Below are 57185 nucleotides of genomic sequence, written 5' to 3'. Positions count from 1 at the left end.
GTCCATCGCGCCCGACGGCATCACCGTCGGCGACCTGGTCGGCCGAGGCCGCTACCCGCACCAGGGCATCCTGCGCCAGTGGTCCGCCGAGGACGAACAGGTCGTCCAGGAGTCGATGGAGCAGACCGGCGTCGCCGAACTCGCCGACCGGTACGTCGACGAACTCTCCGGCGGTCAGCGGCAGCGCGTCTGGATCGCCATGGCGCTCGCCCAGCAGACCCCGCTGCTGCTCCTCGACGAGCCGACCACCTACCTGGACATCCAGCACCAGATCGACGTCCTCGACCTGTGCGCCGAACTCCACGAGGAGCAGGGGCGGACGCTGGTCGCCGTGCTGCACGACCTCAACCACGCGGCCCGGTACGCCACCCACCTCATCGCGCTCAGGGGCGGCCGGGTCGTCGCCGAGGGCGCCCCGGACGACGTCGTCACCGCCGAACTGGTCGAGAAGGTCTTCGGGCTGCGCTGCCAGGTCATCGACGATCCGGAGACGGGGACCCCGCTGGTGGTGCCGGCGGCGCGCAGGGCCAGGGTCACAACAACTTCCTGAGCCGGAACAGGTCCAGCAGGTTCGCCTCCAGCTTCACCCGGCCCGAACCCCAGGCGCCGGCGAAGTTCAGCTCGCCGTCGACCAGGGCCAGCAGGTCGTCGCCGGCCATGGCGAGTCTGATCTGCGCCTTCTCCCGCGGCGGCCCGGGGAACGTCTCCTCGACCTCGATCCGGCCGCCGGTGAGCCGGCCGGCGAAGGTAACGTCCAGGTCGGTGATGTGGCAGCTCACGGTGCGGTCCATGGCGGCGGCCGCGCGTACGTCGCCCTCGGCGCCGCCCATGCTGTGCGAGAGCTTGTCGAGTGCGGCGCGGCACTCCCCGATCGTGGCCATCGCGATCGACGGTACCCCAGGGCTTCCATGTAGCGTCGGGGCATGACCGACTCTGCGCCCGAAGGCCTGGTGGCGGCCCCGGCGGCGGAGGCCGGGGAAGCGGCCGCCGTCGAACCCGAGTACGACCCCGCCGCGCCCGCCCCGCTGAACGTCCCCCGCACCCCCACCGGCGACGCCGAGGTCGACGCACGGCTCGACCGGCTGGCCGACGCCGACCACCTCGCCACGGACGGGCATCTGGAGGTGTACGAGGATGTACACCGGGGGCTGCGCGACGCGCTGACCGCGCTCGACACCCGCCCGGGACCTCCGGGGCCCCCGGCGCCCGCGCCGCCGCACGGCCACCGGGCGCCCGCGCCCGCCCGTCACCCGACCACCACCCCGCAACGAGGCCCTTCGGGCCACACCTTCTAGTCCGTACCACCAGAGCAGGAGCTGAACCCACCGTGGCAGGAGTCGCACGTCGCCGTCTGGACGCGGAGCTGGTCCGCCGGAAGCTGGCGCGCTCGCGCGAGCACGCCAGCCAGCTGATCGCCGCCGGGCGGGTCACCGTCGGCAAGACCCTCGCGACCAAGCCGGCCACCCAGGTGGAGACCGCCGCCGCGATCGTCGTCCAGTCCGACGACAGCGATCCCGAGTACGTGTCGCGGGGCGGCCACAAGCTCGCCGGGGCGCTGGCCGTGTTCGTCCCGCAGGGCCTCGCGGTCGAGGGGCGGCGGGCGCTGGACGCCGGGGCGTCGACCGGGGGCTTCACCGATGTGCTGCTGCGCGCGGGGGCCGCGCACGTCGTCGCCGTCGACGTCGGGTACGGCCAACTCGCGTGGTCTCTGCAGAGCGATGAACGCGTCACCGTCAAGGACCGTACGAACGTACGCGAGTTGACGCTTGAAGCGATCGATGGGGAGCCTGTGGATCTTGTCGTGGGTGATCTGTCCTTCATCCCGCTCGGGTTGGTGCTGCCGGCCCTGGCGCGGTGCGTGAAGCCGGACGCCGACCTGGTGATGATGGTCAAGCCGCAGTTCGAGGTGGGCAAGGAGAGGCTGGGCAGCGGGGGAGTCGTACGGAGTCCGCAGCTGCGGGCGGAGGCCGTGCGGGGGGTTGCCGAGAAGGCGTGGGAGCTGGGGCTCGGGGTGAAGGGTGTCACCGCCAGTCCGCTGCCCGGGCCGTCCGGCAACGTCGAGTACTTTCTGTGGCTGCGGGCCGGCGCACCCCAGTTGGATCCGGCCGACGTTGACCGTGCAGTGGCGGAGGGGCCGCGTTGACACAGAACCGAGCTCGTACTGTTTTCCTCCTCGCTCACACCGGGCGGCCCGCTGCCATCCGCAGCGCCGAGCTCGTGGTGAAGGGGCTGCTGGCAGCCGGAGTCGGCGTACGGGTCCTGGACTTCGAGGCCCGCGACCTGCCGCTGCCCGACGAGGTCGAACTCGTCGAGGAGGCCTCGCCGCACAGCCTCGACGGCTGCGAGCTGCTGATCGTGCTCGGCGGTGACGGGACGCTGCTGCGCGGCGCCGAGTTCGCGCGGGCGTCCGGGGTGCCGATGCTCGGTGTCAACCTCGGGAGCGTCGGGTTCCTCGCGGAGGCCGAGCGCGACGACCTCGACAAGGTGGTCGACCGGGTGGTGAGCCGGGCGTACGAGGTCGAGGAGCGGATGACCGTCGACGTCGTCGTGCATCGCAACGGGGACATCGTGCACACCGACTGGGCGCTGAACGAGGCGGCCGTGCAGAAGGCGGGCGCCGAGAAGCTGCTGGAAGTGGTGCTGGAGATCGACGGGCGGCCGGTGACGGGATTCGGCTGCGACGGGATCGTCCTGTCGACGCCGACCGGGTCCACGGCGTACGCGTTCTCGGCGGGCGGGCCGGTGGTGTGGCCGGAGGTGGAGGCGCTGCTGATGGTGCCGATCAGCGCGCATGCGCTGTTCGCGAAGCCGCTGGTGACCTCGCCGGACTCCGTGCTCGCGGTGGAGGTGCTGCCGCACATCCAGCCGGGGGTGCTGTGGTGTGACGGGCGGCGGACGGTGGAGCTGCCGCCCGGGGCGCGGGTCGAGGTGCGGCGGGGAGCGGTGCCGGTGCGGCTGGCGCGGCTGCACCACGCGTCGTTCACGGACCGGCTGGTCGCGAAGTTCGCGTTGCCGGTCTCCGGATGGCGGGGGGCGCCGCAGTAGCGCGTGCGTGGGGGCTGGTTCCGGTGCGTCGGCGGGTGCGGGTGCGCTGTGGCTGATCGCGCAGTTCCTCTTCAGGTAGGGACAGCCACCGGCGTATCCATGTGGCCCCGTGGCCTTCGGGAAGGGACGGTCGTCGGCATGTCGATGCGGTCCCGTGGCTCTTCGGGGTGCTTCTCCACTCGCGCGGGTGACAGGGTGCCTCGCGCTTCTTGGGCCCTACCTCGTAAGGTCTTCCCCGTGCTGGAAGAAATGCGGATACGGTCACTCGGGGTCATCGACGATGCCGTCGTCGAGCTGTCGCCGGGGTTCACCGCCGTCACCGGTGAGACCGGTGCGGGCAAGACCATGGTGGTCACCAGCCTGGGGCTGCTGCTCGGCGGGCGGGCCGATCCCGCGCTCGTGCGGATCGGGTCGGAGAAGGCGGTCGTCGAGGGCCGGGTCACCGTGCCCGCCGGAGCCTCGGCGGCCGTACGGGCCGAGGAGGCCGGCGCCGAGCTGGACGACGGGGCGCTGCTCATCAGCCGTACCGTTTCCGCCGAGGGACGCTCGCGGGCGCACCTGGGCGGCCGGAGCGTGCCCGTGGGGCTGCTCGCCGACCTCGCCGACGACCTGGTGGCCGTGCACGGGCAGACCGACCAGCAGGGGCTGCTGAAGCTGTCCCGGCAGCGGCAGGCCCTCGACCGGTACGCGGGCGACGGGGTCGCCGTGCCGCTGGCCAAGTACGGCGAGGCCTACCGGCGGCTGCGGGCCGTGGCGGTGGAGCTGGAGGAGATCGTCACGCGCGCGCGTGAGCGGGCCCAGGAGGCCGACATGCTCCGCTTCGGGCTGGACGAGATCGCGGGTGTGGAGCCGAGGGCCGGCGAGGACGTCGAGCTGGCCGAGGAGGCCGAGCGGCTCGGGCACGCCGAGGCGCTGTCGTCCGCCGCGACCGCCGCGCACTCCGCGCTCGCGGGCAACCCCGAGGACCCCGAGGGCATCGACGCGGCCACGCTCGTCGCGGGCGCGCACCGGGCCCTGGAGGCCGTACGGTCGCACGACCCGGCGCTCGCCGCGCTCGCCGACCGGATCGGCGAGATCGGGATCCTGCTGGGCGACGTCGCGGGCGAGCTGGCCGGGTACGCCGACGACCTGGACGCCGATCCGCTGCGGCTCGCGGCCGTGGAGGAGCGGCGCGCCGCGCTCACCGCGCTCACCCGCAAGTACGGCGGGCACGGTGACGGCATCGATGCGGTGTTGGCCTGGGCCGAGCAGGGTGCCGCGCGGCTCACCGAACTCGACGGCGACGACGAGCGGATCGACGAGCTGACCGCCGAGCGGGATGCCCTGCGGGTCGAACTGGGCGGTCTCGCACAGGCCCTGACCGATGCGCGCACCGAGGCCGCCGAACGGTTCGCGGCCGCCGTCACCGCCGAGCTGGGCTCCCTGGCGATGCCGCACGCGCGCGTGTCCTTCGCCATCCGGCAGACCGAGGACCCGGAGGGCGTGGAGGTCGGCGGCCGGGCGGTGGCCTACGGCCCGGCGGGCGCCGACGAGGTCGAACTGCTCCTCGCCCCGCACCCCGGCGCCCCGCCCCGCCCCATCGCCAAGGGCGCCTCCGGCGGTGAGCTGTCCCGCGTGATGCTCGCCGTGGAGGTCGTCTTCGCGGGCACCGACCCGGTCCCGACGTACCTCTTCGACGAGGTCGACGCGGGCGTGGGCGGCAAGGCGGCGGTGGAGATCGGCCGGCGCCTGGCCAAGCTCGCCAAGTCCGCGCAGGTGGTCGTCGTCACGCACCTTCCCCAGGTCGCCGCCTTCGCGGACCGCCAGTTGCTGGTCGAGAAGACCAACGACGGCTCGGTCACCCGCTCGGGCGTGAAGGTCCTGGAGGGCGAGGAGCGGGTCCGGGAGCTGTCCCGCATGCTGGCGGGCCAGGAGGACTCGGAGACGGCACGGGCGCACGCCGAGGAACTGCTGGCCACGGCGCGGGCGGACCGCTGACGCACCGCGGGGGGCGGGCGGCGCAGGGCGTCGCCCGCCCTGGGCCGTTCACCGGCCGCCTCGCCGTTCGCTCAGCCGGCCGGAAGCTGCCGGAAGCTGTCGGCCGCTTCCTCCGCGACGGCGTTTTCGTCACTCTCCCGGGTGATACGGTCCGGCGCATTGCCCCGGCCCGCCTCGGTATGTGCCTTCTCCGAGTGCCCGGAACACCCTTGTGTGCTGGCATCCTTGAGGGGAAAGCGGTGTCCGGGGGAGGCGCGCGCGGTGCTGCCCTCGGCCCCGATACCTTCTGTACGTTCCCTCGTGACCGCCCCACGCCGAACCAGGAGCCCCGGCCGCGTGAGCCCCGTGAGCAGCAACGCACCGCACGGTCAGTCGCAGCTGCGCACCGTGCAGGTGCTGGGCGGCGGCAACGCCGGCAGCAGCGTGCACGTGCGTTCGCTGGCCGCCGGCCTCGTCGCGCGGGGCGTGCGGGTCACGGTGTGCGCCCCCGCCGAGGCCGATCACGCCTACGGCTTCTCGGGCGTCGGCGCCGACCACGTGCACGTGCCGCGCAGCAGCGACCCGGGGTCGGTGGCGGCGCTCCGCGCGGCCTGCACGGACGCCGACCTGGTGCACGCCCACGGCCTGCACGCCTCCTTCCGCGCGGCGCTGGCGCTGAGCGGCCGCAACACCCCGCTGGTCGTTACCTGGCACAACCGGGCGCATGCCGAGGGCGCCCGGGCACATCTGCTGCGGATGCTGGAGCGGCGGGTGGTGCGGGCGGCCGCCGTGGTGCTCGGGACCACCTCCGACCTGGTGGACCGGGCCCGCCGTACCGGCGCCCGGGACGCCCGGCTCGCCGCCGTGGCGCTGCCCGGCCTGCGGCGCCCCGTGGACCAGGACGAGGCGGAGCTGCTGCACCCCAAGGTCCGTGCCGAACTCGGCGCCATTGGGCGGCCGTTGCTCATCGCCGTCGGCTCCCTCGACCGGCACCGCGGCTACGACGTCCTGCTGGACGCGGCGCGTGGCTGGTGCCGCCTCGATCCCGTACCGCTCCTCGTCATCGCCGGCGAGGGGCCGCTGCGCCCGGCGTTGCAGCGGCGGATCGAGGACGAGGAGCTGCCCGTTCGGCTGATCGGGCGCCGCGACGACGTCACCGAACTGCTCGCCGCCGCCGATCTGGCGCTGCTGCCCAGCAGTTGGGAGTCCCGTTCCGTCCTCGCCCAGGAGGCCCTGCACGCACGCGTGCCGCTCGTCGCGACCGCCGTCGGCGGTGTCCCCGACCTGGTGGGCGACGCGGCCGAGCTGGTCGCGTACGGCGACGCACGGGCCCTCGCCGACGCCGTCGTACGCCTCCTCGGCGACCCCGAGCGCTGTGCGGAGCTGCGCGAGCGGGGTTCCCGGCAGGCGGCGAGCTGGCCCACGGAGGACGAGACCGTGGCCCAAGTGCTGAGCGTGTACGACGAGTTGACGCAGCCCCGGCCCCTTCCGTAAGGCCTGCGGGGCGTCCCGGCCCCTAGGGAACGTGCCGGCGGGCCCGCAGCGCCAGGCTCAACGCCATGACCGCCTGCGGGTCGTCGAGGTCCGTGCCGAGCAACTCCCCGATGCGGGCGAGGCGGTTGTAGAGGGTCTGCCGGTTGAGGTGGAGTTCACGGGCCGTCTCCGCCTTGCGGCCCGCGTGGGCCAGGTAGGTCTCCAGGGTCGGCAGCAACGGCGGCTTGGAGCGGTGGTCGTGGTCGCGCAGCGGGCCGATCGCGCGGTCGACGAAAGCCGCCAGGTCGGGGTGGTCGCGCAGCCGCCACAGGAGGAGGTCGATGTCGAGGCGGCGGGCGTCGAACCAGGGCCGGTCGGAGAGGCCCTGGGCCGCGGCCGCCGTCTCTGCCGCATGCCGCAGGCCCGCCGACACCGCCGCCCAGCCGCCGGCCGCGCCGACCACCACCACCGGCGCAGCGGCTCCGGGACGCTGCATCCCGGCGCGCTCCACCCCCGCCCTGAGCGCTGCCGCGACCCGGTCCGCGACCGTCGTCCGCTCCGCCTCCGAGCGCAGGCCCAGGAGCAGCGGCACGCGGCCCTCGACCGGTCGTACGCCGAGCAGGACGGGCACACCCACGGCGGTCAGCTCCTCGCCCACCGCGCGGGCCAGCACCGCCCAGCCGCCGCCGGGGGGCAGGGCGTCGCCGACCCGCATGACCACCGGCAGCAGCGGGCTGCTGCCGGGCTTGAAGCCGAGGACCCGGGCCTGCGCCGGGGCGTCCTCGGCGGAGATGCGGCCCTCGGCGAGGTCGGTCAGGAAGTCGCCGCGCCCGCGCGCCGCCAGCTCCTCCTCCTGACGGGCCTGCATCAGGACGACGGCCAGGATGCCGGCGGCGCGTTCGGCGGCGATGCGGTGCACCGGGGCGAGCGGCCCGCGGACGGGCAGCAGGACCAACCGGGCGCGCACCGACCCCGCTCCCGGCCCCCCGCCGGGCACGTCCACCAGGACCACCCCGGTCGGCGGCGCGTCCTTGTGCTGGCCGCGCAGTCCCTCCCACACCTGGAGCGGGTCGGCCCCCTCGGGCCCCGAGCCGGCGGCGTACAGGAGCCGGCCGTCGGCGGTCTCCAGGAAGACCGGGTTGCCGCCGAAGTCGGCCAGGATGGCGAGCACCTGGGGGACCCCGCCGCCGCCCAGCAGGGCCTCGGTGCAGCGGCGGTGCACCTCCTCGGCGCGCTGCAGGAGGGCGTAGTGGTGGTTGACGATCTCGGTGTGGATCTCCTCCGTCACCGTCACGAACGGCACCTCGCGGTGCAGCACGACCAGCGGCAGCCCGGTCGCCCGGGCGGTGTCGACGAGGGTGGCGGGCAGCCGGGAGAAACGCGCGCCCAGCTCCACCACCAGGGCGGCGATGCCCCGCTCGGCCAGGGTGCGCACGAACGCCCGCTGCTCGGCCGGCCGGGTGCCCAGGCCGTAGCCGGTGGTCAGCAGCAGTTCGCCGCCCTTCAGCAGCGAGGCGATGTTCGGCACCTCGCCCGCGTGCACCCAGCGCACGGTGCGGTGCAGCCGGTCGGCGCCCGCCAGGATCTCTGGGAGCCCGCTGCGCAGCCCCGGCAGCTCCAGTGCCCGCTGCACGGTGATCCCGGCGCCCTGGTCGTCGGGTTCGCTGCCCCTACCGCTGTCCATGCAGCGGACGCTACCTGGGTGAACGCCTCCACGGCACCTTCCGCTCGGCGCTCCGCCGGGACCCGCTCAGAGCGGTCTGATGTTGTGGTTGAAGCGGAAGACGTTGTCGGGGTCCCAGCGCCGCTTCACCTTGCCGAGCCGCAGCGCGTTCCCCACGCCCAGACCGGCCCGCACCCGGTCCGGGCCCTCGTCGCCGACCAGGTTCAGGCAGACCGCGCCGGTGGACCACGGCCGGACCCCGGCACGGACGGCCCGCACCCACGCGATCACCCGCTCGTCGTCGCCCGGATCCGCCCAGCACCCGAGGGGGTGCACCACCCAGGCCGCGTTCCGGTAGGCCAGCGGGTACTCCGCCGGTCCCGAGGCGACCGCCCCGCCCAGCGGGAACAGCACATCCCTGCTGCCGGCCGGCACCGGCGGGTCCACGCGGCCGCACCAGGCGTCCACCGCCGCGTCGGGCAGATCGGCCAGGCACTCGGCCGACCAGTGGTTCCGCAGCCCGCCCGGAAGGTCCAGCAGCCCCTGCACCTCGCCGTACGGCAGCGGGCCGGCGAGCTCCGCCCCGTGCGGCAGCGCGAGCAGCGGCCCGGCGGCCCTGCGCAGGCCCTCCTCGCCCCCCACGTGGGTCACGAGCACGGTGTACTCCGGGCTGCCCTCGGCGGCGGTCCGGAGCACGGCCCCGCCCACCTGGTCGGGGCCGGTGCGGATCATCTCGCGGAAGGCGCGGACGGCGTCCGGGCCGGACGCCGCGGGGTATCGCAGCAGCGCGGCCGAGAACACCGGCAGGTCGTGCAGCCGGAGCGTGAGCGCGGTGACGACGCCGAAGTTCCCGCCGCCACCGTGCAGCGCCCAGAACAGCTCCGGGTCGGCGTCGGCGTCGGCGTGGACGCGCTCACCGTCAGCGGTCACCAGCTCGACGCCGACCAGGTTGTCGACGGCCGCCCCGAAGGCGCGCTCCAGCCACCCCGACCCGCCGCCCAGCACGAAACCGCAGACTCCGGTGGCGGAGTCCCGGGAACCGGTGGTGGCGAGACCGTAGGCCTGGGCCGCCCGGTCCAGACGGCTCATCACCGCCCCGCCCTGCACCCGTACGGCCTCCGCCACCGGGTCGACGGCCACCCCGTTCATCCGGCGCAGATCCACCACCAGCGCGGCGTCGGCGACCGCCGAGCCCGCCACACCGTGCCCGCCGCCGCGCACCGCGACCTTCAGGTCCAGCTCCCGCCCGAACCGCACGGCACGGACCACGTCGGCCTCGTCCACGCACTGGGCGATCACGGCAGGCCGCCGGTCGACCATGCCGTTGAAAACGGTCCGGGCCTCGTCGTACCCCGGGTCCCTGGGGACGAACACGTCGCCGACCAGATCCTCACGCAGCTCAACGAGAGCCGAGTGCGCCCTCGACGGGGGAGCCATGGTTACCAGCCTAAGCAGCTGGGCGCCCCAAAGGGGGCGCGGGGCCCTGTCTGATATGCGGCTGCCGCCGCGTGGGCGCGACCAGCCCCCACGCACCCGCAGACAACCGACGAGCGGCGGCGCTACCCCCCGTACGCGCCCGACGCAGTCAGCCGCAGCGCCGTATCGATCAACGGCACATGGCTGAACGCCTGCGGGAAGTTCCCCACCTGCCGCTTCAGCCGCGGATCCCACTCCTCCGCCAGCAGCCCGAGGTCGTTGCGCAGCGCGAGAAGCTTCTCGAACAGCTTGCGGGCCTCGTCGACGCGCCCGATCATCGCGAGGTCGTCGGCCATCCAGAACGAGCACGCCAGGAAGGCTCCCTCGTCGCCGGGCAGGCCGTCCACGCCCTCCTCGCCGCCCGAGGTCGGGTAGCGCAGGATGAAGCCGTCCGAGGTGGACAGCTCGCGCTGGATCGCCTCGATGGTGCCGATGACCCGCTTGTCGTCCGGCGGCAGGAAACCCATCTGGGGGATCAGCAGCAGCGACGCGTCCAGCTCCTGCGAGCCGTACGACTGCGTGAAGGTGTTGCGCTCCTTGTCGTAGCCGCGCTCGCAGACGTCCCGGTGGATGTCGTCGCGCAGCTCCTTCCAGCGCTCCAGCGGGCCGTCCGCGTCCCCGGACTCGATCAGCTTGATGGTCCGGTCCACGGCGACCCAGGCCATCACCTTGGAGTGCACGAAGTGCCGGCGCGGCCCGCGCACCTCCCAGATGCCCTCGTCCGGCTCGTCCCAGTGGTCCTCCAGGTAGCGGATCAGCTTCAGCTGGAGGAGGGAGGCGTAGTCGTTGCGGGCGAGGCCGGTCATGTGGGCCAGGTGCAGGGCCTCGGTGACCTCGCCGTAGACGTCGAGCTGGAGCTGGTGCGCCGCGCCGTTGCCGACCCGGACCGGCGCCGAGTTCTCGTAGCCGGGCAGCCAGTCCAGCTCGGCCTCGCCCAGTTCGCGCTCGCCCGCGATGCCGTACATGATCTGCAGGTTCTCGGGGTCGCCGGCGACCGCGCGCAGCAGCCACTCGCGCCAGGCGCGGGCCTCCTCGCGGTAGCCGGTGCGCAGCAGCGAGGACAGGGTGATGGCCGCGTCGCGTAGCCAGGTGTAGCGGTAGTCCCAGTTGCGGACACCGGCGATGTCCTCCGGGAGGGACGTGGTGGGGGCCGCGACGATGCCGCCCGTGGGGGCGTAGGTCAGGGCCTTCAGCGTGATCAGCGAGCGGACCACCGCCTCGCGGTACGGGCCGTGGTACGTGCAGTGCTCGACCCACTCCCGCCAGAAGTCCTCGGTCGCCTGCAGCGACTGCTCCGGCTCCGGCAGCGCGGGCGGCTGCTTGTGCGAGGGCTCCCAGGAGATCGTGAACGCGATCCGGTCGCCCGGGGCCACCGTGAAGTCCGCGTACGTGGTCAGCGCCTTGCCGTAGGTCTCCGCCGAGGTGTCGAACCACACCGAGTCGGGGCCCGCGACGGCGACCGTACGGCCGTCGTGCTTGTGCACCCAGGGGACGACCCGGCCGTAGGAGAACCGCATCCGCAGCACCGAGCGCATCGGCACCCGGCCGGTGACGCCCTCGACGATGCGGATCAGCTGGGGCGCGCCGTCACGCGGGGGCATGAAGTCGGTGACCCGGACCGTGCCGCGCGGGGTGTCCCACTCGGACTCCAGGATCAGCGAGTCGCCGCGGTAGGTGCGGCGCGCCGCGGTCGGCGGCTGGGAGTCGGCCGCGTGCGCCGGGCCGAGCCGCCAGAAGCCGTGCTCCTCGGTGCCCAGCAGACCGGCGAAGATGGCATGCGAGTCGAAGCGGGGCAGGCACAGCCAGTCGACTGTGCCGTCCCGGCAGACCAGGGCAGCGGTCTGCATGTCTCCGATGAGTGCGTAATCTTCGATGCGCCCGGCCACGTGCAACTCCAGTCGAACGGCCACGTCACCCCCCGGGCAGACGGGGGGCTGTCGCTAGTGCGGTCAAGGGGGGTTGTTGTTGTGCGTCGTTGAGCGGTGAAGCAAAGCAGCCCGCCCTGCCCTGAGGCAAAACGACAGTCATAGCTCAACGAACTGCCAAGCTCTCGTTGTTCCGGGAGTTACGGGCGGGGGTGTGCCGTGTTTTCCGGCCGGGCTCGGCAGCGAGTGTCCGAGCAGGATACGACGCACGTAGATGATCTGCGTGCCGCTCCGGGCAACCTGTGTGGGCCGAACGGGTGAGCCCTGGGTGAAAAGCCGGTAAGGGAGGCCCCATGTCCGTGCCGACGTGTGTACGGAGCGTGGCCGGAAGCCATCTCTGCGCGGCGCTGATACCCTGGTAGCCCGTGGACCGGTGGGCGTGAATCCCCCGAACCGCAGCGACGGCACCACCCCGGAAACTCCAGGACGGCAGCCGTACCGCACGACAGACCGCGACCACGGGAGCCCCCTCTTGGCCATGCCGCCGAAATCTACGACGACCAAGCACATCTTCGTCACCGGGGGTGTCGCCTCCTCGCTCGGCAAGGGCCTGACGGCCTCCAGCCTGGGCATGCTGCTCAAGGCCCGGGGCCTGCGCGTCGTGATGCAGAAACTCGACCCGTACCTGAACGTCGACCCGGGCACGATGAACCCCTTCCAGCACGGTGAGGTGTTCGTCACCAACGACGGCGCCGAGACCGACCTGGACATCGGCCACTACGAGCGTTTCCTTGACCGCGACCTGGACGGCTCCGCCAACGTCACCACGGGTCAGGTCTACTCGACGGTGATCGCCAAGGAGCGGCGCGGCGAGTACCTGGGCGACACGGTCCAGGTCATCCCGCACATCACCAACGAGATCAAGCACCGCATCCGCCGCATGGCCACCGACGAGGTCGACGTGGTCATCACCGAGGTCGGCGGCACGGTCGGCGACATCGAGTCGCTGCCGTTCCTGGAGACCGTCCGCCAGGTCCGGCACGAGGTCGGCCGGGACAACGTCTTCGTGGTGCACATCTCGCTCCTGCCGTACATCGGCCCGTCCGGCGAGCTGAAGACCAAGCCCACCCAGCACTCCGTGGCCGCCCTGCGGAACATCGGCATCCAGCCCGACGCGATCGTGCTGCGCTGCGACCGCGAGGTCCCGACGGCCATCAAGCGCAAGATCTCGCTGATGTGCGACGTCGACGAGGCCGCGGTCGTGGCCTGCCCGGACGCCCGGTCGATCTACGACATCCCGAAGACCGTGCACGGCGAGGGCCTGGACGCCTACGTCGTCCGCAAGCTGGACCTGCCGTTCCGCGACGTGGACTGGCGGACCTGGGACGACCTGCTCGACCGCGTCCACAACCCCGACCACGAGATCACCCTCGCGCTGGTCGGCAAGTACATCGACCTGCCCGACGCGTACCTGTCGGTCACCGAGGCGCTGCGCGCCGGCGGCTTCGCCAACAAGGCCCGCGTGAAGATCAAGTGGGTGACCTCGGACGACTGCAAGACCCCGGCCGGCGCGGCGGCCCAGCTCGCCGACGTCGACGGCATCTGCATCCCGGGCGGCTTCGGCGACCGCGGCGTGCTCGGCAAGGTCGGCGCCATCCGCTACGCCCGCGAGAACCGCATCCCGCTGCTCGGCCTCTGCCTGGGCCTGCAGTGCATCGTGATCGAGGCCGCGCGCAACCTGGCCGGCATCCCGGACGCCAACTCCACCGAGTTCGACTCCGCCACCGGCCACCCGGTCATCTCCACCATGGCCGAGCAGCTCGACATCGTCGCCGGCGAGGGCGACATGGGCGGCACCATGCGCCTGGGCATGTACCCGGCCAAGCTGGCCGAGGGCTCCATCGTGCGCGAGGTCTACGACGGCAAGGAGTACGTCGAGGAGCGGCACCGCCACCGCTACGAGGTGAACAACGCCTACCGCGCGGAGCTGGAGAAGAAGGCCGGCATCCAGTTCTCCGGCACCTCCCCGGACGGCAAGCTCGTCGAGTACGTCGAGTACCCGCGCGACGTCCACCCCTACCTGGTCGCCACCCAGGCCCACCCGGAGCTCCGCTCCCGCCCGACCCGCCCGCACCCGCTCTTCGCGGGCCTGGTGAAGGCGGCGGTCGCGCGTCAGCAGGCCGAGGGCGAGCAGGCGAATTCGAAGTAGCACACCGGTTGTACGGTGGCCGGGGTGCATACCTTCAAAGGGTGGGCACCCCGGTTTCATCTGTGCACTTCGAAGGGCGGCAGGGCATGACGATCAAGGACACCCCCGAGGAGTGGGAGATCCGCGCGACGGAGACCCCGTTCGTGGGCAACAAGACCTCGGTCCGCACGGACGAGGTGGTCATGCCCGACGGCTCGGTGGTCCGCCGCGACTACCAGGTCCATCCCGGCTCGGTCGCCGTCCTGGCCCTCGACGAGGAGGACCGGGTGCTGCTCATCCGCCAGTACCGGCACCCGGTCCGGCAGAAGCTCTGGGAGATCCCGGCCGGCCTGCTCGACGTCCCCGGCGAGAACCCGCTGCACGCGGCCCAGCGCGAGCTGTACGAGGAGGCGCACGTCAAGGCGGAGGACTGGCGGGTGCTGACCGACCTGTACACCACCCCCGGCGGCTGCGACGAGGCCGTACGGGTCTTCCTGGCCCGCGATCTGTCGGCGGCCGAGGGGGAGCGGTTCGCGTCGGAGCACGAGGAGACCGACCTGGAGTACGCGCGCGTGCCGGTGGACGAACTGGTGCGCCTGATCCTCGCCGGCGACCTGCACAACACCTGCCTGGTCACCGGTGTCCTCTCGCTGGTCGCCGCCCGCACCGGTGACGGCCTCGACGCGCTGCGCCCGGCCGACGCGCCCTGGCCGGCCCGCCCCTTCGAGTGCTGAATCCTTCCCTCCGGGCCCTGAACCCACCCTCCGGGTGTACCGGTGTGACCATCGCCTGATCCGATCGGGCGATGTGCCCGCCGTGCTCCGCCGGGAACGTCCGCGCACGTGAACTAGGCTCGATGCGATTGAGCCGAAACGCCCGAACCGGAGCCCCGGCGGGCCTGCGTGTGCGGTGGGACGGGAGCGTGGCCCGTGACGGATCAGGCGGTGGACACAGGCGGCGTGCGGCGGTCGGCGCCCGCGGCCACGGACGACCGGTTCCTGGGCCGTACAAGGGAGTTGAAGGAACTGCGCGCCGACATCGAGCGCGCGGGCCTGGACACCATCGCCGGCCGCAAGGCCCCCCGCGCCCGGGTCCTGCTGATCGCCGGCAGACCCGGCTCCGGCCGCACCGCCCTCGCCGCGGAACTCGTCCGGCAGGTCGCCCCCGCCTACCCCGACGGCGTGTTGCGCGCCCGCCTCGCCGAGCCCGACGGCACCCCGGTCCCCGTCGAGCGCACCGCCCGCGACCTCCTCACCGCCCTGCGGCTGCCCACCCCGCCCGGTGCCGCCGCGGACGACCTCACCCACGCCCTGCGCACCGCTCTCGCCAAGCGCCGGATGCTGCTCCTCCTCGATGACGCGCCCGGCGCCGAAGAGGTCGACGTCCTGCTCCCCGACAGCCCGGACTGCCTGGCCGTCGCCGTCTCCGGTGGCCCGCTCACCGGGATCTCGGACGTCCGCCCCTGCACCCTGGGCGGCCTCGACACCAAGTCGGCGGTGGAACTGCTCAGCCGGTACACGGGCTCGGTCCGCATCACCGTCGACCCCCGGTCCGCCGAGTCGCTGGTCGAGGTGTGCCAGGCGCAGCCCGCCGCGCTCGCCCTGGCCGGCGGCTGGCTCGCCGCCCGGCCCCAGGCGGCCGTCGCCGACCTCGCCAAACGGCTGCACGCGGAGCCGGACGACGGTACGGCGCTGGCCCGGGTCTTCCGGTTCGTGCACGAACAGCTGCCGGACCGGTCCGCGCGGATACTGCGCCTCCTCAGCCTGGCCCCGGCCGGGCTGGCCGACCCGCACACCGCCTCCGCCCTGGCCGGCTGCTCGGTCGACACCGCCCGCACCACCCTGGACGAGCTGGTCCGCCTCGGCCTGCTGCACGCCGTGGGCTCCTCGTTGCCCCAGTACGAGGTCCCCGGCTGCCTGCACCCGCTGCTCCTGCTGCTCGCCGAGAGCCACGAGCGGGCCGGCGAGCTCCAGCTGGCCCGCGCCCGGATGCTGGAGCGCACGGTGCGGCTGCTGCAGTCCTGCCGGGCGATCACCGAGACCGACAACCCGCAGGCCCGCGAGAAGCTCCAGGCCCTGCCGCGCGAGCTGCGCTTCCCCACTCCCAGGGCCGCCGCGGAGTGGCTGAGCGTCCGGCGCCCGGCCCTGCTGGCCGCCGCCCGCGCGGCGGTCGCCGACGGCGAGCTCGACACGCTGGCCCGCCGCCTGATGGCGCAGCTGGTCAAGGCCATGGTGGCGCACCTCGGCACCCAGGCCGCGGCCTCCGACCTGTACGGCATCCACGGGCTCGTCCTCGACGTCGCCCGGCGCCGGGACCTGCCCCGCGAGCAGGCCGCCGCGCTGCTGAACCTCGGCGACCTGGACGCGCAGACCGGGCGGACGGCGGACGCGCTGGTGCGATATCGGTCTGCTTTGGACGCCGGACGCAGAGCAAACGACCCGTACGCGACGGGTCGCGCAATGGAATCCGTAGGTGGCACCTACCAGGAGAGGGGGGACTACGACCGGGCCGCCGACTGGTTCGGCCGGGCCCTCTCCGAGCGCCTGGCCCGCGGTGAGCGTGCCGAGGCGGCCCGGCTCTACGGCCGCATCGCCGGCGCGCACACCTACGCGGGCCGCTACGGCGAGGCGCTCCGGGCGTGGCGGGCGGCTGTTTCCGGCCACCGCAAGAACGGTGATGTGCCCGCACAGGCAAGGGCGTTGAGCGAGCTGGCCCGGGTCCAGGAGTACGCGGGACGGCCCGAGGAGTCGCTGCGCACCTGCCAGGAGGCGGTGGAGTGGGCGCGCCGCGCCGAGGACACCCGGCTCCAGGCCGCGCTCCAGCTGCGGCTCGCCGACACGCTGGAGCGCCTCGGCGACTCCACCGCCGCGAGCCTGCACCGCTCGGCCGCCGAGCGCATGCTGAGGGAGGAGCCACCGGACCTCTTCGGGCACTCGGATTCCGACTCCGACCCGGAACACGGCGCTAACGCCTGCGAAATCCGTAGTGCATCCGGCGAAGATTGATGCAATGAAAGGCTAGACAGTCGGAACGCCTTCATTAAACTGGCTCTGCCGCCGGTTCTTCCGCGGTGTCTCCTGGTATGCCGTCGCATGCCGGGTATGCGCGTCTATGCCCCCACACCCTCTGAGCCAAGGACCGTGATCGACGTGAAGGTCGGCATCCCCCGCGAGGTCAAGAACAACGAGTTCCGGGTGGCCATCACCCCGGCCGGCGTGCACGAGCTGGTGCGGCACGGCCACCAGGTCGTCATCGAGCGCGGCGCGGGCCTCGGCTCGTCGATCCCGGACGACGAGTACGTCGCCGCGGGCGCCACGATCCTGGACACCGCCGACGAGGTGTGGGCCACCGCCGACCTGCTGCTGAAGGTCAAGGAGCCGATCGCGGAGGAGTACCACCGCCTTCGCAAGGACCAGACCCTCTTCACCTACCTTCACCTGGCCGCGTCCAGGGAGTGCACGGACGCCCTCCTGGAGCCCGGCACCACGGCGATCGCCTACGAGACCGTCGAGCTGCCCAGCCGTGCGCTCCCGCTGCTCGCCCCCATGTCCGAGGTCGCGGGCCGGCTCGCCCCGCAGGTCGGCGCCTACCACCTGATGCGCGCCGCCGGCGGCCGTGGCGTCCTGCCCGGCGGTGTGCCGGGCGTGCTGCCCGCGAAGGCCGTCGTCATCGGCGGTGGTGTCTCCGGCTGGAACGCCGTGCAGATCGCCATCGGCATGGGCTTCGACGTGACCCTGCTCGACCGCGACATCAACAAGCTGCGCGAGGCCGACCGGATCTTCGGCACCAAGGTCAAGGCCGTCATGTCCAACGCCTTCGAGCTGGAGAAGGCCTGCCTGGAGGCCGACCTCGTGGTCGGCGCGGTGCTCATCCCGGGTGCCAAGGCCCCGAAGCTCGTCACCAACGAACTGGTCTCCCGCATGAAGCCGGGAAGTGTCCTTGTCGACATCGCGATCGACCAGGGCGGCTGCTTCGAGGACTCCCGCCCCACCACGCACGCCGAACCGACCTTCAAGGTCCACGAGTCGGTCTTCTACTGCGTCGCCAACATGCCCGGCGCGGTGCCCAACACCTCCACCTACGCGCTCACCAACGCCACGCTCCCGTACATCGTCTCGCTCGCGGACAACGGCTGGGCCGAGGCGCTGCGCCGCGACGCCGCGCTCGCCAAGGGCCTCAACACCCATGACGGCAAGGTCGTCTACAAGGAGGTCGCCGAGGCGCACGGCCTGGAGCACGTGGACCTCGACACGCTCATCGGCTGAGCCGGCCCGGACGGGCAAGTCACCTTTTCGTAAAGGCGATACGTCAACAAGCCGCGTCAAGCGCGCACGACCGGCCGGACCTTGCCCGACAAGGTCCGGCCGGATGTGTGTATGGTCACTTTGCGACTTGCGGTCAACTCGCCTCGAACGTAACCCTTCGACCGATTCGCACACCGGTGAAACCTGCTGTGCGACGGCCGTACGCCCTTGACAGCGGGATGTTTCATTGCCGACACATCCTGCCGGGTCCGGCGGATTGTGTTGCTGCGAACGCCCGACACGCCATAGAGTCGCCAACCGTCGGCATAGTGCCACGCTGACCTGTCTAGAAGTTTCCTGGTCACCAAGGAGGTAAGACGACTTGTGAATGAGTCGACATTTTCTCCCGGGGGTGGTCAACCAGGAATGCCGGTACGGGACCAGGGTCCCGCGGGGTTCGAGGCTGTCGGCTCCGTCGCGGTGCGTACCTTCGCAGCAGCCCGGACTCCGCTGACCACGCGGACAGCACACCAGAGCATGGATGGCCATCACGTGAACGCCATGGCCGGCGACGGAAGTGGCGCGCCCCACAACCAATTCGCCGACTACGACGAACTGCCCGAGGGGCACTTCTACGACCCCGACGCCGAGTACGAGCCCGATCCGGAGTACGCGGCCACGCTCGCGCCCGACGCGGCCCGCCAGCGCCGCGAGCGCGTCGGCCCGACCGGGCGCCCGCTGCCGTACTTCCCGATCCCGGGCCCGGTGACCAGTCACGGCCCCGCGACGATCATCGCGATGTGCAACCAGAAGGGCGGCGTCGGCAAGACCACGTCGACCATCAACCTGGGTGCCGCGCTCGCGGAGTACGGCCGGCGGGTGCTGCTCGTGGACTTCGACCCGCAGGGCGCGCTGTCGGTCGGTCTCGGCGTCAACCCGATGGAGCTCGACCTCACCGTCTACAACCTGCTCATGGAGCGGGGCATGGCGGCCGACGAGGTCCTCCTGAAGACCGCGGTCCCCAACATGGACCTGCTGCCCTCCAACATCGACCTGTCGGCCGCCGAGGTCCAGCTGGTCTCCGAGGTCGCCCGCGAGTCGACGCTGCAGCGCGCACTGAAGCCGCTGCTGCCCGACTACGACTACATCGTGATCGACTGTCAGCCCTCGCTCGGCCTGCTCACGGTCAACGCGCTGACGGCCGCTCACAAGGTGATCGTGCCGCTGGAGTGCGAGTTCTTCGCCCTGCGTGGGGTGGCCCTGCTGACCGAGACCATCGAGAAGGTCCAGGAGCGGCTCAACCCGGAGCTGGAACTCGACGGCATCCTCGCCACGATGTACGACTCGCGCACGGTCCACAGCCGTGAGGTGCTGGCCCGTGTGGTCGAGGCGTTCGACGACCACGTCTACCACACGGTCATCGGCCGCACGGTCCGCTTCCCGGAGACCACGGTCGCCGGCGAGCCGATCACCACGTACGCCTCCAACTCCGTCGGTGCCGCCGCCTATCGCCAGCTCGCCAGGGAGGTGCTCGCCCGGTGTCACGCCGAGTGAGTCTGCCCGGGGCCGACGAACTGTTCCGTACGACCGGGGGGATGGCGTTGCAGCCGTCCACCCCCAGGCGCCCGGCCAACGGCGAGGCCCGGGTGCCGGCCCCCGCGACTCCCGCGGGGGAGAACGACGACACGGCGGCGCAGGCCGCGGAGGACGCGCCGCACGCGGTGCCCGTGCAGGGCGGCGACGGCGAGGGTGCGGAGCACGTGGCGGCGGAGGCCGAGCCGGCCGATGCCGGCGAGTCCCGCAACCGCGTGGCGTCGGCCACGGTGGGGCCCTCCGGGCCGCGCCGGCAGGGGGCGCAGGAAGGTTCTGGCGCCGACGACCAGCCGCGCAAGCGCGGGGGCAGGGCGCCCGCCCGGCGGCCCAGCGGGCGGGAGCGGCACGACGAGAAGATCACCGTGTACGTCTCCGCCGAGGAGCTGATGGACCTGGAGCACGCCCGCCTCGTGCTCCGGGGCGAGCACGGGCTCGCCGTGGACCGGGGCCGGATCGTCCGCGAGGCGGTCGCCGTGGTCCTGGCCGACCTGGAGTCCCGCGGGGACGCGAGCATCCTCGTACGACGGCTGCGCGGGCGGTAGGAGTAGCCTGCGGGGGCTATGACCTCGAACGACGTTCCCGCTTCCGGCGCCGCCTCCGGCGGACGTCGGCGTGCGCTGGGGCGGGGGCCGGGGGGTACGCCTCCGGCGCCGCAGGCGGTGCCGTTGGCGGACGAGGGGCCGTCGTCGGTTGAGGTCGCCGGTCCGGCGGAGGCCGGTGGACCGTTGTGCCCCCCCGTTCCTCCCCCAGTGCCCGAAGCGCCTGGGGGGACCCCCAGCGGAACGCCTGCCCACAACGGCAGCGTGTCTCCGGAGGAATCCGGCGCTGCCGAAGCCCCCGACGGTGTCTTCAAAGTCCGGCTCGCCAACTTCGAGGGGCCCTTCGACCTGCTCCTCCAGCTGATCTCCAAGCACAAGCTGGACGTCACCGAGGTCGCGCTCTCGAAGGTGACCGATGAGTTCATGGCGCACATCCGGGCCATGGGGCCGGACTGGGACCTGGACCAGACGACCGAGTTCCTCGTCGTGGCCGCCACGCTGCTCGATCTGAAGGCCGCCCGGCTGCTGCCCGCCGCCGAGGTCGAGGACGAGGCCGACCTGGCGTTGCTGGAGGCCCGGGACCTGCTGTTCGCGCGGCTGCTGCAGTACCGGGCGTACAAACAGATCGCCGACATCTTCAACCGGCGCCTGGACGACGAGGCCCGCCGCTGGCCCCGTACCGTCGGCCTCGAACCGCATCTCGCCGAGCTGCTGCCCGAGGTGGTCATCAGCATCGGCCCGGAGGGGTTCGCCAAGCTCGCGGTCAAGGCGATGCAGCCCAAGCCCAAGCCGCAGGTGTACGTCGACCACATCCACGCCCCGCTGGTCAGCGTGCAGGAGCAGGCCGGGATCGTGGTCGCGCGGCTGCGGGAACTGGGGGAGGCCAGCTTCCGGGTGCTCGTCGAGGACACCGACAGCACGCTCACCGTCGTGGCCCGTTTCCTGGCGCTCCTGGAGCTGTACCGGGAGAAGGCCGTCGCCCTCGACCAGGAGACCGCCCTCGGGGACCTGATCGTGCGGTGGACCGGCGGGGACGGGGGGACCCAGCCGACGGTGACCGACGAATTCGACCGGCCGCCCGAGCCGCCCAAGGAGGAGAAGGCGTGAGCGAGGAGACCACCGCGCTGCCGGCGGGGCTGCGGCCCGTCGCCGAACTCGACCTCAAGCCGGCCCTGGAGGCGGTGCTCATGGTCGTGGACGAGCCCGCCACCGCCGAGCACCTGTCCAAGCTCCTGGAGCGGCCCAGGCAGACGATCACGAAGGCGCTGCGGGCGCTGGCCGAGGAGTACACCGCACAGGGCCGCGGCTTCGAGCTGCGGTTCGTCGCGGGCGGCTGGCGCTTCTACACGCGCGGCGAGTACGCGCCCGCCGTCGAGCGGCTGGTCCTGGAGGGGCAGACCGCGCGGCTGACCCAGGCCGCCCTGGAGACCCTCGCGGTCGTCGCGTACCGCCAGCCGGTGAGCCGCAGCCGGGTCTCCGTCGTCCGCGGGGTCAACTGCGACGGTGTCATGCGCACCCTGCTCCAGCGCGGTCTGGTCGAGGAGGCGGGCGCGGAACCCGAAACAGGTGCGATCCTGTACAGGACGACGAACTACTTCCTGGAGCGGATGGGCCTGCGCGGCCTGGACGAGCTCCCGGAGCTCGCGCCCTTCCTCCCGGAGGCGGAGGCGATCGAGGCCGAGACCCAGGAGGGCGTGCCGTCGTTCGATCCGGACGCTCCGGATTCCGAGGACGCAGACGACAAGACGGAACTTTGATGCGAAGCAGCAGCGGCAGGAACAGCAGCGGAAACAACGGCGGGAGCCGTGGTGGCAACAGCGGCGGCCGCGGCGGGAGCAGCGGTGGGCGCGGTAACTACCGCGGCGCCGGGAACGCCCGCGACGACAAGCAGGGCGCCGGCCGGCCGAAGAAGCCGCGCCCGGAGGAGCGGCGCTACGACGTAGGCCCGGGCGCCACCCAGGACGGCCCGAAGTCGGGCCGTGGCGCCTCGGCGCGCGGCGGCGCCAAGGGCGGACCCCGGCAGGGGCAGAGCACCGGGCGCGGCCGTACGGCTCCGGCGAGCTCCCGTGAGTACGACGCCCGCGCGGAGGAGCGCAACCGGGAGCGGTACGCGGGCAAGAAGGACGTGAAGCTGCCCAAGACCTTCCCGGGTGCCGAGCAGGAGGGCGAGCGGCTGCAGAAGGTCCTCGCCCGCGCGGGCTACGGCTCCCGGCGCGCCTGCGAGGAGCTGATCGAGCAGGCGCGCGTCGAGGTCAACGGCGAGATCGTGCTGGAGCAGGGCAAGCGGGTCGACCCGGAGAAGGACGAGGTCCGCGTCGACGGGCTGACCGTCGCCACGCAGTCGTACCAGTTCTTCTCGCTGAACAAGCCGGCCGGTGTGGTGTCCACCATGGAGGACCCGGACGGGCGGCAGTGCCTCGGCGACTACGTCACCAACCGGGAGACCCGGCTCTTCCACGTGGGGCGCCTGGACACCGAGACCGAGGGCGTCATCCTGCTCACCAACCACGGTGAGCTGGCGCACCGGCTGACCCACCCCAAGTACGGCGTGAAGAAGACCTACCTCGCGCACATCGTGGGCCCCATCCCGCGCGACCTCGGCAAGAAGCTCAAGGACGGCATCCAGCTGGAGGACGGGTACGCACGCGCGGACCACTTCCGGGTGGTCGAGCAGACCGGCAAGAACTACCTGGTCGAGGTCACCCTGCACGAGGGCCGCAAGCACATCGTGCGGCGCATGCTGGCCGAGGCCGGGTTCCCGGTCGACAAGCTGGTGCGGGTCGCCTTCGGGCCGATCACCCTCGGCGACCAGAAGTCGGGCTGGCTGCGCCGCCTGTCCAACACCGAGGTCGGAATGCTCATGAAGGAAGTCGACCTGTAGACCTCGCCACCCCGTACACGAGGGTGTGCGGCTTTCTGGCGGCCGGTTCCGGGTATCCCGGGACCGGCCGCCGCCGTATCCGTCAACGGTGCCCCAGCGGCCGCTGGGGGATTGCACGGTCGTGGCGGGTTTCTTTATAGTCGCAGAGACTATTACTCGCATCGATCACCGAGGGGGTGGACGGGCGCATGCAGGGCTACGACAAGTACGCCTTCGAACCCTTCGCCGTCACCGTCGACCTCGCCGTCCTCACCCTCCGCGCCGGCGCCCTGCACGTGCTGCTCGTCGAGCGCGGGCAGGAGCCGTACGCCGGACAGTGGGCGCTGCCCGGCGGCTTCCTGCTGCCGCGGGAGTCGGCCGAGACGGCGGCCCGGCGGGAACTCGCCGAGGAGACCGGACTGTCGGACGTGTCCGGACTGCACCTGGAGCAGCTGCGGACCTACAGCGAGCCGGACCGCGACCCGAGGATGCGGGTCGTCTCCGTCGCCTTCACCGCGCTGCTGCCCGACGCCCCCGAGCCGCACGGCGGGGGCGACGCGGCCCAGGCGCGCTGGCTGCCGTACGACCCGGGCCGCCCGCTCGCCTTCGACCACGACCGGATCCTGGCCGACGCCCACGAACGGGTCGGTGCGAAGCTGGAGTACAGCTGTCTCGCCACCGCCTTCTGCCCGCCCGAGTTCACGCTCGGCGAGCTGCAGCACGTCTACGAGACCGTGTGGGGCGTCGCGCTGGACCGCCCCAACTTCCGCCGCAAGGTGCTCGCCACCCCCGGCTTCGTCGAACCCGTCCCCGGCGCCGCCCGGCTGACCGGCGGCCGCGGCAAACCGGCCGCCCTCTACCGCGCGGGCACCGCCACCGCGCTCCACCCGCCCCTGCTCCGCCCGTCCCGGGAAGGACGCCCCGCATGACCACGAACCTCGGCGACAAGCGCGCCGCCACCGGCTCCCTGATCGGCCTCGCCCTCGGGGACGCGCTCGGCTTCCCCGCCGAGTTCAACGACGTGCCGTCCATACTCGCCGAGTCGGGACCGTGGCGGGAGATGGCGCTGCCGAGGCCGGCCGTCGTCTCCGACGACACCCAGATGACCCTCGCCGTGGGACACGCCGTGCGCACCGCGATGGACCGCGGAGTACTCGCGCCCGAGCACCTGGAACGGCCGCTGCGCGCGGAGTTCGTGGCCTGGTACGAGTCGCCGGACAACAACCGGGCGCCGGGCAACACCTGTCTGCGTGCGTGCGCGCTCCTGAAGGACGAGGGCCGGGCCTGGCAGGACGCCAGCCAGATCGACTCCAAGGGCTGCGGCGCCAACATGCGGGTCGCGGCCCTCGGACTCGCGCCGGGGCTGAGCGACGAACAGCGTGCCGGGGCCGCCCAGTTGCAGGCCGCGCTCACTCACGGCCACCCCACCGCCCTGGCCGCCTCCGACCTCACCGCGCGTGCCGTGCACCTGCTCGCGCAGGGGGCCGAACCGGACGGTCTCGTCGGGCAGTTGCGGTCGTACGCCCGGGAGAACCGCACCCGCTACCACCACAGCTGGCTCGGCGACCTGTGGACGCGCGGCCAGGACGCGACCCCCGAGGAGTTCACGGCGCGCGGCTGGGACGAGTGCCTGGAGATCCTCGACCGGCTCCAGGAGGCCGTGCGGACCGCCTCGCCGGAGGCCGACCCCTGCCTGGCCACCGGCGCCGGCTGGATCGCCGAGGAGGCACTGGCCACCGGTCTGCTCTGCTTCCTGCTCTTCCCCGGCGAGCCGCTGTTCGCGCTGCGCCGGGCCGCCTGCTCCTCCGGCGACTCGGACTCGATCGCCTGCCTCACCGGGGCGTTCGCGGGCGCCTGGCTGGGCGCGGACGCCTGGCCGACGGAGTGGGCCGACCGGATCGAGTACGGGGGCGACCTGCTCACCCTGGGCGCGCTCTGGGACGCTTGAGGGCACGGGGCGCAGAGCAGCCTCAGCGCTGCCCGACGCCCTGCACGACCCGGTGGTCCGCGTGCGTCTGGAGGGCTGAGTCCCGGCGCACCCGGAACAGGAAGTCGGCCACGCGCGCGTGGTCCGGTTCCGCCGGGAGCGGGCTGCCGCGCAGGGCCTGCTCGGTCTCCGCGGCGAGCCGGGCCATCCGGGACTCGACCTCAGCCCAGGAGACCTCGCCCCGCTTCACCGCCAGGAACTCCGCGCGCATGTCGCCGACGTCGATCGTCAGCTCGCCGGTGCGCAGCAGATCTCGGGCACTGGTCAGGAGCCGCAGCAGGTGCATCGCGTGCTTCCAGCGCGGGGCGCCGTGCGTCCGGACGTCCGCGTCGAGCTTCCGGCGCTGGCCGAGGGCATAGCGGGTGAACGTGTCGTAGGCGCGCCGGGAGAGGAAGGCCCCGCGCAGGGCGAGCAGGCCGCGGCCCGTGTCGTCGGCGTGTTCGACCAGGGGCGAGTGCAGGCACTCCAGGATGTTCGGATTGCCCCGCAGCGCCAGCTCGCAGAACCGCTCCAGCTCCCAGGAGAACTGCTCCTCGCCCGGCCCCTCGACATGCGTGGGCGGCTTCTCGAAGCCCCAGAAGAGGGGGGTGGGGGCGAGGAACACACCCCGGCGGTCGGTGTCGCTGTCCTCGGTGGCCAGCCCGAAGGCCCGCGACCCCATGACACAGGCGTAGATCGTGTGGTCGCGTACCAGGTCCTCGGGCTGCATGCCCGGGAGAGTACGCGGCCGCTCACCCCAGGGTGATCGAATTTCCGCTCACCGTGATCGACTCGGCCGGCAGCGGCCTCGTCGCCGGACCGTGGGCGACCGAGCCGTCGGCGATGTGGAACTTGCTGCCGTGGCAGGGGCAGTCGATGGTGCCGTCCGCCACCTTCGCCACGGTGCAGCCCATGTGGGTGCAGATCGCCGAGAAGGCCTTGAACTCGCCCTTGGCCGGCTGGGTCACCACGATCTTCTGGTCCTTGAAGATCGTGCCGCCGCCCTCCGGGATCTCACTCGTCTGCGCCAGCGCCTTCCCGGCGGCGGAGGAGCCTGCGGTGGGCGACGCCGCGGGGGAGGCGGGCGTCTCAGCCGCGCTGGGCGTCTCGGACGAGGCGGGTGTCTCGGTCGAGCCCGCGGAGCTGTTGCCGTTGTTGTTGCCGCAGCCCACGCAGGTCGCGGCGAGCGCCGCGGTACCCGTTGTGAGCATGGTGCGCCGAGTGGAGCCCTCGGTCATGTCGTCACTCCGAACGTGCGGAAGAACCAGAATGCGGACGTCAGCCAGACGAGCGTGAGCACGGCGAACACCAGCCCACCGACGATCGGCAGCAGCCAGCCAGGGAGTCGCTCCCAGCGGAGCAGCAGCATCTTGGCACTGAAAACACCGAAGAAGAAGCAACCCAGGATGGAGTGCCACAAAACGCGTGTTTCGTACGTCTGATAGCCCAACGCGTACAGGCAGTGCACCGCGACGGGGACGGCGACCAGGAAGGCGATCCGTCCCGACCAGCGGTGCAGGCCCGAGGACCAGCGTGGTCCCGGCAGCTTCCCGTACAGCATCAGCGCGGAGACCAGCTGGACGACCGCGAAGAAGAGCGCGATCGAGGCCAGCCACGTCTTCCCCGCGAACGTGCTGCTGAAGGCGCCGAGGCCGAAGACGCTCCCGGTCGGGTGGTGGACCCTGCCGTACACGCCGAGGGCGACCGCGACCGCGCCGGCCACCAGGACGGGGACGAGACAGCGGGCGGGGTGCGGACCGCGGCGGTGCGGCTCGGGCGGCGGCCAGTTCTCGGCGGCGGCGTTCGGGTCGGCGGTCAAGGTCGGCTCCCTCGGGTCTCGGCCGGATGTCAGGGGAGGACCGGGTCCGCCGTCACCCGCTGTCCGTCGACCGTCACGGTGCCGTGGCCCGGTGGAGCCCCGAGCCCTTGGGCGTTCCTCGTGCCCGCCGTCGCGTCGAGCGCCAGCGTGAGCAGACCGAGCAGCAGACCCGCGAGCAGGGTCAGCAACGGACCGGGACGTTTCATGGCGGACCTCCCCGAGGCGGGTCTGCCTGTCATCAGAGCGGACCGGCGGGCCCGGCGTAAGGAGGCGCACAGGGGTACTTCACCCCAAGTAGCGGAATTGGGTCATACGCGTGACATTGGGGCCATGGCAGGCAATGACCTTGAAAACATACTCGGCAGCCTCCTCGGCGAGGACGGCGAAGACGCCGGGCTGCTGACCACGCTGATCGGCGCCATGAGTCACGGCCAGGGCGGCAGCTCGCTCGGCGGACTCCTGGAGACCCTCGCGAAGTCCGCTCCGGCCGTGCGCAAGGACTAGGCGGCGTCTCAGCGGGCGGGCACGGCGCACGGGACCGGCGGCGGGCTGACTAGGCTGGACGGACCAACAGGCCGACGTCGGAACAGGAGCGGTGCGGTGGCGGTACGAGCGGTCCGGGGGGCCGTCCAGCTGGAGCGGGACGACGCCGGTCACATGGAGCAGCAGGTCGGAGCGCTGCTCACGGCCGTCCTGGAGCGGAACGGCCTGACCGCCGACGACCTGATCAGTATCTGGTTCACGGCCACCCCCGACCTGCACAGCGACTTCCCGGCGGCCGCCGCGCGCAAGCTCGGCATCGTCGACGTGCCGCTGATCTGCGCCCAGGAGCTGGACATCGCGGGCGCGATGCCCCGCGTGGTACGGATCCTGGCGCACATCGAGTCCGACCGGTCCCGGGCCGAGATCAACCACGTCTACCTCGGCGCCGCGGCCGCCCTGCGCAAGGACATCGCCCAGTGAGAACCGCGCTCGTCATCGGTACCGGTCTCATCGGTACGTCCGCCGCGCTCGCCCTCGCCCAGCGGGGCGTCGTCGTCCACCTCGCCGACCACGACCCCGAGCAGGCCCGTACCGCGGCCGCGCTCGGCGCCGGCACCGACGAGGCGCCCGAGGGCCCGGTCGACCTGGCCGTCGTCGCCGCCCCGCCCGCCCATGTCGCCGCCGTCCTCGCGGACGCGATGAGCAGGGGCCTGGCCCGCGGCTACGCCGACGTGGCCAGCGTCAAGGGCAGCCCGCGCCGGGAACTGGAGGCCAAGGGCCTGGACCTGGCGTCGTACATCGGGACGCACCCCATGTCGGGCCGGGAGAAGTCCGGACCGCTGGCGGCCACCGCCGACCTCTTCGAGGGACGGCCCTGGGTACTCACCCCGACCCGCGACACCGACACCGAGGTGCTCAACCTCGCCCTGGAACTGGTCTCGCACTGCCGGGCGGTCCCGGTCGTCATGGACGCCGACGCCCACGACCGCGCCGTCGCCCTGGTCTCCCACATGCCCCACCTGGTCTCCAGCATGGTCGCCGCCCGCCTGGAGCACGCCGACGAGTCGGCCGTACGGCTGTGCGGACAGGGCATCCGGGACGTCACCCGGATCGCCGCCTCCGACCCCCGGATGTGGATCGACATCCTCTCCGCGAACCCCGGCCCGGTCGCCGACCTGCTCGCCGACGTCTCCGCCGACCTCGACGAGACGGTCGGCGCCCTGCGCGCCCTGCAGTCCTCGGACGAGGCCGAGCGGCGGGCCGGCGGGGCCGGCATCGAGGACGTGCTGCGCCGCGGCAACGCCGGCCAGGTGCGGGTACCCGGCAAGCACGGCTCGGCGCCGCGGGTGTACGAGGTCGTGGCGGTGCTCATCGACGACCAGCCCGGTCAGCTGGCCCGGATCTTCGCGGACGCCGGGGCGGCCGGGGTCAACATCGAGGACGTGCGGATCGAGCACGCGACCGGTCAGCAGGCCGGCCTCGTCCAGCTGTGGGTGGAGCCGAAGGCGGTGCCCGTGCTCACGTCGGCGCTGCGGGACCGGGGCTGGGCGCTGCGGCAGTAGCGCTGAAAACGGCGGTCCCGGGGGCCGGTAACCTTGTGCGGGGCGCACCGCCGCCCGCACACCACCCACCACTCTGCACCCGGAAGGTGTCCACCCGTGGAAAACGGCGCCGCAAAGCCCGTGATTGTCGCGATCGACGGCCCCTCGGGCACCGGCAAGTCGAGCACGTCCAAGGCCGTGGCCGAGCAGCTCGGCCTGAGCTACCTGGACACCGGCGCCCAGTACCGGGCCATCACCTGGTGGATGGTGCACAACGGCATCGACGTCACCGACCCGACCGCGATCGCCGCGGTGGCCGGCAAGCCGGAGATCGTCTCGGGGACCGACCCGGTCAAGCCGACGATCACCGTCGACGGCGTGGACGTCTCCGGCCCGATCCGCACCGAGGAGGTCACCTCCAAGGTCAGCGCGGTCAGCGCCGTACCCGAGGTGCGGACCATGATCAGCGAGCTGCAGCGGTCGCTGGCCCGCGCCGCCGCGAACGGCATCGTCGTCGAGGGCCGCGACATCGGTACGACGGTGCTGCCCGACGCCGACCTGAAGGTCTTCCTCACCGCCTCCCCGGAGGCCCGCGCGGCCCGCCGCAGCGGCGAGCTCAAGGGCGCAGACGTCCACGCCACCCGCGAGGCCCTGGTCAAGCGCGACGCCGCCGACTCCACCCGCAAGACCTCGCCGCTCGCCAAGGCCGGCGACGCCGTCGAGGTGGACACCACCGAGCTGACGCTGGCCCAGGTCGTCGAGTGCGTCGTCACCCTCGTCGAGGAGAAGCGGGCCGGGAAGTGAACCTTCCGTCGCAGCGCGGCGCCGAGACCGGGCGCCGCATCGGTGTCGGCCTGATGTACGGGCTGTGGAAGCCGCGCGTGCTCGGCGCCTGGAAAGTGCCGGCGCAGGGCCCGGCGATCCTCGCCGTGAACCACTCCCACAACATCGACGGCCCGATGGTCATGGGCGTGGCACCCCGGCCGACGCACTTCCTCATCAAGAAGGAGGCGTTCGTCGGCCCGCTCGACCCGTTCCTGACCCGGATCGGGCAGCTGAAGGTGGACCGTCAGTCCACCGACCGCACGGCCGTCACCCGGGCGCTCGGCGTCCTGCAGGCCGGGGGAGTGCTCGGCATATTCCCCGAGGGCAGCCGCGGCGACGGCGACTTCGCCGCGCTCCGCGCGGGCCTCGCCTACTTCGCGGTGCGCTCCGGGGCGCCGATCGTCCCGGTGGCCGTGCTGGGAAGTTCCGAGCGGCGCGGACGGTTGGTGAAGGGGCTGCCCCCGCTGCGCTCCCGCGTCGACGTCGTCTTCGGCGACCCCTTCGAGGCGGGCGACGGCACCGGCCGCCGCACCCGCAAGGCCCTGGACGAGGCCACCGAGCGCATCCAGAAGCAGCTCGCCGGCCACCTGGAAAACGCCAGGCGTCTGACCGGACGCTAGGCGACACTGAGTAGTGGACCAGCGCTCTTGGCGGCTGGTCCACCGATCACCACGATGAACGACGAGGTACGGACTCCATGAACGACCACATCCAGCCCGGCGACTCGGCTGAGCACGAGTACGACCACGGGGCGCTCGGTGACACCGAGTACGCGGAGTTCATGGAGCTCGCCGCCGAAGAGGGCTTCGACATCGAGGACGTCGAGGGCGCCATCGAGGCGGCCGGCCACGGCCCGCTGCCCGTCCTCGCCGTCGTGGGCCGTCCCAACGTCGGCAAGTCGACCCTGGTCAACCGCATCATCGGCCGCCGCGAGGCCGTCGTCGAGGACAAGCCCGGTGTCACCCGGGACCGCGTGACCTACGAGGCCGAGTGGGCCGGCCGCCGCTTCAAGGTCGTCGACACCGGCGGCTGGGAGCAGGACGTCCTCGGCATCGACGCCTCCGTGGCCGCCCAGGCCGAGTACGCGATCGAGGCGGCCGACGCGGTCGTCTTCGTCGTCGACGCCAAGGTCGGCGCGACCGACACCGACGAGGCGGTCGTACGCCTGCTGCGCAAGGCCGGCAAGCCCGTCGTGCTGGCCGCCAACAAGGTCGACGGCCCCAGCGGCGAGGCCGACGCCGCCTACCTCTGGTCCCTCGGCCTCGGCGAGCCCCACCCGGTCTCCGCCCTGCACGGCCGCGGCACCGGCGACATGCTGGACGCCGTCCTGGAGGCGCTGCCCGAGGCGCCCGAGCAGACCTTCGGCGGTTCCGGCGTCGGCGGCCCCCGCCGGATCGCCCTCATCGGCCGCCCGAACGTCGGCAAGTCCTCCCTCCTCAACAAGGTGGCCGGCGAGGAGCGCGTCGTCGTCAACGAGCTCGCCGGCACCACCCGCGACCCGGTCGACGAGCTGATCGAACTCGGCGGCGTCACCTGGAAGTTCGTCGACACCGCCGGCATCCGCAAGCGCGTCCACCTCCAGCAGGGCGCCGACTACTACGCCTCGCTGCGCACCGCGGCCGCCGTCGAGAAGGCCGAGCTCGCGGTCATCCTGCTCGACGCCTCCGAGAACATCTCCGTGCAGGACCAGCGGATCGTCACCATGGCCGTCGAGGCGGGCCGCGCGGTCGTCCTCGCCTTCAACAAGTGGGACACCCTCGACGAGGAGCGCCGCTACTACCTGGAGCGCGAGATCGAGACCGAGCTCGGCCAGGTCGCCTGGGCACCCCGGGTCAACGTCTCGGCGCGCACCGGCCGCCACATGGAGAAGCTGGTACCCGCGATCGAGACCGCCCTCGCCGGCTGGGAGACCCGCGTCCCCACCGGCCGTCTCAACGCCTTCCTGGGCGAGCTGGTCGCGGCCCACCCGCACCCGGTGCGGGGCGGCAAGCAGCCGCGCATCCTGTTCGGCACCCAGGCAGGCACCAAGCCGCCGCGGTTCGTCCTGTTCGCCTCCGGCTTCATCGAGGCGGGCTACCGCCGGTTCATCGAACGCCGGCTGCGCGAGGAGTTCGGCTTCGAGGGCACGCCCATCCATATGTCCGTACGGGTGCGCGAGAAGCGCGGCGCGAAGAAGAAGTAGGGACACGGAGAGGGGCGGCCACCGGACCCGGTGGCCGCCCCTCTGGCCTGTGTCACATCCCCCGGCGCGGAGCCGGCGGAAGCGCCACCGGGACGGGCGCCGTCCCGGCCTCCTGGGCCCGGCCGAGCGTCCCGATCCGCTGCCACTGCGGCGGCTGCGGCTGCCCGCCGCCGCTTCGGGCGCTGTAGGCACCCGCGCTGTACGCGCTGTACGAGTTCCCTCCGTACGAGACAAGACCGTGGGTGCCGGTACTGAACGGCGCGTTCCCGAAGGCGACGAACCCCAGGGACTCCTCCCCGCTGCGATCACCCGGCAGCGTTCGGAAGGCCTTGACCCACTCCGTGTAGAGCGAGTCGTAGATCGGCGTGGCCGAGAACCCGCCCTGGGCCTCCTGAGCCACCCGAGCAGCGGGAACGGCGGAGAAGGACGGCCGGTGGTGAGGAAGGTCGTATGCGTGCACGTATGTCCAAACGACCAGGTCTTCAAAGAGATGCGGCCCCTGAGGCGCTCGTTCAGGGCGCTGGGGGTACCCCCGGCCGAAGGCTGGGGGAGGAACTGCGCGGCCAGCTACGGACTACCCGCAGCCGCTCACGCACGGCAGTTCCCACCCCGCGTGGGCGCCCCTCAGACCCCCGCCAGCGGCAACGCCGCCGCGACCAGCTTCCCGTTCGCCGCCGCCTTGTCGATCGCGTCGCGCAGCAGGTCCTCCCGGGGCTGCCGCCCGATCGACCCCACCGGCGCCGCGAACATCAGCACCTGCTGGTGCTTGTTGGCGGCCGCCCGCCACCCGTCGGTCACCTGCAGCGGCTGATGCGCCTGCCACCACGCCACCGGCTGCCCGCCCGCCGGCCCGGGCTGCAGCACCGCGTGCAGCTGACCCACCGCCAGCAGCACCGACCACCCGTGCAGCACCGGCGGCACCGCCGTCAGCTGCGGCACCGGCATGAAGCCCTGCTCGATGAGGAGCGGCAGGAAGTCGTCGCCCACCCCGTCCGTACCGGGCCGCACGATCGGCGAGGTCGGCTCCACCACCAGCGCGGGGTGCAACTCCCCGGCGATCAGCACGAGTCCGCTGGTCACCCCGAGCACCGCCTGTTCGGGCGCGGACTTCTGCGCCCCGCCACCGGGCGCGCCGTCGCCGCTGATGGAGCGGACCGCGCCCTGCAACTGCTCCTCGGTGACCTGGACGACCTGCGAGGGCAGGCAGGTGGCATGGGCGAAGGCGAGGACGGCGGTCTCGTCGCCGATGAACAGGACGGTGCTGGTGCGCTCCTGTTCGGAGTCGCCCGGGGTGCGGCAGGACGTGCAGTCGTAACTGCCCGGGGCGTTGTCTCCGGCGAGCAGCCGGTCGGCTTCTTCGTCGCCGATCTCGGCTCGTACCTCGTCGCTGACGTCGAGCATGCGCGGCACGGTGGCTCCCTCGGGATGCGGTACGTGAAGGGCCGGGGGCTCCCGGTCCGTGAGCCCCCGGGGTCGCGGGCTCATGAAGAAGACAACGGGCGATCTGTGGTGGGGGTCACGCACCGGGGGGATCGGGATCGAACCATCCACTGCACAGGGTCACTCTTCGTGCGGAATCCGGCACTCCCCGTCAACTCTTTGCAAGTCAAAGGAGTTTGACATGGTGAAGTGAATCACAGATCCATCGAACCCGTGGTCGACAAATCACGAAATCCCAGAATGTAGTGGGTGGCTGAAAAGTGCCGCTACCTAAGGTAACGCCGAACTGGCCTGGCCTGACGGGGAGTTGGTTGATTTCGGGCGTTCCCGATCTCTAGATTCCTCCGCCGTGTGCAGCGAGCACCGCTCGGGTACGTCCGCCGGCCGGCACCAGGCAGAGCATCACCGCAGGAACGGCCGCGGCGGACGGGGCGAGCGCGAGGAACCGCGTCCATTGCGCGGGGACCGCGCCCCGCCTGGGGGACCCCGGGTACGTGGAGAGGGAAATACATGTCCGAGTGTGCCGATACCACCCGTGAGACCGCCGCGAACAAGAACGGCTCCCGCAAGGGCCGTACGACGGCCGCCCTGGCCGGAGCGGCACTGCTCGCCCCGCTGGGCCTGCTGGCAGCCACCGGCAACGCCGCGGCGGCGGACAACGGAGTGTGGGACCGCATCGCCCAGTGCGAGAGCGGCGGCAACTGGCACATCAACACCGGCAACGGCTACTACGGCGGACTCCAGTTCTCCGCCTCCACCTGGCGCGCGTACGGCGGCACCGCCTACGCGGGGACGGCCGACCAGGCCTCCAGGGAAGCGCAGATAGCCGTCGCCACCAAGGTCCAGCACGCCCAGGGCTGGGGCGCGTGGCCGGTCTGCTCGGCGCGGGCCGGGGCGACCGGTTCGGCGCCCGAGAGCGCCTCGGTGACCACGAAGAGCAGCACGGAGTCGGCGACGAAGTCGACGAAGCCGTCGACCACGTCGACCACCCGGAAGTCGGCCCCCGCGGCGAAGGCGCCGCAGCGCTCGACGACCGGCACCGGCCGCACCTCGGCCAAGGGCGACTACACCGTCCGCGAGGGCGACACCCTGAGCCGGATCGCCGAGCGGCACGGCACCACCTGGCAGCGCCTCTACGCCGCCAACAAGGCCGTCATCGGCGACGACCCGAACCTCATCGTGCCCGGGCAGCGCCTCGCGCTCTGACGCGAACCCCCGCCCCGCACCGCCCTGCCCCGCCCGGTCCGACCGGGCGGGGCACGGTGCGTTCCGTAGGGGCATGTGCATGCTCCGAATGGGGGCGCGCGCCCGTATGCGAGGGCGATTCAGGTGCGGACGGCACTCTCCGAGTTCACGTCGCCGCAACCCCGGTCCTGCCCGTGCGGTACGGGGGTTCTGTGCCGAACCGGTGAATCTCTTATGCGGTGTCAGCTTCGGCGCGGGCCGCCGGAATCGGAATGGAATGCGCGTGCCGGAGTGCCCCGGATCCCGGTGTCCGGTTCTTTCCGGCGTTTTTTCGGAAGACCCTACCGGCGCCGGGGAATTGCGCTCGAATGCGCCAGGAAGGCGCATGGAACCGCTCGAACGTGTGACGGAGTTCGATCGAAACGCGTGTCGTGATTCTGTGACAGAAGCGTGACCGGGTACGGACGCGGGACTTCGGCTTCCGTCGCCGCCGGAAGCGGCCTAGCGTGGGCCGTATGGCACCGGACACCGCTCCGCCGACGGAGCCCCAGGACAGCCCGCAAGGGTACGTAGGCCGCGACGCGGGCGACGCGGAACGGCTCGCCCGGCAGCGGGGATGGACCACGGTGCGCTCGCTGCCGCCGGGCGCGATCATCACCATGGAGTACCGGATGGGGCGGCTCAACTTCGAGGTACGGGACGGCGTCGTGGCGCGCGCCTGGAAGGGCTGACCGTACGACGGCGAAGGCCCCGGTTCCCGTGCTGCGGGAACCGGGGCCTTCGCCGTGCCGGGGCGGGTTGTGCGTACCGGGACCCCGTTGTCGCGTCCGTGGGGCCGTCAGCCGCCCGTCAGCGGGCGGGCCGGCTGGGCGGCGGTGCCGCGCGGCTGCCGCTCGGGGTGCTGCGGGCGGCGGCTGCCCGCCGGGGTCACCGGGGTGCGCTCCGAGCGGGCCGTGTGCGGACCGGGCGCCAGGTGGATCGGGGCCCTGGGCGGGCGGCCCAGGGAGGCCGGCTCGGGCTCCGGCGTCGTCTGCTCGACCGGCGCCGGGCGCGGCTTGAGGGCCACGGGCACCGGGACGGGCACGGGCACCGTGCTGCCGCGGCGGGCGCGCCAACGGTCGCGCAGGTCGAAGAGCCAGGCCTCGGCGCGGGCGATGAACGGCTCGCACCACGGCAGCGCCAGCAGGATCAGCAGCCCCGCCGCCCAGCCCAGCAACACGTCGCTCAGCCAGTGCGTACCGAGGTAGACGGTGGACATGCCGACGCCGAGGGAGGTGACCGCCGAGGCGGCGGAGAGCCAGCGGCGGGCTCTCGGGGTGGAGGCCAGATATGCCAGAATTCCCCAGGTCACCACCGCGTTGGCGGTGTGTCCGCTGGGGAATATATCGCCGCCCAGGCCCATCTCGTTCGAGCCGATGACGGTCGCGTAGTGCGGTCCGAGGCGCCCCATGCCGAGCTTGGCGGCGCCGACGGTGATGTTGAGCAGCAGCAGCGAGGCGCCGAGCGTGAGCAGTGGGCGCAGGGTGTGCTGCCGCCAGGAGCGCCAGCCCAGCCAGGCCGCGACCATGACGGCGGTCGGGCCGCGCTGGCCGAGGACCACGTAGTAGTCGACGAACCAGTGGATCCCCGACCACTGCTGGTACGGCCGGAAGAACATGACCTGCCAGTCGAGCCGGACCAGCCAGGACGTGATCACGACGGCCCACACGATCGCCAGGTAGAAGGCGAGGGTCGCGGTGAACAACACGACCCGGTGCCGGCTCATCTTCGGCACATCAATGTGGGCCGGCCGTTCCGGCTCACGGTCCAGCCTGGCGAACACCCGGTCCAGACGGGTGAGGTTTCGTTCGGTACGCACCCAATCGACGTTACAGCGAGTGAGCTCTGTTCCCGGTCGAAACAGCGGCTTTGTGATGACGATGTGATGTGGGAAACCTCTCAGGAGGTCTCCGAATTCTAAGGATTCCGTAATCCTCGGCGGGTCTGCCCTTCAATTCCTTTGATCATGTCGGGTCGCCGTTTTATGGCACTTATGAATTCGTTAACCAAAGCATGGGGTGGAATTCTCCCGCTGCTCATCGGGCCCACCGAAATGATCATGGAGGTCCGGAGCCGTTCAGCCAGAACGCGCCATAGATCGCCGAGGCCACCGCCACACCCGCCGTGACCAGCGCCGATCTGCTGGTGCGCAGCCGGGCGAGGGCCCGGGCGAGGGGCAGCAGGACCGGGAAGGCCGGCATCAGCAGCCGCGGCTTGGATCCGAAGTAGCTCGACGCGCACAGCGCCAGGGCGAGGACGACACCCGTGTAGACCAGCAGGGGAAGCGGCTGCCGCTGGCGGACGCCGGTCACGTAGAGCCACAGCAGCAGGCCGACGCCGAGGATCAAACCCGCTCCGGCCGCAGCGGACGGAAATGACGTGAACTTGTCGGCGACGAAGCGTGCGAACGCATAGCCGCCGTCGAAGCCGTTGCGCCAGCCCGCCTGGACGTCCAGGTAGCCGAGCGGACCCCGGCCGGTGCGGTGGCCGACCCACAGGACATAGGCGGCGGTGCCGACGGGAGCGAGGAGCATGCCGAGGGCGCGGCGCCGGACGGGGGAGCCGGGGGTGGTGCCGGGGGCGGTGCCGAGGGGGGCGTGCGCTGCGACGGGTGCGCCAGTTGCCCGCGGGGCGCGCCGGGCGCGAGCGGCGCCGGATGCTTCGGGGGCGCGTTCGTCGAGATGCGCGCCGGTCGGCTGATCCGTACCACCGTGCCGCGCGCCCCTGCCTCGTTCCCGCACGAACGAGACCACCCCCGCCGTCCACACCGCCGCCACCACGGCGAGCCCCACCGGCCGGGTCAGTCCCGCCAGCGCCGCCAGCATCCCGGCGGTCACCCAGCGGCCGGTCAGCACGGCGTACAGCGACCACGCCGCCAGCGCCGTGAACAGCGACTCGCTGTACGCCATCGACTGCACGATCCCGACGGGCAGCACGGCCCACACCAGCACGGCGCAGACCCCGGCCCGCGAGCCGTACACGAGATCCGTGACGGCGAAGACCCCCCAGGCCGCGGCGAGCGAGGCGAGCAGGCTCACCGTGAAGCCGGCGTCGGCGTACGACAGCGGCGCGAGCGCGTGCAGCAGGCGCTCCAGCCAGGGCAGCAGCGGGAAGAAGGCCAGGTTGGAGTGGACGTCGCCGTTCGGCAGCCGTACCTCGTAGCCGTAGCCCAGTTCGGCGACCCGGGTGTACCACAGCGAGTCCCAGCGCGCCGTCAACAGGGTGTACGCGTTCTTGCCGCGTGCCGCGCTCCATCCGGCCAGCACGACCAGGCCGAGGGCGCGTACGGCCGCGTATCCGAGCAGGGCCGGCGCCGCCCGGCGCGGAGCGGGGGCGCGCGGTGCCGCCACGGAAGTCTCAAGATCGGTCACGGGCTCGATTATCGACGGGACGCGGAACCGCGAGGTGCACGCGGGCGTGGTGCAGGGCGGGGGCAGTGGCGTACGCCACATGAGTTCTCCGGGGCGTGTGAGAGGTCCGCCACGTGCCCCCGCAACGAACTCGCGTACGCTGACATGTCACTCGCGTTCGTATGCGCGGGCCGGAGACCCCGCTCCTCTCCGGCCGTACGACGGGGAGTCCCCGCCCCGCCGGTCCGCCGCCCGCGAGGGACCATCTGGGAGGTACGTACATGTCCGGGACGACCACGGCCGCCGTACGACCGCGCCGTCGTGCGGTGTCCAGGGCCGGTCTCGGTGCCAACCGCTGGGTCGTCCTCGTCGTGCTCTGCGTCAGCCTGCTGCTGGTCGCCCTCGACGCGACCGTGCTGCACGTCGCGGTGCCCGCGGTCACCGAGGACCTCAAGCCCGGGGCCATGGAGCTGCTCTGGATCGTCGACGTCTACCCGCTTGTCTGCGCCTCGCTGCTGATCCTGTTCGGCACGCTCGGCGACCGGGTGGGCCGGCGCCGGGTCCTGCTCCTCGGCTACGCCCTGTTCGGCATCGCCTCCGCGGCGGCCGCCCTCGCGCCGAGCGCGGCGGCGCTGATCGGAGCCCGGGCACTGCTCGGCGTCGGCGGTGCGATGATCATGCCGGCGACCCTCTCCATCCTGCGCCAGGTCTTCCCCGACCGTCGTGAGCGGGCCCTCGCCATAGGCATCTGGAGCGCGGTCGCCGCGGTCGGCGCGGCCGTCGGCCCTCTCCTCGGCGGCTTCCTCCTCGAACACTTCTGGTGGGGTTCCGTCTTCCTGGTCAACATCCCGCTGATGCTGGTCAGCCTGCCGGTGGGGCGTCTCCTCCTCCCCGAGTCCCGCGGCGACCGCGACGGCCCCTGGGACGTGGTCGGCGCGCTGACGGCGGCGGTCGGCCTGTTCGGCGTGGTGTTCGCGGTGAAGCGCCTGGGCGGCGGCGAGCCGGCGGGCAGCGCGCTGACGGTGGCGCCGCTCGTGCTCGGCGCCCTGCTCCTCGCGTTCTTCGTACGGCGGCAACGGCGGCGGGCGTTCCCGCTGGTGGACCTGAAGATGTTCGCGCGGCCGGCGTTCTGCACGGCGGTGGGCTGCATCGTGCTGGCGATGCTGGCGCTGGTGGGTCTCGAGCTGATCGCCGCGCAGTACCTGCAACTCGTGCTGGGGCTCTCACCGTTGCAGACGGGGCTACGACTGCTGCCGCTGACGCTCGCCGCGATGGCGGCGGGACTGGCCGGGGCGCGTCTGCTGCGGCGCTTCGGGCCGCGCCGGATGGTGTGCTTCGGCTTCTGCCTGACCGCGGCGGCGGTGCTCACGCTGACGGCGATGGGCGGCACCGACAACGCGGTCCTGCTGCTCGTCGGCTTCCTGCTCCTGGGCTTCGGTCTGGAGACCACGCTCTTCGGGGCGTACGAATCGATGCTGAGCGAGGCGCCGGCGGCGCAGGCCGGCGGGGCGGCGGCGATCGGCGAGACGTCGTACCAGCTGGGCGCCGGGATCGGGATCGCGCTCCTCGGCAGTGTGATGAACGCGGCGTATGCGCCGGGGCTGGCCGGGGTGCCGGGGGTGCCGGCGTCGGCGTCGGCCGCGGCGGGGCATTCGCTGGGCGAGGCGTACGAGGTCGCCGGCCGGCTGGGCGGGGCGGCCGGGGCGACGTTGCGGCGGGCGGCGCGGGACTCCTACGTGCACGGGCTGCATGTGACGTTGCTGGTGAGTGCGGGGTTGTTGTTGCTGGGGGCGGTGATGGCCCTGCGCCTGCCGCGTGCCATGCACTGCGCGGACACCGCTGCCGCGGTGGACCTCCCGGCCCCTCGCGAACCCGAACGCTCCCGCGTCTCGGCGTAGCGCCTCCCGGAGGGGCGTGGGGCAGGGCCTTTCCCACCCGCGCGCCGCCCGTACGGGTTGGGGGAGGGGTGGGGCGACCTGTGGGGGTGCTTCGCCGTTGGCGGGTGCGGGTCGAGGTCTTTCCCGCCGACGCACTGCCCGTGCGGGTTGGGGGAGGGGTGGGGCGGCCTGTGGGGGTGCTTCGCCGTTGGCGGGTGCGGGTCAAGGTCTCTCCCGCCCACGCGCCGCGGGTGGTGCTGGGGTGGGGGAACAGGGAGACTGTGCCTAAGCTGGAGTAACTAGCGGTGCTAGTTTTGGGAGGGTTCTGATGTCCGCGTCCGTGAAGTTGCCTCCGTTCGATGCCGGTGACCCGCTCGGGATCGACGATCTTCTGGAGCCGGAGGATCTCGCCGTCCGGGAGACCGTGCGGAGCTGGGCGGCGGATCGGGTGCTGCCGTTCGTCGCCGAGTGGTACGAGAGCGGCGAGCTGCCCGGCATCAGGGAGCTCGCCAAGGAGCTCGGTTCGATCGGGGCGCTCGGGATGTCGCTCAGCGGGTACGGGTGCGCCGGGGCGTCCGCCGTGCAGTACGGGCTCGCCTGCCTGGAGCTGGAGGCCGCCGACTCGGGCATCCGGTCGCTGGTGTCGGTGCAGGGGTCGCTCGCCATGTACGCGATCCACCGGTTCGGGAGTGAGGAACAGAAGTCGCGGTGGCTGCCGGGCATGGCCGCCGGTGACGTCATCGGGTGCTTCGGGCTCACCGAGCCGGACCACGGGTCCGACCCGGCCGCCATGCGGACGTACGCCCGGCGCGACGCAGGCGGCGACTGGGTGCTGAGCGGGCGGAAGATGTGGATCACCAACGGGTCGGTGGCGGGCGTAGCCGTCGTGTGGGCGCAGACGGAGAACGGCATCCGGGGGTTTGTCGTCCCCACCGACACGCCGGGGTTCTCCGCGCCCGAGATCAGGCACAAGTGGTCGCTGCGGGCCAGTGTCACCAGTGAGCTGGTGATGGACGACGTACGGCTGCCCGCCGACGCCGTGCTGCCCGAGGTCACCGGGCTCAAGGGGCCGCTCAGCTGCCTGTCGCACGCCCGGTACGGCATCGTGTGGGGCGCCATGGGCGCGGCCCGCACCTGCTTCGAGACCGCCGTCGACTACGCGAAGTCGCGCGAGCAGTTCGGTCGGCCCATCGGCGGCTTCCAGCTCACCCAGGCCAAACTCGCCGACATGGCGGTCGAACTGCACAAGGGAATCCTGCTCGCCCATCACCTGGGGCGGCGGATGGATGCCGGCCGCCTGCGCCCCGAGCAGGTCAGCTTCGGCAAGCTCAACAACGTGCGCGAGGCCATCGAGATCTGCCGTACGGCACGGACGATCCTGGGCGCCAACGGGATCTCCCTGGAATATCCCGTCATGCGGCACGCGACCAACCTCGAATCGGTGCTCACCTACGAGGGCACCGTCGAGATGCACCAGCTGGTGCTGGGCAAGGCACTCACCGGGCTCGACGCCTTCCGGTGAACCCCGCGCGGGGGCGGGGCCGGTGAGCGGCCCTGCCTCAGCTCTGGTTGAAGAACCCGTCCTCGCGGCGCCTGGCCGGCTCACCGCTGACGATCTCGGTGTTCGCGGGGGTCAGCAGGAAGACCCGGTTGGCGACCCGCTCGATCGTGCCGCGCAGGCCGAAGGTCAGCCCGGCCGCGAAGTCGACCACGCGCTTGGCGTCGCCCGGCTCCATGGCCGTGAGGTTCACGATGACCGGCACGCCCTCGCGGAACAGCTCGCCGATCGCGCGGGCGTCCCGGAAGCTGTCCGGGGTGACCGTGCCGATCCGGCGGCCCTTCTCCTCGGCGGTGTCCGTGGCCACCTTGACCCGGGGGTCGGTGACCCAGGCATCCCCGGGCTGCTCGGTCCCTTCGGAGTAGTCGTCGTCGTAGTAACGCTCGTCATCGTTGTCGTCGACGAGGCCGAGCCAGGCACTCGCCTTGCGTACCGATCCCATGGACGCCTCCTCTCACAGCGGTCTTTCTTGCTTCCGCATCCCTATGGTCGTCCATGATGCGGATGTCGCGCCAAGTGGATAGACGCCGCACGGGGGGTTTGTGACGGTACTGGTGCAGAGCCAAAACGTCGAGAGCCCAGGTACCCCAAGGGCGGTAGCTCACACGCCTGCTGACTGAGAGTGAAATATGATTGTTCCCGGCGTACGGGTGATGAACGGTGCGTCCGGGTGAACGCTGCGGGGCGATCCGGGGTGGCTTAGGAGCGTCTTCCAGGCCTCTTCGGGCCTCTTCGGGCCTCTTCGGGCCTCTTCAGGCCTCTTCGGGCCGCCTTCGGGTCGGTCTGACGCACACTCAGGGAATCTCGTGGGCCCGGGTGCGGCGACGGGCGGCGTCAACCGGGGCGAGTGGCCTTCACCGTATACGGGTGCGCGGCCCCCGGGCGCTCGCCTCGGGATTCACCTTGATCCTGTTTCCGTGACGTAAAACAAAAACATGATCGGGTGACCGCTGCCCGGAGAGGTTCGTTGGCCGGAACGCAGAACCATTTCTCCCCCCTGGTTCTGCGCATCCATCAACTCGCCTCATGATTAAGGCACTTCCGTGCAAGCAGCCACCATCCGTACCAGGCTCCTGAGGATCCTGGTCCTGGCCCTCGCCGTCCTGCTGACGCTGCTCGGCGTCGCGGCCGCCGAGCAGATCTCCGCCTACCGCAACGCCTCCGCGACCGCGGACAACGCCCGGCTGGAGATCACGCTGCAGGGCCTGATCCACGAACTCCAGAAGGAACGCGGCCTCACCACCGGATACGTCGGTGGCGTCAAGGAGTTCGCGGGCAAGCTGCCCGCGCAGCGCAAGGCCACCGACACCGCCCGGGACCGGCTCGACCAGGCGCTCCGCGGCCGTGACGACAACGCCGCCGGCTCGGTGCGCGAGTCCCTCGGACGACTCGACGGCCTCGCCGGCATCCGCAAGCACGCGGACGACCACACCGGCGTGGTGAAGGACACCTTCGACTACTTCACCACCACCATCACCGTCCTCGACCGGCTCGACCTCGGCATCGGTGACGTCCACGACGCCACTCTGCGCGACGCCTACCAGGCACTGCAGATCCTCGGCAACGCCAAGGAGTTCACCGGCGAGGAACGCGCCATCGTGCTCGGCTCGGTGCGCGCCGGGCAGTTCCAGGGCGAGGACTACAGCCGGTTCATGGAGATCCGGGCCGGCCGCCTCGCCGCCCTCGACGCCTTCCCGCGCTCGGCCACCGACGCCCAGCAGCGCCGCCTGGACGCGGCCATGACCACCCCGGACGCCGAGCGCGCGCTGGCCTACGAGGACACCGCCGTCAAGGGCGGAGGCAGGCTCAGGTGGAACGACATCCCGCCCATGCAGTGGTGGGACGCGATGACCGCCACCATCAACGGGCTGCGGGACGTCCAGGTCTCGCTCGGCACCGACGTCGAGAACCGGGCCTCGGCCCTGGAGGGCACCGCCCAGCGCGACCTGCTGCTCTTCCTGCTGCTCGCCCTCGGCACCGTCGCCGCGCTCGGCGCGCTCGCCCTCGACTGCGTACGGTCCGTCTCCGCACCGCTCGCCGAACTGGCCCAGCAGGCCCGCGAGGTCGCCGGGGAGCGGCTGCCGAAGGCCGTCGCCGCCGTCCAGGACGGCTCCTACGGCGAGCACCCCGAGCCGCCCGCCCCGCTCGCCGTCTCCGGCCGGGCCGGCGCCGAGGTCAAGGAGGTCGCCGAGGCCTTCGACCGGGTGCAGCGGGCCGCCTACGACCTGGCCACCGAGCAGGCCGTGCTGCGCCGCAACGCCACCGACTCGCTGGTCAGCCTCGGCCGCCGCAACCAGAACCTGGTACGCCGCCAGATCAGCTTCATCAACAGGCTGGAGCACGAGGACGCCGACCCCGCGACCCTCGCCAACCTCTTCGAGCTGGACCACCTCGCCACCCGGATGCGCCGCAACGCCGAGAGCCTGCTCGTCCTCGCCGGGGAGGCCAGCCCCCGCCCGCCCCTGGTCCACCCCGCTGTCCATCACGGACGTCCTGCGCGCCTCCCTCGCGGAGGTCGAGGAGTACCGCCGGGTCACCCTGCGCCGGGTCGAGCCGGCCCATCTCACCGGCGCGGTCGTCGCCGAGATCGCCCACCTCCTCGCGGAGCTGATCGAGAACGCGCTCAGCTTCTCCCCGCCGGACTCGGACGTCGAGATCGAGGGCCGCCGCACCAGCGCCGGCTACCTGGTCGCGATCGTCGACCACGGCCTCGGCATGGACGCCCAGGCGATCGCCGAGGCCAACGTACGGCTCTCCGGCACCGCCAGCTTCATGGCCGAACCCACCCGGTTCCTCGGCCACTTCGTGGTCGGCGCGCTCGCCCGCAAGTGCGGGATCGAGGTACGGCTGGGGGAGGCACCGGCCGCCGGAGTGGTGGCCCGGGTGCTCGTCCCGGACAGCCTGCTCACCGAGGCCGCGGCAGCCCCGAAGCAGCAGGCGGCCGCCGCCGTACCGGCCCCGCGCAGGGAGCCGGACGAGACGCAGCTCGTCTCCGTCGCCGCCGAGGCCAGGCCCGAACAGCCGAAGAAGGGCGCCTCGGCCGCCCGGACCCGCAACGGGCTCGTGAAGCGGCCCCAGCGCAGCGCGATCTCGGAGGCCGTCAGCGAGACGGACCGGCCCAGCCGCCCCGCGCCCGCCGAGCGCACCCCCGACCGCAGCCCCGAGGAGGTCTCCGGAATGCTCGCCACCCTGCGGAGCGCCCACATGCGGGGCGGGATCAGCGTCGAGAAGGAGAAGCGAAAAGAGAAAGAACAGGCGAGGGAGCAGGAGCAGGCGTCGGCGCAGGCGTCCGAGGCGCGCACCGAGGAGGACGGCGCATGACCACCGTCGGCACCCCCAACGAGTCGCGGACCTTCAACTGGCTGCTCGCGAACTTCGTCAGGTCCACGGACGGGGTACGGGACGCGGTCGCCGTCTCCTCCGACGGGCTGCTGATCGCCGTCTCGGACGGGCTCGGGCGTACCGAGGCCGACCATCTCGCGGCGATCGTCTCCGGACTCTCGTCGCTCGCCCGCAGCGCGTCCAAGCGGTACAGCTTCGACGGGGTCAAGCTCATCATGATCGAGATGGGACGCGGCTTCCTGCTGGTCTCCGCGATCCGGGACGGCAGCTGTCTCGGCGTCCTCGCCGACTCCAGCGGCGAGCTGGGCCTCGTCGGCTACGAGATGGCGGTGCTCGCGGAGCGGGCCGGTGACCTGCTCACCCCGATGCTCATCGCCGACCTGCGGCAGGCGTTGCCACGATGAGCGAGCGGGAGCCTGCCGAAGCCGTCGAGGAGACGTCCTTCGTACGGCCGTTCATCATCACCGGCGGGCGGGCCGAGCCGCTCCAGACCGATCTGCGGCTGGAGACGCTGGTCATGGCCGTGGGCGCGCCGGACGAGTCGCTCACGTTCGAACGCCGGCACATCGTGGCGGTGTGCGCGCAGCCGACCACGGTCGCCGAGGTGGCGCACCGGGTCGGCGTACCCCTCGGAGTCGCCAAGGTGCTGATCTCCGATCTCGTCGTCGCCGGACAGCTCGCCTGCCGGCAACCCGCGGAGCTGCCGCTCCAGATGCTGGAAAGGATCAGGGACCATGTCCGGGCGCTCTGAGAAGGTCGTGCCGCTCGCCGTGAAGATCGTGGTGAGCGGGGGCTGGGGGTCGGCAAGACGACGTTCATCGGGGCGATCTCGGAGATCGAGCCGCTGGACACGGAGGCGGCGATCACCCAGGTGTCGGTCGGCGTCGACTCGCTCGCCGGGGTCGAGTCCAAGACCACGACGACCGTGGCGCTCGACTTCGGCCGCATCACGCTGGATCCGGCCGTCGCGCTGTACCTGTTCGGGACGCCCGGCCAGGACCGGTTCTCGTTCCTGTGGGACGACCTGGTGGAGGGGGCGCTGGGCACGGTGGTCCTCGCGGACACGCGCCGGATCGAGGACTGCTTTCCCGCCGTCGACTACTTCGAGGCCCACGGGGCGCCCTTCGTCCTCGCCGTGAACCGCTTCGACGGAGCCGAGCGGTTCGAGCTGGAGGAGGTGCGGGAGGCGCTGGGGCTGGGAGCCGACGTGCCGGTGCTGGAGTGCGACGCTCGGGAGCGGGGGGCGGTGCGGGAGGTGCTGGGGGCGTTGATGGACCGGGTGATCGGGGTGAGGTCCGTACCCAGGAGGAGGGCGATGGCTGCGCGCTAGTCGCCGTGGGGGCGCGGGCGGTGTGGCGAGTGCTTGCCGTATGTGGTTGCTCGCGCCCACGCGGCGGAGCCGCATATATACACGGTCCCGCGCCCCTTTGGGGCGCGTGGATCCGGCGTCTGTTTTCGAGGGGAGGGGGTGCGTGTGAAGGCGAAAGGAGAACACGAGGAGTCCCCGCTGTCCGCGGGGCGCGCAGGGGGTCAGCTCAACAGGAACAGGACCACACTCGACCGAAGTCGATGTGGGAGCGGGTGACCAGCCACTGCTGCGGATGCATGGGCCAAGTGGAACAGGTCTCCGGTTTTCCGTCAACCGACCTGAGACGTGCCGCTCACACTCTGGACACCCTTGACAGCGAGGGGAAACGGCACCGTACAGTCGACGGACGGCCCTGCTGAGGGGCTCGGCCGTAAGAGCGCCGTACTCCGGCGTTCCGTGTGAAGGCACCCGCACCCCCGTGTGCGCGTCCACCGTGTTCGATTGATCCGCCACGGAGCCTTCGCATGTCTTCCGAGACCCTCGCCAGAACCCCCACCGCTTCCGTCCCCGGCATACCCCGGCCCGAGGCCACCCGATGAGGCCCCAGTTGGTGGTCGTGGGAGCCGGGCCGCGGGGGACCGGACTCCTGGAGCGCATCGCCGCCAACGCGCCCGAGCTGTACGCCGGTTCGGGGCTCGACATCCACCTGGTCGACCCGCACCCGCCGGGCGCCGGGCGCATCTGGCGGGCCGCCCAGTCGCCGCTGCTGTGGATGAACTCGCACGCCGAGGACGTCACCATGTTCACGGACGAGTCGGTGCGGATGGCCGGGCCGGTGCGGGAGGGGCCCACCCTGCACGAGTGGGCGGGCCTGGACGGCCGTACCTTCGCCGACCGGCAGATCCAGGGCCGCTATCTGCGCCACGTCTACGACCGTGCGGTCGCCGACCTCCCCGACGGCATCACCGTCCACCACCACCCGCGCCGGGCCCTGCGGATCAGCGGGCCGCGCGAGGGCCGCCAGCAGGTCTGGCTGGAGGGCCGGCCGCGCCCGCTCCTCGCCGACCTCGTCGTCCTCGCCCTCGGCCACCTGGACGCCGAACTCGACCCGGAGCAGGAAGCGCTGGCCGCGTACGCCGCCGCGCACGGCCTGGTCCACCTGCCGCCCGACTTCACCGCCGACAGCGACCTGTCCGCGCTGCGGCCCGGCGAACCGGTGCTCGTGCGGGGCTTCGGGCTCGCCTTCGTCGACCTGATGGTGCTGCTCACCGAGGGCCGGGGCGGCCGCCACGACGGCGACACCTACCTGCCGTCCGGCCAGGAGCCGGTGCTCTACGTAGGGTCGCGGCGCGGCGTGCCGTACCACTCGAAGATCGGGTACGACTGGACCGGCGAGCGCCCGCCGCTGCCCCGTTTCCTCGGCCCCGGCGAGGTCGAAGGACTGCTCGCCCGGCCCGGCGGCTTCGACTTCCGGCGGGACGTGTGGCCGCTGGTGGAGAAGGAGCTGGGCTTCGCCCACTACCACCGGCTGTTCACCGTCCACCCCGAGCGGACGGCCGTCGCCTGGCGGGACTTCGAGGAGAAGTACGCCGCCGCCGAGGGCGAGGCGGACGTGCGGGCGCTGGTGGCGGCCGCCGTACCCGACCCGGCCGACCGGCTGGACCTCGCGGCGCTGGACCGCCCGCTGGACGGGGTGCGGTACGGGTCGCACGAGGAGTTCCAGGAGGGACTGCGCGACTACATCGAGGCGGACCTGGACCGCCGGCACGATCCCGCGTACAGCGCCGACCTGGCGGTGTTCCTCGGACTGCTCTCCGTCTACGGGCAGTTGGTGCGGCTCGGCGACATCGGGTCCTGGTGGCACGGGTTCTTCAGCTACCTCGCCTCCGGGCCGCCAGGCCCCCGGCTGCGGCAGATGCTCGCGCTGTCCAGGGCCGGGGTGCTGCGGTTCGTCGGCGCCGGGATGACGGTGACGGCCGAGGACGGGATGTTCCGGGCGTCCGCCGACACCGTGCCCGGCTTCGCGGTGCGGGCGCGGGCCCTGGTCGAGGCGCGGCTGCCCGAGCCCACCGTGGGGCGTGCCCGGGACACCTTGCTGCGCGGGCTGCCTGCCGGCGAGGCCGCCGAGACGGCCGACGGGCTGCTCAGGGTGGACCCCGCCGACGGGCGGATCCTCGACGGGGGCGGGCGGCCGCATCCCCGGCGGTTCGCGCTCGGGCCGTTCACGAACGGCCGTACGCCCGGCGCGTTCACCCGGCCGCGCACCGGAGGGCCCGCGTTCCGGCAGAACGACGCCACGGCCCGCGCCGCGCTCACCTTCCTGGCCGACCTGGCGGGAGACGTGTCATGAGCGGGCGTCCCGTCCGGCGTCCGGCCGACTTACTGGGAGGTTCGTGGTGATGACCGGCTCGTACGGCCGGGGGCTGCTGCATCTGGCCGCCGCCGTGGACCAGGCCGGCGTGTTCGACGCGGAGCGCTACGTCGAGCTGGTCCGGCTGGCCGAGAGCGGGGGACTGGACTTCGTGACGCTCGACGACCGGTTCGGGTGGCCGGAGACCGACGCGCTCACCGTGCTGGCGCAGGTGGCCCCGGCCACCCGGCGGATCGGGCTGGTGCCGATGACGACCGCCCCCGAGGCCGCCGTCGCCCGCCTCGACCGGGTCAGCCGGGGCCGGGCCGGCCGGTGGAGCGAGGCCCCGGGACCCGCGCCGGAGCAGCCGGTCCGGATGGCTGACGCCACCGAGCCCGCCGCACGGCGGGCCACCGCCCGCTACGCCGACGTCGCCCTGGTGCGGGCCGCGAGCTCCGCGCAGGCCGCTGCCGTGCGGGAGGAACTGCGGCAGCATGCAAAGGAGTTCGGGCGGGAGCCGGAGGCCCTGCGGGTGCTGGTGAGTCTCGTGGTGGACCTGGGCGACGGGGAGCGTGCCGCCGAGCCGGGGCACGGTGGCGGCGGGCCCCGGCAGACCGTGCAGGGGCCGCTGTACCGGGGCGGTCCGGTGGATCTGGCGGAGCTGGTCGCCGGCTGGCACGGTGAGGGTGCCGCCGACGGCTTCCACCTGGTCCCGGCCGAGCCGCGCCGCGACCTGGAGCGGCTGGTCAACGGCACCGTGGCGCTCCTCCAGCACCGCGGTCTGTTCCGCACCTTCTACCCGGGCGGCACCCTGCGCGAGCACCTGGGCCTCGCGCGGCCCGCCGGGCAACTCGCGGCACCGTGAAATACCTTGCGCATATGAGAGACATGTCATGAGTGATGACGAAAGCCATGGAAGGGCTGATCGAATGAACATGGACGCGGCCGGGGACTGGAAGCGCTGGCACGAACACCGCGAGGAGACGGTGTCGGCGCCGTACGGGCCGCTCGCACTGGTCGGCAGCCTCCCCCAGTGCCTGAAACGGCCTGGGGGGACCCCCAGATCGAGGACCATCCGGACGGCCGGCTGCCCGCCGTCCCCGGAATCTGGGCGGCCGACGGGGACGGCGTCGTGCTCACCGCGACGGCGGCCGACGGCCTCGCCCTGGACGGCGAGCCCTTCGCCGGTGAGGTGCGGCTCGCAGCCGACCCCGAACCGTCGTCCCGGGTCACGCTCGGCGAGCGCCGGCTGGTCGTCCTGGTCCGCGAGGGCGTCTGGGGCATACGGGAGTACGACCCGGCCGCCGGGACCCGCCGCGCCTTCCGGGGCATCGACGCCACCCCGTACGACCCGCGCTGGTCGGTGCCGGGACGCTTCACGCCGTACGACGACGACCCGCGCACGGTCCGCGTCGGCACCGCGGACGGAGTGGAGCGCGCGCTCGTGCTGGCCGGGGAACTCGGCTTCACCCTGGCCGGACGGGACCTGACCCTGCAGGTCGCCGAGCAGGCCGACGGGCGGCTGTGGGCGGTGTTCGCCGACGCCACCAGCGGGGCCGGCAGCTTCCGTTTCAGGTACCTCTATTCGGCCGCCCCGTCCGCCGACGGCTCCACCACCGTGGACTTCAACCGGGCGCAGCTGCCGCAGTGCGCCTTCGCGGACCACTTCATCTGCCCTTTCCCGCCGCCGGGCAACACGCTGGACGTCGCGGTGGAGGCGGGGGAGCGAAAGCTCGCCTGAGGCATTCGACGGAACATTCGACAGGGCGTCAACTCGCCCGGACCACGACAGGATCACACAAAGTCGGCATGGTTCGAACATGGTCGCACGGCCGAAAGGCACCCTTGCGGGTACCGGTCGTTCGCCCGAATACTCCCCCACAGCGCTTGTCAGGGGCATTGCGTGTCCGAAATCCGGGCGCCGCCCGCTGGCTGCGCCTCACGGGCCCCGACCCCACGCGGGCCCCCGACTTCCCCTGGGAGGGAACGACAAGTGAGGATCAAGCGCACGACCCCCCGCAGCGGTATCACGAGACGGACCCGGCTGATCGCCGTGGGCACCGGTTTCCTGGCCGCGGCGGCGCTCGCCGTCCCCACCGCGAGCGCGAGTGACACGCACACCTTCAGCACCACCGAGCTGAAGGCTGTGAACAGCTCCGTCCTGAAGGCGGACGTCCCCGGCACCGCCTGGGCCGTCGACAGCAAGACCAACCGTGTCGTCGTCACCGTCGACTCCACGGTCTCCAACGCCGAGATCGCCAAGATCAAGCGGCAGGCGGGCGTCAACTCCGGCGCGCTCACGATCAAGCACACCCCCGGCACCTTCAAGAAGCTGATCTCCGGCGGCGACGCCATCTACGGCGGCGCCTACCGCTGCTCGCTCGGCTTCAACGTGCACAGCGGGAGCACGTACTACTTCCTGACCGCGGGGCACTGCGGTCAGGTGGCCTCGACCTGGTACAGCAACTCCGGCCACACCACGGTCCTGGGCACGAACGTCAGTTACAGCTTCCCGACGAACGACTTCGCGCTGGTGAAGTACACCAACAGCTCGATCGCGCACCCGAGCGCGGTCGGCAGCCAGACCATCTCCAGCGCGGCCACGCCCAGCGTCGGGACGACGGTGTACCGCCGCGGTTCGACCACCGGCACGCACAGCGGCCGGGTCACCGCGCTCAACGCCACCGTCAACTACGGCAGCGGTGACATCGTCTACGGCATGATCCAGACCACGGTCTGCGCCGAGGGCGGCGACAGCGGCGGCCCGCTCTACGGCGGTTCCGTCGCCTACGGTCTGACCTCCGGCGGCAGCGGCGACTGCACCTCCGGCGGTACGACCTTCTTCCAGCCGGTCACCGAGGCGCTGAGCTACTACGGCGTGAGCGTCGGCTGACGACCCTGCGGATCGGGTTCGGATCGGCTTCCGGCGAGCCCCCGTACGCAACCGGCGTACGGGGGCTCGCCCTTGTACGACCCCGGGGTTACCGTCGAAGGACCGTTGGAGTCAGTCACCCCCTGGGGGTCGGCATGGTCGAGGCGTTGGTGGCGGCCGGAGCCGCTCTCGTGTCCGTCGGAGCGGTCTACGCGCTGGCCGCGGCACGGGTCGTCAGACAGTACGAGCGAGGCGTGGTGTTCCGCCTCGGCCGGCTGCGACCGGAGGTGCGCGAGCCCGGGTTCACCATGATCGTCCCGTTCGTGGACCGGCTGCAGAAGGTCAACATGCAGATCGTCACGATGCCGGTGCCCGCGCAGGAGGGCATCACCCGGGACAACGTGACCGTGCGCGTCGACGCCGTCGTCTACTTCAAGGTGACCGCGCCCGCCGAGGCGGTGGTCCGGGTCGAGGACTACCGGTTCGCGGTCTCGCAGATGGCACAGACCTCGCTCAGGTCCATCATCGGCAAAAGCGAGCTGGACGACCTGCTGTCGAACCGGGAGAAGCTCAACCAGGGGCTGGAGCTGATGATCGACAGCCCGGCCGTGGAGTGGGGCGTCACCATCGACCGCGTCGAGATCAAGGACGTCTCGCTGCCCGAGACCATGAAGCGGTCCATGGCCCGGCAGGCCGAGGCCGACCGGGAGCGCCGGGCCCGCGTCATCAACGCCGACGCCGAACTGCAGGCGTCCAAGAAGCTCGCGGAGGCGGCGAAGGAGATGTCGGAGCAGCCCGCCGCGCTCCAGTTGCGGCTGCTGCAGACGGTGGTGGCGGTCGCCGCCGAGAAGAACTCGACGCTGGTGCTGCCGTTCCCGGTGGAGCTGCTGAGGTTCCTGGAGCGGGCACAGCAGCAACTGCCGCCGGCGGCCGGGGGGACCGACGGTGCCGGCGGGGCGGCAGGGGTCGATTCCGGCCAGGGGTAGCCGGAGGCAGGCGGCGCCGTCCGCGGTCCGCCGCCGGCGCAGGCGGTGTTTGCAGTGCCGATCCTCCTGGACGGGGCGACCGCCCACGGTCCGCACACGGGGGGCGCACAACATCCGCGCACGCGAGACCTGGAGTCGACCTTGTGTGCTCCCTGTGGGGCTCGGAATAGTAGGCGGCCGTCAACCGGCCTTCCGGCCCCTGAGGTCCCCACCACCTCACCGGCCGACCCCCCCCACAGGAGGACATGAGTTGAAGCACCGACGCATACCCCGGCGCCGGGCGGCGCTCGCCGGCGCGGGTGCCGCCGCGCTCGTCGCCGCCGCAGTGACCTTCCAGAGTGCGAACGCGAGCGAGCCCGCCAAGTCCGCCGTACCCCAGATCCTGTCCGCTCCGGCGGCCGGAAAGCTCGCCTCGACGCTCTCCGCCGACCTCGGCACCGACACGGCGGGCACCTACTACGACGCCCGGTCGAAGCACCTCGTCGTCAACGTGCTCGACGACACCGCCGCGAAGGCCGTCGAGGCGGCCGGGGCGAGGGCGAGACTCGTCGCCAACTCCCTCGCCGAACTCGACGGCGCACGTACCGCCCTGCAGCAGGACGCGGCCATCCCCGGCACCTCGTGGGCGACCGACCCGGTCGGCAACAAGGTCGTCGTCACCGCCGACAGGACGGTCACCGGGTCCGAGCTGGCCAAGCTCACCAGGGTCGTCGACGCGCTCGGCGGGACCGCCGAACTCCGGCAGTCCAAAGGGCAGTTCAAGCCCTTCATCGCCGGCGGCGACGCGATCGGCGGGTCGGGCGGCCGCTGCTCGCTCGGCTTCAACGTGGTCAAGGACGGCGAGCCGTACTTCCTGACCGCCGGGCACTGCACCCAGGCCATCTCCACCTGGTCGGACTCCTCCGGGAACGTGATCGGCCAGAACGCCCGGTCCAGCTTCCCCGGCAACGACTTCGGCCTGGTCAAGTACACCTCCGACGTGGACCATCCGAGCGAGGTCGACCTCTACGACGGCTCCGCCCAGCGGATCACCGGCGCGGCCGAGGCCACCGTCGGCTTGCGGGTGACCCGCAGCGGCTCCACCACCCAGGTCCACGACGGTACGGTCACCGGCCTCGACGCCACCGTGAACTACTCCGAGGGCACGGTGAGCGGGCTCATCCAGACCGACGTGTGCGCCGAGCCCGGCGACAGCGGCGGCTCGCTCTTCTCCGGCAGCAACGCGATCGGCCTGACCTCCGGCGGCAGCGGCGACTGCACCTCCGGAGGACAGACGTTCTTCCAGCCGGTGACGGAGGCGCTCGCGGCGACGGGCGCCCGGATCGGCTGACGGTCCCGGCACCCGGCACCCGGACCCCGGCCCCTTCCCCGGCGGACCGGGGAGGGGGCACCGGGCTCAGCTGAAGACCACGGTCCGGTTGCCGTGGATGAGGACGCGGCCCTGGCAGTGCCAGTTGACGGCGCGGGCCAGCGCCAGACGTTCGGCGTCGCGGCCGACGGTGACGAGCCGGTCGGCACTGGCACGGTGATCGACCCGGATGATCTCCTGCTCGATGATCGGCCCTTCGTCCAGGTCGGCCGTGACGTAGTGGGCGGTCGCACCGACGAGCTTCACCCCGCGGCGGTGGGCCTGGTGGTACGGCTTGGCACCGGCGAAGCTCGGCAGGAAGGAGTGGTGGATGTTGATGGCCCGGCCCTCCAGCCGCTTGCACAGGTCGTCGGAGAGGACCTGCATGTAGCGGGCGAGGACCACGAGGTCGACCTGGTGCTCCTCGACCAGGGCGAGCAGCCGGGCCTCGGCCCGCGATTTGGTGTCTGCCGTCACCGGGACGTGCTCGAAGGGCACCCCCTCGGCCGCCGCCAGCGGCGCCAGGTCCGGGTGGTTCGAGACCACGAGGACGATCTCGGCGTCCAGGGCGTTGCTGCGCCACCGGTAGAGCAGGTCGGCCAGGCAGTGGTCGAACCTGGACACCATCACCAGGACCCGCGGCCTGACAGCGGCGTTCCTGAGCTGCCACTCCATCCCGAACTCGGCGGCCACGGGCGCGAAGTCCGCCCGCAGCCGCTCCAGGGTCGCCGCCGCGTCGGGGGTCGCGAAACTGGTGCGCAGGAACACGATGCCGTGGTCGGCGTCGTCGAACTGCTGGTGCTCGGTGATGTCACAGCCGTACCGGAGCAGGAACGATGTCACGGCATGGAGGATGCCGGGGCGCTCGGGGCAGCTGAGGTTGAGGACGAACTCGGTCTTCATGCAGGGCTCCTCAGCGGTGTTCCGTGCAGGCGTCGACCAGCCAGGCGGCCAGGTAGGAGGCGAACGAGGAGCGGACCAGCAGCCAGAGGCCGCAGTCCGCCTCGCCGCGCACCACGAGGGTCACCGGGGCCTGGGCCAGCAGCGTGGTCGGGCAGGAGCCGACGGGAGTCACCCGAGGATCCAGGTCGATGGCGCAGCCCTGGGCCAGGACCGTGCGGACGAGGTCCCCGGACAGGGCCAGGGCGGTGCGCTGCGCCGAGACGTCGGTGACGGTGGCGAACCCGTCGCCGACGGCCGACCGCAACCGGGCGAGGAGGCCGTCCCGCCGGCCGTCGGGGGCCACCAGCAGCCATTCGTCCGGTCCCATCCACAACACCTGGACGTCGCCGGAGAGTTCGGCACGTACGGGGCCCGGCAGGGGGACGCCCAGGCAGGACTCGACGGCCTCGGCCGCCGCGCCGCCGGGCTCCACGCGGAGGCTGAGCTGGGTCAGGAAGGGCAGTTCCCGCACCCGGAACCCGGCCGGCAGCTGCGCCAGGGTGTCCGCCCACTCGGACAGCGGGCTGAAGCGGGCGGGTGTCTCAACCGTCACGGCGAGCTCCCTCCTTGTCGAAGAGCACGGGGTCGGTCACGGTCACCGGGACGGTCCGGCCGTCCAGCGGGACGTAGAGGGTCTCGCCGATGCGCCGGGTTCCCGAACGCACCAGGGCCAGGGCGAACGTCCGCTGGAGGGCGTCGCTGCGGTAGCTGGAGGTGACGTGCCCCAGCATCGGCACCGGGGGCGCCGGGATGTCGCTGGTGGCGATGATCTGGGCGCCTTCGGGGAGCAGCACGCGCTCGTCGGCCGGCAGCAGGCCGACCAGTTGCTTGCGGTCCTCGCGCCGGTTCTCCGCGCGGGTGAAGGACCGCTTGCCGACGAAGTCCGGCTTCTTCTTCGACACGACCCACGACATGCCCAGGTCCTGCGGGGTGACGGTGCCGTCGGTGTCCTGCCCGATGATCGGGTAGGCCTTCTCGGCGCGCAGCACGTGCATCGTCTCGGTGCCGTACGGGGTGAGGCCGAACCCGCTGCCCGCCGCGTGGAGGGCCTCCCAGACCGTGATGCCGTACCAGGCGGGCACGTTGATCTCGTAGGCGAGCTCACCGGAGAAGCTGATCCGGCACACCCGCGCCGCCACCCCGGCGACGACGGTGTCCTGCCAGGACATGAAGGGGAAGGCGTCGTTGCCCACGTCCAGGCCGGACGCGACCAGGGCCAGCACGTCCCGGGAGCGGGGGCCGACCAGGGGGATGGTCACCCAGTGCTCGGTGACCGAGGTGAGGTGCACCCGGAGGCCGGGCCACTCCGTCTGGAGCCACTCCTCCATCCACTCGAGGATCCTGGCCGCGTTGCCGGTGGTGGTGGTCAGCAGGAACTCCTGCTCGGCCACCCGGATCACGGTGCCGTCGTCGATCGCCATGCCGTCCACGCCGCACATCACGCCGTAGCGGACCCGGCCCACCTTGAGGGTGCTCATCAGGTTCGTGTAGAGCCGGTCCAGCAGGACGCCGGCGTCCGGACCCTGCACGTTGATCTTGCCGAGCGTGGAGCCGTCCATCATCGCGACGCCGGTGCGGGCGGCCCGGCACTCGCGCAGTACCGCCTCCTCCATGGTCTCCCCGGGCCGCGGGTAGTACCAGGGCCGCTTCCACTGGCCGACGTTCTCGAACAGGGCACCCTGCCCGACGTGCCAGGGGTGCAGAGCGGTCACCCGGACCGGGTCGAACAGCTCACCCCGGTTGCGGCCCGCGAGGGCGGCGAAGGCCACCGGCACTGCGGGCGGGCGCAGCCGCATGGTGCCCAGGTCGGCCACGTCCACCCCGAGCGCCTCGGCGACGATGCCCGAGGTCATCACGCCCGAGGTACGGCCCTGGTCATGGGCGGTACCGATCGTGGTGTAGCGCTTGACGTGCTCCACCGAGCGCAGGCCGGCCCCGGTCGCGCGCAGCACGTCGGAGACGGTCGCGTCGCGCTGGAGGTCGACGAACTGGAGCGTGCCGTCGTGCTCCTCCTGCGGGCTCGGCACCCGCCACAGCACCCGGGCCGGCGCCCCGTGCGGGAGCGGGGCGGGCGCCGGCAGGTCGATCGGCCGGCCGGTCCTGCCCAGCGCCGACAGCGCCTGCCGGGCCGCGTCCGCGCCGTCGGCGAGACAGCCGGAGAGGGTGAAGGTACCGGCCACCGACCCCGCCGTACGGACGGTGCGCAGCGCCTCGGCCGGGACGAACGCGCCGATCGCGGCCTCGTAGCGCAGGCTGCCGCGGGCCTGGCTGAACAAAGCCACCGCCGGGTTCCAGCCGCCGGAGACCAGCAGCAGATCGCAGTCGACGCCCTGCCGTCCGCCGAGGCCTCCGTCCCCGAAGGGGGCGACGTGGGCGCGCGTGACGCGTTCGACACCGCTGGTGCCGGTGACGACATGGCCCGTGCGGAGGCCGATGCCGCGTTCGGCGCAGGCGGCCTGCCAGTGGTCCGGCACCTCCTCGCGGGCGTCGACCACCGCGGCGATCCGGACGCCCGCGTCGGCCAGTTCGAGGGCGGCGGGGTAGGCGCTGTCGTTCGTGGTGAACACGACGGCCCGCCTGCCGGGCAGGACGCCGAAGCGGTTCAGGTAGGTGCGGGCCGAGCCGGCCAGCATGATCCCGGGACGGTCGTTGTTGTCGAAGGCGACCGGACGCTCGTACGCGCCGGTGGCGTACACGACCTGCCGGGCGCGGACGCGCCAGATCCGCTGCCGGGAGACATGGGCGGGAGCGGCGGCGCCGAGGTGGTCGGTGCGCTTCTCCAGGGCCAGGACGAGCCCGTCGTCGTAGTGGCCGAAGGCGGTGGTGCGCCGCAGGACGCGTACGTCGGGGAGAGCACCGAGTTCGGTGA

General features: G+C 72.3%; 50 protein-coding genes and 4 pseudogenes (2 of these 54 cut by a window edge). 38 read left to right on the top strand and 16 right to left on the bottom strand.

Annotation, left to right across the window (positions count from 1 at the left end):
* Nucleotides 1-550, top strand: partial view of an ABC transporter ATP-binding protein gene (locus JF597_RS10085; protein WP_293991985.1) — the 3' portion only. Its footprint begins 317 nt before the window's first position; only the last 550 of its 867 coding nucleotides appear in the window; its start codon lies off the left edge, out of view; its stop codon occupies nt 548-550.
* Here the strand turns inward: JF597_RS10085 and JF597_RS10080 are convergent.
* Entirely contained in the window at nt 534-881 is a 348-nt protein-coding gene (locus JF597_RS10080; protein WP_293991982.1) for an SCP2 sterol-binding domain-containing protein, read from the bottom strand. The two genes, JF597_RS10085 and JF597_RS10080, sit on opposite strands and share 17 nt — an antisense overlap.
* A 42-nt stretch (nt 882-923) precedes the next feature.
* On the opposite strand from JF597_RS10080, the gene JF597_RS10075 reads away from it, so the two are divergent.
* The 5 genes from JF597_RS10075 to JF597_RS10055 all read left to right on the top strand — a co-directional run bounded on the left by JF597_RS10075 (nt 924) and on the right by JF597_RS10055 (nt 6495).
* The gene (locus tag JF597_RS10075; protein ID WP_293991980.1) at nt 924-1295 is read left to right on the top strand and encodes a hypothetical protein; all 372 of its coding nucleotides are present in this window, start codon (nt 924-926) and stop codon (nt 1293-1295) included.
* Nucleotides 1296-1327: 32 nt separating this feature from the next.
* A complete protein-coding gene (locus JF597_RS10070; RefSeq protein ID WP_293991978.1) occupies nt 1328-2143 on the top strand; it encodes a TlyA family RNA methyltransferase in 816 nt (271 codons plus the stop codon).
* On the top strand, nt 2140-3045 hold the full coding sequence (locus JF597_RS10065; RefSeq protein WP_293991976.1) for an NAD kinase: 906 nt from the start codon (nt 2140-2142) through the stop codon (nt 3043-3045). The genes JF597_RS10070 and JF597_RS10065 overlap by 4 nt, the downstream gene beginning before the upstream one ends.
* Nucleotides 3046-3294: 249 nt before the next feature.
* Entirely contained in the window at nt 3295-5022 is a 1728-nt protein-coding gene (recN, locus tag JF597_RS10060) for a DNA repair protein RecN (protein WP_293992007.1), read from the top strand.
* A gap of 336 nt (nt 5023-5358) precedes the next feature.
* The gene (locus JF597_RS10055) at nt 5359-6495 is read left to right on the top strand and encodes a glycosyltransferase family 4 protein (RefSeq protein ID WP_293991973.1); all 1137 of its coding nucleotides are present in this window, start codon (nt 5359-5361) and stop codon (nt 6493-6495) included.
* Nucleotides 6496-6517: 22 nt separating this feature from the next.
* Here JF597_RS10055 and JF597_RS10050 read toward each other — a convergent pair whose 3' ends face one another.
* The 3 genes from JF597_RS10050 to JF597_RS10040 form a co-directional block, all read right to left on the bottom strand.
* Nucleotides 6518-8158 carry a PucR family transcriptional regulator gene (locus JF597_RS10050; RefSeq protein ID WP_293991971.1) on the bottom strand — a complete coding sequence of 547 codons (1641 nt, stop codon included), beginning with the start codon at nt 8156-8158 and terminating at the stop codon, nt 6518-6520.
* Between the two features lie 66 nt (nt 8159-8224).
* Complete coding sequence (locus tag JF597_RS10045; RefSeq protein WP_293991968.1) at nt 8225-9574, bottom strand: FAD-binding oxidoreductase; 1350 nt, start codon at nt 9572-9574, stop codon at nt 8225-8227.
* A 122-nt stretch (nt 9575-9696) separates the two neighbouring features.
* Nucleotides 9697-11499: a glycoside hydrolase family 15 protein gene (locus JF597_RS10040; RefSeq protein WP_293991966.1), complete on the bottom strand. Its 1803-nt coding sequence runs from the start codon at nt 11497-11499 to the stop codon at nt 9697-9699.
* A gap of 517 nt (nt 11500-12016) precedes the next feature.
* Between JF597_RS10040 and JF597_RS10035 the strand changes: the two genes are divergently transcribed.
* The 11 genes from JF597_RS10035 (at nt 12017) to JF597_RS09985 (ending at nt 24850) form a co-directional block, all read left to right on the top strand.
* Entirely contained in the window at nt 12017-13687 is a 1671-nt protein-coding gene (locus JF597_RS10035) for a CTP synthase (RefSeq protein ID WP_293991963.1), read from the top strand.
* Between the two features lie 86 nt (nt 13688-13773).
* Nucleotides 13774-14400, top strand: coding sequence for an NUDIX hydrolase (locus JF597_RS10030; RefSeq protein ID WP_293991961.1), 627 nt, complete (start codon nt 13774-13776; stop codon nt 14398-14400).
* A gap of 195 nt (nt 14401-14595) precedes the next feature.
* The gene (locus JF597_RS10025) at nt 14596-16671 is read left to right on the top strand and encodes a tetratricopeptide repeat protein (RefSeq protein ID WP_293991959.1); all 2076 of its coding nucleotides are present in this window, start codon (nt 14596-14598) and stop codon (nt 16669-16671) included.
* Nucleotides 16672-16806: 135 nt separating this feature from the next.
* Entirely contained in the window at nt 16807-17931 is a 1125-nt protein-coding gene (gene ald / locus JF597_RS10020; protein WP_293991956.1) for an alanine dehydrogenase, read from the top strand.
* 405 nt (nt 17932-18336) lie between these two features.
* Nucleotides 18337-19464, top strand: coding sequence for a ParA family protein (locus tag JF597_RS10015; RefSeq protein WP_093504821.1), 1128 nt, complete (start codon nt 18337-18339; stop codon nt 19462-19464).
* Nucleotides 19465-19505: 41 nt separating this feature from the next.
* The gene (locus tag JF597_RS10010) at nt 19506-20045 is read left to right on the top strand and encodes a hypothetical protein (protein WP_293991951.1); all 540 of its coding nucleotides are present in this window, start codon (nt 19506-19508) and stop codon (nt 20043-20045) included.
* Between the two features lie 18 nt (nt 20046-20063).
* Nucleotides 20064-21149 carry a segregation/condensation protein A gene (locus JF597_RS10005; protein WP_293991948.1) on the top strand — a complete coding sequence of 362 codons (1086 nt, stop codon included), beginning with the start codon at nt 20064-20066 and terminating at the stop codon, nt 21147-21149.
* On the top strand, nt 21146-21799 hold the full coding sequence (scpB, locus tag JF597_RS10000; RefSeq protein ID WP_293991946.1) for an SMC-Scp complex subunit ScpB: 654 nt from the start codon (nt 21146-21148) through the stop codon (nt 21797-21799). The genes JF597_RS10005 and scpB overlap by 4 nt, the downstream gene beginning before the upstream one ends.
* A complete protein-coding gene (locus JF597_RS09995) occupies nt 21799-22923 on the top strand; it encodes a pseudouridine synthase (protein ID WP_293991944.1) in 1125 nt (374 codons plus the stop codon). Before scpB ends, JF597_RS09995 begins: the two co-directional genes overlap by 1 nt.
* A gap of 188 nt (nt 22924-23111) precedes the next feature.
* Nucleotides 23112-23831, top strand: a complete 720-nt coding sequence (locus JF597_RS09990; RefSeq protein WP_293991942.1) for an NUDIX domain-containing protein — start codon at nt 23112-23114, stop codon at nt 23829-23831.
* Complete coding sequence (locus JF597_RS09985; protein ID WP_293991939.1) at nt 23828-24850, top strand: ADP-ribosylglycohydrolase family protein; 1023 nt, start codon at nt 23828-23830, stop codon at nt 24848-24850. Before JF597_RS09990 ends, JF597_RS09985 begins: the two co-directional genes overlap by 4 nt.
* Before the next feature lie 22 nt (nt 24851-24872).
* On the opposite strand, the gene JF597_RS09980 is transcribed toward JF597_RS09985, so the two are convergent.
* Genes JF597_RS09980 through JF597_RS09965 form a run of 4 tightly spaced genes read right to left on the bottom strand, consistent with a single transcriptional unit; the run spans nt 24873 to nt 26893 of the window.
* Nucleotides 24873-25598 carry a nucleotidyltransferase domain-containing protein gene (locus JF597_RS09980; protein ID WP_293991937.1) on the bottom strand — a complete coding sequence of 242 codons (726 nt, stop codon included), beginning with the start codon at nt 25596-25598 and terminating at the stop codon, nt 24873-24875.
* A 22-nt stretch (nt 25599-25620) separates the two neighbouring features.
* Nucleotides 25621-26106: a Rieske (2Fe-2S) protein gene (locus JF597_RS09975; protein WP_293991935.1), complete on the bottom strand. Its 486-nt coding sequence runs from the start codon at nt 26104-26106 to the stop codon at nt 25621-25623.
* Nucleotides 26103-26687, bottom strand: a complete 585-nt coding sequence (locus JF597_RS09970; RefSeq protein ID WP_293991932.1) for a DUF6529 family protein — start codon at nt 26685-26687, stop codon at nt 26103-26105. The genes JF597_RS09975 and JF597_RS09970 overlap by 4 nt, the downstream gene beginning before the upstream one ends.
* Before the next feature lie 29 nt (nt 26688-26716).
* Nucleotides 26717-26893 carry a hypothetical protein gene (locus JF597_RS09965; protein WP_293991930.1) on the bottom strand — a complete coding sequence of 59 codons (177 nt, stop codon included), beginning with the start codon at nt 26891-26893 and terminating at the stop codon, nt 26717-26719.
* A gap of 124 nt (nt 26894-27017) precedes the next feature.
* On the opposite strand from JF597_RS09965, the gene JF597_RS09960 reads away from it, so the two are divergent.
* The 6 genes from JF597_RS09960 (at nt 27018) to der (ending at nt 31718) form a co-directional block, all read left to right on the top strand.
* Complete coding sequence (locus JF597_RS09960; protein WP_293991927.1) at nt 27018-27191, top strand: hypothetical protein; 174 nt, start codon at nt 27018-27020, stop codon at nt 27189-27191.
* Between the two features lie 96 nt (nt 27192-27287).
* Entirely contained in the window at nt 27288-27650 is a 363-nt protein-coding gene (gene aroH / locus JF597_RS09955; RefSeq protein WP_293991925.1) for a chorismate mutase, read from the top strand.
* Nucleotides 27647-28732: a prephenate dehydrogenase gene (locus JF597_RS09950; protein ID WP_293991922.1), complete on the top strand. Its 1086-nt coding sequence runs from the start codon at nt 27647-27649 to the stop codon at nt 28730-28732. The genes aroH and JF597_RS09950 overlap by 4 nt, the downstream gene beginning before the upstream one ends.
* 96 nt (nt 28733-28828) lie before the next feature.
* Nucleotides 28829-29515, top strand: coding sequence for a (d)CMP kinase (gene cmk / locus JF597_RS09945; RefSeq protein WP_293991920.1), 687 nt, complete (start codon nt 28829-28831; stop codon nt 29513-29515).
* Nucleotides 29516-29568: 53 nt separating this feature from the next.
* Nucleotides 29569-30156, top strand: a complete 588-nt coding sequence (locus JF597_RS09940; RefSeq protein WP_293992005.1) for a lysophospholipid acyltransferase family protein — start codon at nt 29569-29571, stop codon at nt 30154-30156.
* A 77-nt stretch (nt 30157-30233) separates the two neighbouring features.
* Complete coding sequence (gene der, locus JF597_RS09935) at nt 30234-31718, top strand: ribosome biogenesis GTPase Der (RefSeq protein ID WP_293991918.1); 1485 nt, start codon at nt 30234-30236, stop codon at nt 31716-31718.
* Nucleotides 31719-31770: 52 nt separating this feature from the next.
* On the opposite strand, the gene JF597_RS09930 is transcribed toward der, so the two are convergent.
* Together JF597_RS09930 and JF597_RS09925 are read right to left on the bottom strand one after the other, a co-directional pair.
* A complete protein-coding gene (locus JF597_RS09930) occupies nt 31771-32178 on the bottom strand; it encodes a hypothetical protein (RefSeq protein ID WP_293991916.1) in 408 nt (135 codons plus the stop codon).
* Between the two features lie 164 nt (nt 32179-32342).
* Nucleotides 32343-33128: a hypothetical protein gene (locus JF597_RS09925; RefSeq protein WP_293991914.1), complete on the bottom strand. Its 786-nt coding sequence runs from the start codon at nt 33126-33128 to the stop codon at nt 32343-32345.
* A 540-nt stretch (nt 33129-33668) separates the two neighbouring features.
* On the opposite strand from JF597_RS09925, the gene JF597_RS09920 reads away from it, so the two are divergent.
* Nucleotides 33669-34364: a transglycosylase family protein gene (locus JF597_RS09920; RefSeq protein ID WP_293991912.1), complete on the top strand. Its 696-nt coding sequence runs from the start codon at nt 33669-33671 to the stop codon at nt 34362-34364.
* Nucleotides 34365-34858: 494 nt separating this feature from the next.
* Nucleotides 34859-35074 (top strand): I78 family peptidase inhibitor, encoded by a 216-nt coding sequence (locus tag JF597_RS09915; RefSeq protein ID WP_293991910.1) that lies wholly within the window; start codon nt 34859-34861, stop codon nt 35072-35074.
* 107 nt (nt 35075-35181) lie between these two features.
* Here JF597_RS09915 and JF597_RS09910 read toward each other — a convergent pair whose 3' ends face one another.
* Together JF597_RS09910 and JF597_RS09905 are read right to left on the bottom strand one after the other, a co-directional pair.
* The gene (locus tag JF597_RS09910; protein WP_293991908.1) at nt 35182-36201 is read right to left on the bottom strand and encodes a phosphatase PAP2 family protein; all 1020 of its coding nucleotides are present in this window, start codon (nt 36199-36201) and stop codon (nt 35182-35184) included.
* A 238-nt stretch (nt 36202-36439) separates the two neighbouring features.
* On the bottom strand, nt 36440-37753 hold the full coding sequence (locus JF597_RS09905) for a mannosyltransferase family protein (protein WP_293991906.1): 1314 nt from the start codon (nt 37751-37753) through the stop codon (nt 36440-36442).
* A 260-nt stretch (nt 37754-38013) separates the two neighbouring features.
* Here JF597_RS09905 and JF597_RS09900 point away from each other — a divergent pair, with 260 nt between their 5' ends.
* Both JF597_RS09900 and JF597_RS09895 read left to right on the top strand, forming a co-directional pair.
* The gene (locus JF597_RS09900) at nt 38014-39630 is read left to right on the top strand and encodes an MFS transporter (RefSeq protein WP_293991904.1); all 1617 of its coding nucleotides are present in this window, start codon (nt 38014-38016) and stop codon (nt 39628-39630) included.
* A 307-nt stretch (nt 39631-39937) separates the two neighbouring features.
* Nucleotides 39938-41131, top strand: a complete 1194-nt coding sequence (locus JF597_RS09895; RefSeq protein ID WP_293991902.1) for an acyl-CoA dehydrogenase family protein — start codon at nt 39938-39940, stop codon at nt 41129-41131.
* A gap of 37 nt (nt 41132-41168) precedes the next feature.
* Here the strand turns inward: JF597_RS09895 and JF597_RS09890 are convergent, their stop codons facing one another.
* Nucleotides 41169-41609, bottom strand: a complete 441-nt coding sequence (locus JF597_RS09890) for a cell division protein SepF (protein ID WP_293991899.1) — start codon at nt 41607-41609, stop codon at nt 41169-41171.
* A gap of 601 nt (nt 41610-42210) precedes the next feature.
* Here JF597_RS09890 and JF597_RS09885 point away from each other — a divergent pair.
* From JF597_RS09885 to JF597_RS09840, 11 genes and pseudogenes are all read left to right on the top strand, one after another.
* Nucleotides 42211-43011 (top strand): annotated as a pseudogene (locus JF597_RS09885) (nitrate- and nitrite sensing domain-containing protein); the annotation flags it as partial.
* Between the two features lie 631 nt (nt 43012-43642).
* Nucleotides 43643-44488 (top strand): ATP-binding protein, encoded by an 846-nt coding sequence (locus tag JF597_RS55500; protein ID WP_366916390.1) that lies wholly within the window; start codon nt 43643-43645, stop codon nt 44486-44488.
* Entirely contained in the window at nt 44485-44913 is a 429-nt protein-coding gene (locus JF597_RS09880) for a roadblock/LC7 domain-containing protein (RefSeq protein ID WP_293992002.1), read from the top strand. The genes JF597_RS55500 and JF597_RS09880 overlap by 4 nt, the downstream gene beginning before the upstream one ends.
* Nucleotides 44910-45260, top strand: a complete 351-nt coding sequence (locus JF597_RS09875; protein ID WP_293991897.1) for a DUF742 domain-containing protein — start codon at nt 44910-44912, stop codon at nt 45258-45260. The genes JF597_RS09880 and JF597_RS09875 overlap by 4 nt, the downstream gene beginning before the upstream one ends.
* Nucleotides 45244-45839, top strand: a pseudogene (locus JF597_RS09870) (ATP/GTP-binding protein). Before JF597_RS09875 ends, JF597_RS09870 begins: the two are co-directional and overlap by 17 nt.
* Nucleotides 45840-46413: 574 nt before the next feature.
* Complete coding sequence (locus tag JF597_RS09865) at nt 46414-48168, top strand: FAD/NAD(P)-binding domain-containing protein (protein ID WP_293991895.1); 1755 nt, start codon at nt 46414-46416, stop codon at nt 48166-48168.
* 49 nt (nt 48169-48217) lie between these two features.
* On the top strand, nt 48218-49033 hold the full coding sequence (locus JF597_RS09860; RefSeq protein ID WP_293991892.1) for an LLM class flavin-dependent oxidoreductase: 816 nt from the start codon (nt 48218-48220) through the stop codon (nt 49031-49033).
* Between the two features lie 64 nt (nt 49034-49097).
* Nucleotides 49098-49909: pseudogene (locus tag JF597_RS09855) on the top strand (DUF1684 domain-containing protein).
* A gap of 252 nt (nt 49910-50161) precedes the next feature.
* On the top strand, nt 50162-51061 hold the full coding sequence (locus JF597_RS09850; RefSeq protein ID WP_293991889.1) for a S1 family peptidase: 900 nt from the start codon (nt 50162-50164) through the stop codon (nt 51059-51061).
* A 134-nt stretch (nt 51062-51195) separates the two neighbouring features.
* On the top strand, nt 51196-52026 hold the full coding sequence (locus JF597_RS09845) for a slipin family protein (RefSeq protein WP_293991887.1): 831 nt from the start codon (nt 51196-51198) through the stop codon (nt 52024-52026).
* A gap of 250 nt (nt 52027-52276) precedes the next feature.
* Entirely contained in the window at nt 52277-53356 is a 1080-nt protein-coding gene (locus tag JF597_RS09840; RefSeq protein WP_293991885.1) for a S1 family peptidase, read from the top strand.
* Nucleotides 53357-53422: 66 nt separating this feature from the next.
* Here JF597_RS09840 and purU read toward each other — a convergent pair whose 3' ends face one another.
* The 3 genes and pseudogenes from purU to JF597_RS09825 all read right to left on the bottom strand — a co-directional run.
* Nucleotides 53423-54277: a formyltetrahydrofolate deformylase gene (purU, locus tag JF597_RS09835; RefSeq protein WP_293991883.1), complete on the bottom strand. Its 855-nt coding sequence runs from the start codon at nt 54275-54277 to the stop codon at nt 53423-53425.
* Between the two features lie 10 nt (nt 54278-54287).
* Entirely contained in the window at nt 54288-54869 is a 582-nt protein-coding gene (locus JF597_RS09830; protein WP_293991880.1) for a sarcosine oxidase subunit gamma family protein, read from the bottom strand.
* Nucleotides 54859-57185: pseudogene (locus tag JF597_RS09825) on the bottom strand (sarcosine oxidase subunit delta family protein); it runs 840 nt beyond the window's last position. Before JF597_RS09825 ends, JF597_RS09830 begins: the two are co-directional and overlap by 11 nt.

Source organism: Streptomyces sp. (assembly GCF_019510245.1).
Lineage (GTDB): Bacteria > Actinomycetota > Actinomycetes > Streptomycetales > Streptomycetaceae > Streptomyces.
This window is presented reverse-complemented; position numbering and strand designations above follow the sequence as displayed.

Bases quoted from the DNA above. Each gene is read 5' to 3' on its own strand.
- JF597_RS10075 (WP_293991980.1), top strand. From the start codon at position 924: ATGACCGACTCTGCGCCCGAAGGCCTGGTGGCGGCCCCGGCGGCGGAG.
- JF597_RS10045 (WP_293991968.1), bottom strand. From the start codon at position 9,574: ATGGCTCCCCCGTCGAGGGCGCACTCGGCTCTCGTTGAGCTGCGTGAG.
- JF597_RS09880 (WP_293992002.1), top strand. From the start codon at position 44,485: ATGACCACCGTCGGCACCCCCAACGAGTCGCGGACCTTCAACTGGCTG.
- JF597_RS09920 (WP_293991912.1), top strand. From the start codon at position 33,669: ATGTCCGAGTGTGCCGATACCACCCGTGAGACCGCCGCGAACAAGAAC.
- JF597_RS10050 (WP_293991971.1), bottom strand. From the start codon at position 8,158: ATGGACAGCGGTAGGGGCAGCGAACCCGACGACCAGGGCGCCGGGATC.
- recN (WP_293992007.1), top strand. From the start codon at position 3,295: ATGCGGATACGGTCACTCGGGGTCATCGACGATGCCGTCGTCGAGCTG.
- JF597_RS09985 (WP_293991939.1), top strand. From the start codon at position 23,828: ATGACCACGAACCTCGGCGACAAGCGCGCCGCCACCGGCTCCCTGATC.
- der (WP_293991918.1), top strand. From the start codon at position 30,234: ATGAACGACCACATCCAGCCCGGCGACTCGGCTGAGCACGAGTACGAC.
- JF597_RS10030 (WP_293991961.1), top strand. From the start codon at position 13,774: ATGACGATCAAGGACACCCCCGAGGAGTGGGAGATCCGCGCGACGGAG.
- JF597_RS09960 (WP_293991927.1), top strand. From the start codon at position 27,018: ATGGCAGGCAATGACCTTGAAAACATACTCGGCAGCCTCCTCGGCGAG.
- JF597_RS09895 (WP_293991902.1), top strand. From the start codon at position 39,938: ATGTCCGCGTCCGTGAAGTTGCCTCCGTTCGATGCCGGTGACCCGCTC.
- JF597_RS09975 (WP_293991935.1), bottom strand. From the start codon at position 26,106: ATGACCGAGGGCTCCACTCGGCGCACCATGCTCACAACGGGTACCGCG.
- JF597_RS09865 (WP_293991895.1), top strand. From the start codon at position 46,414: ATGAGGCCCCAGTTGGTGGTCGTGGGAGCCGGGCCGCGGGGGACCGGA.
- JF597_RS09980 (WP_293991937.1), bottom strand. From the start codon at position 25,598: ATGCAGCCCGAGGACCTGGTACGCGACCACACGATCTACGCCTGTGTC.
- JF597_RS10005 (WP_293991948.1), top strand. From the start codon at position 20,064: ATGACCTCGAACGACGTTCCCGCTTCCGGCGCCGCCTCCGGCGGACGT.
- JF597_RS09940 (WP_293992005.1), top strand. From the start codon at position 29,569: ATGTACGGGCTGTGGAAGCCGCGCGTGCTCGGCGCCTGGAAAGTGCCG.
- JF597_RS09890 (WP_293991899.1), bottom strand. From the start codon at position 41,609: ATGGGATCGGTACGCAAGGCGAGTGCCTGGCTCGGCCTCGTCGACGAC.
- JF597_RS10010 (WP_293991951.1), top strand. From the start codon at position 19,506: ATGGCGTTGCAGCCGTCCACCCCCAGGCGCCCGGCCAACGGCGAGGCC.
- JF597_RS09845 (WP_293991887.1), top strand. From the start codon at position 51,196: ATGGTCGAGGCGTTGGTGGCGGCCGGAGCCGCTCTCGTGTCCGTCGGA.
- JF597_RS09860 (WP_293991892.1), top strand. From the start codon at position 48,218: ATGACCGGCTCGTACGGCCGGGGGCTGCTGCATCTGGCCGCCGCCGTG.
- JF597_RS09995 (WP_293991944.1), top strand. From the start codon at position 21,799: ATGCGAAGCAGCAGCGGCAGGAACAGCAGCGGAAACAACGGCGGGAGC.
- JF597_RS10080 (WP_293991982.1), bottom strand. From the start codon at position 881: ATGGCCACGATCGGGGAGTGCCGCGCCGCACTCGACAAGCTCTCGCAC.
- JF597_RS10015 (WP_093504821.1), top strand. From the start codon at position 18,337: ATGCCGGTACGGGACCAGGGTCCCGCGGGGTTCGAGGCTGTCGGCTCC.
- JF597_RS09900 (WP_293991904.1), top strand. From the start codon at position 38,014: ATGTCCGGGACGACCACGGCCGCCGTACGACCGCGCCGTCGTGCGGTG.
- JF597_RS09990 (WP_293991942.1), top strand. From the start codon at position 23,112: ATGCAGGGCTACGACAAGTACGCCTTCGAACCCTTCGCCGTCACCGTC.
- JF597_RS09965 (WP_293991930.1), bottom strand. From the start codon at position 26,893: ATGAAACGTCCCGGTCCGTTGCTGACCCTGCTCGCGGGTCTGCTGCTC.
- purU (WP_293991883.1), bottom strand. From the start codon at position 54,277: ATGAAGACCGAGTTCGTCCTCAACCTCAGCTGCCCCGAGCGCCCCGGC.
- JF597_RS09915 (WP_293991910.1), top strand. From the start codon at position 34,859: ATGGCACCGGACACCGCTCCGCCGACGGAGCCCCAGGACAGCCCGCAA.
- JF597_RS09875 (WP_293991897.1), top strand. From the start codon at position 44,910: ATGAGCGAGCGGGAGCCTGCCGAAGCCGTCGAGGAGACGTCCTTCGTA.
- JF597_RS10035 (WP_293991963.1), top strand. From the start codon at position 12,017: ATGCCGCCGAAATCTACGACGACCAAGCACATCTTCGTCACCGGGGGT.